This window comes from uncultured Faecalibaculum sp., assembly GCF_910588395.1.
Lineage (GTDB): Bacteria > Bacillota_I > Bacilli_A > Erysipelotrichales > Erysipelotrichaceae > Faecalibaculum.
In genome coordinates this window covers 1-57,227 of the sequence record NZ_CAJUPA010000004.1, presented here as the reverse complement: position 1 = coordinate 57,227, position 57,227 = coordinate 1, and the positions used below count along the sequence as shown (strand labels likewise).

General features: G+C 55.6%; 54 protein-coding genes and 3 tRNA genes (1 of these 57 running past the window's edge). 45 read left to right on the top strand and 12 right to left on the bottom strand.

Annotated elements, in window-relative coordinates; genetic code table 11:
- Positions 1–259, bottom strand: the beginning of a protein-coding gene (gene deoC, locus QZ305_RS01990; protein ID WP_294729819.1) for a deoxyribose-phosphate aldolase. The gene continues 440 nt to the left of window position 1, outside the view; 259 of the gene's 699 nt are visible here — the first part of the coding sequence; the start codon lies at positions 257–259; the stop codon falls past the left edge of the window.
- Positions 260–481: 222 nt separating this feature from the next.
- Here deoC and QZ305_RS01985 point away from each other — a divergent pair, with 222 nt between their 5' ends.
- The 14 genes from QZ305_RS01985 (at position 482) to QZ305_RS01920 (ending at position 14,507) form a co-directional block, all read left to right on the top strand.
- The gene (locus QZ305_RS01985) at positions 482–1,081 is read left to right on the top strand and encodes a GNAT family N-acetyltransferase (protein ID WP_294729818.1); all 600 of its coding nucleotides are present in this window, start codon (positions 482–484) and stop codon (positions 1,079–1,081) included.
- Positions 1,082–1,378: 297 nt separating this feature from the next.
- Positions 1,379–3,262: a molecular chaperone HtpG gene (gene htpG / locus QZ305_RS01980; protein ID WP_294729817.1), complete on the top strand. Its 1,884-nt coding sequence runs from the start codon at positions 1,379–1,381 to the stop codon at positions 3,260–3,262.
- Positions 3,263–3,552: 290 nt separating this feature from the next.
- Complete coding sequence (locus QZ305_RS01975) at positions 3,553–4,146, top strand: PTS sugar transporter subunit IIB (RefSeq protein ID WP_294729816.1); 594 nt, start codon at positions 3,553–3,555, stop codon at positions 4,144–4,146.
- A 164-nt stretch (positions 4,147–4,310) separates the two neighbouring features.
- Complete coding sequence (locus QZ305_RS01970; protein ID WP_294729815.1) at positions 4,311–4,919, top strand: GNAT family N-acetyltransferase; 609 nt, start codon at positions 4,311–4,313, stop codon at positions 4,917–4,919.
- A gap of 5 nt (positions 4,920–4,924) precedes the next feature.
- Positions 4,925–6,208, top strand: coding sequence for a 23S rRNA (uracil(1939)-C(5))-methyltransferase RlmD (gene rlmD, locus QZ305_RS01965; protein WP_294729814.1), 1,284 nt, complete (start codon positions 4,925–4,927; stop codon positions 6,206–6,208).
- Positions 6,209–6,523: 315 nt separating this feature from the next.
- Positions 6,524–7,675, top strand: coding sequence for a hypothetical protein (locus QZ305_RS01960; protein WP_294729813.1), 1,152 nt, complete (start codon positions 6,524–6,526; stop codon positions 7,673–7,675).
- Positions 7,676–7,793: 118 nt separating this feature from the next.
- Entirely contained in the window at positions 7,794–8,162 is a 369-nt protein-coding gene (locus QZ305_RS01955; RefSeq protein WP_294729812.1) for a YccF domain-containing protein, read from the top strand.
- An 86-nt stretch (positions 8,163–8,248) separates the two neighbouring features.
- Positions 8,249–8,746: a flavodoxin gene (locus QZ305_RS01950; RefSeq protein WP_294729811.1), complete on the top strand. Its 498-nt coding sequence runs from the start codon at positions 8,249–8,251 to the stop codon at positions 8,744–8,746.
- Between the two features lie 9 nt (positions 8,747–8,755).
- A complete protein-coding gene (locus QZ305_RS01945; RefSeq protein WP_294729810.1) occupies positions 8,756–9,493 on the top strand; it encodes an HAD family hydrolase in 738 nt (245 codons plus the stop codon).
- Between the two features lie 191 nt (positions 9,494–9,684).
- A complete protein-coding gene (locus QZ305_RS01940) occupies positions 9,685–11,562 on the top strand; it encodes a BglG family transcription antiterminator (protein ID WP_294729809.1) in 1,878 nt (625 codons plus the stop codon).
- The gene (locus tag QZ305_RS01935; protein WP_294729808.1) at positions 11,559–11,846 is read left to right on the top strand and encodes a PTS sugar transporter subunit IIB; all 288 of its coding nucleotides are present in this window, start codon (positions 11,559–11,561) and stop codon (positions 11,844–11,846) included. The genes QZ305_RS01940 and QZ305_RS01935 overlap by 4 nt, the downstream gene beginning before the upstream one ends.
- Before the next feature lie 2 nt (positions 11,847–11,848).
- Entirely contained in the window at positions 11,849–12,298 is a 450-nt protein-coding gene (locus QZ305_RS01930; RefSeq protein ID WP_294729807.1) for a PTS sugar transporter subunit IIA, read from the top strand.
- 21 nt (positions 12,299–12,319) lie between these two features.
- Positions 12,320–13,816, top strand: coding sequence for a PTS galactitol transporter subunit IIC (locus tag QZ305_RS01925; protein WP_294729806.1), 1,497 nt, complete (start codon positions 12,320–12,322; stop codon positions 13,814–13,816).
- Positions 13,809–14,507 (top strand): L-ribulose-5-phosphate 4-epimerase, encoded by a 699-nt coding sequence (locus QZ305_RS01920; RefSeq protein WP_294729805.1) that lies wholly within the window; start codon positions 13,809–13,811, stop codon positions 14,505–14,507. Before QZ305_RS01925 ends, QZ305_RS01920 begins: the two co-directional genes overlap by 8 nt.
- 179 nt (positions 14,508–14,686) lie before the next feature.
- On the opposite strand, the gene ppk1 is transcribed toward QZ305_RS01920, so the two are convergent.
- Entirely contained in the window at positions 14,687–16,810 is a 2,124-nt protein-coding gene (ppk1, locus tag QZ305_RS01915; protein WP_294729804.1) for a polyphosphate kinase 1, read from the bottom strand.
- A 75-nt stretch (positions 16,811–16,885) separates the two neighbouring features.
- On the opposite strand from ppk1, the gene QZ305_RS01910 reads away from it, so the two are divergent.
- Positions 16,886–17,218 carry a hypothetical protein gene (locus tag QZ305_RS01910; RefSeq protein ID WP_294729803.1) on the top strand — a complete coding sequence of 111 codons (333 nt, stop codon included), beginning with the start codon at positions 16,886–16,888 and terminating at the stop codon, positions 17,216–17,218.
- An 8-nt stretch (positions 17,219–17,226) separates the two neighbouring features.
- Positions 17,227–18,636, top strand: a complete 1,410-nt coding sequence (locus tag QZ305_RS01905; protein WP_294729802.1) for a hypothetical protein — start codon at positions 17,227–17,229, stop codon at positions 18,634–18,636.
- 225 nt (positions 18,637–18,861) lie between these two features.
- Here the strand turns inward: QZ305_RS01905 and QZ305_RS01900 are convergent, their stop codons facing one another.
- From QZ305_RS01900 to QZ305_RS01880, 5 genes are all read right to left on the bottom strand, one after another.
- The gene (locus QZ305_RS01900) at positions 18,862–19,809 is read right to left on the bottom strand and encodes an ABC transporter ATP-binding protein (RefSeq protein ID WP_294729801.1); all 948 of its coding nucleotides are present in this window, start codon (positions 19,807–19,809) and stop codon (positions 18,862–18,864) included.
- Complete coding sequence (locus tag QZ305_RS01895; protein ID WP_294729800.1) at positions 19,802–20,950, bottom strand: ABC transporter ATP-binding protein; 1,149 nt, start codon at positions 20,948–20,950, stop codon at positions 19,802–19,804. Before QZ305_RS01895 ends, QZ305_RS01900 begins: the two co-directional genes overlap by 8 nt.
- Positions 20,951–20,959: 9 nt before the next feature.
- Positions 20,960–22,003: an ABC transporter permease gene (locus tag QZ305_RS01890; RefSeq protein WP_294729799.1), complete on the bottom strand. Its 1,044-nt coding sequence runs from the start codon at positions 22,001–22,003 to the stop codon at positions 20,960–20,962.
- Entirely contained in the window at positions 22,003–22,950 is a 948-nt protein-coding gene (locus tag QZ305_RS01885; protein ID WP_294729798.1) for an ABC transporter permease, read from the bottom strand. The genes QZ305_RS01890 and QZ305_RS01885 overlap by 1 nt, the downstream gene beginning before the upstream one ends.
- Positions 22,951–23,018: 68 nt before the next feature.
- On the bottom strand, positions 23,019–24,665 hold the full coding sequence (locus QZ305_RS01880; RefSeq protein ID WP_294729797.1) for a peptide ABC transporter substrate-binding protein: 1,647 nt from the start codon (positions 24,663–24,665) through the stop codon (positions 23,019–23,021).
- A 278-nt stretch (positions 24,666–24,943) separates the two neighbouring features.
- On the opposite strand from QZ305_RS01880, the gene QZ305_RS01875 reads away from it, so the two are divergent.
- From QZ305_RS01875 to QZ305_RS01850, 6 genes are all read left to right on the top strand, one after another.
- Complete coding sequence (locus tag QZ305_RS01875) at positions 24,944–25,948, top strand: ABC transporter substrate-binding protein (protein WP_294729796.1); 1,005 nt, start codon at positions 24,944–24,946, stop codon at positions 25,946–25,948.
- 1 nt (position 25,949) lies between these two features.
- A complete protein-coding gene (locus tag QZ305_RS01870) occupies positions 25,950–26,915 on the top strand; it encodes an ABC transporter permease (RefSeq protein WP_294729795.1) in 966 nt (321 codons plus the stop codon).
- Positions 26,908–27,702, top strand: coding sequence for an ABC transporter ATP-binding protein (locus QZ305_RS01865; protein ID WP_294729794.1), 795 nt, complete (start codon positions 26,908–26,910; stop codon positions 27,700–27,702). Before QZ305_RS01870 ends, QZ305_RS01865 begins: the two co-directional genes overlap by 8 nt.
- Before the next feature lie 100 nt (positions 27,703–27,802).
- Positions 27,803–28,309: a pyridoxamine 5'-phosphate oxidase family protein gene (locus tag QZ305_RS01860; RefSeq protein ID WP_294729793.1), complete on the top strand. Its 507-nt coding sequence runs from the start codon at positions 27,803–27,805 to the stop codon at positions 28,307–28,309.
- A gap of 269 nt (positions 28,310–28,578) precedes the next feature.
- Complete coding sequence (locus tag QZ305_RS01855) at positions 28,579–28,956, top strand: helix-turn-helix domain-containing protein (RefSeq protein ID WP_294729792.1); 378 nt, start codon at positions 28,579–28,581, stop codon at positions 28,954–28,956.
- 135 nt (positions 28,957–29,091) lie between these two features.
- The gene (locus tag QZ305_RS01850; protein ID WP_294729791.1) at positions 29,092–30,063 is read left to right on the top strand and encodes a hypothetical protein; all 972 of its coding nucleotides are present in this window, start codon (positions 29,092–29,094) and stop codon (positions 30,061–30,063) included.
- A 159-nt stretch (positions 30,064–30,222) separates the two neighbouring features.
- Here the strand turns inward: QZ305_RS01850 and QZ305_RS01845 are convergent.
- Together QZ305_RS01845 and QZ305_RS01840 are read right to left on the bottom strand one after the other, a co-directional pair.
- Positions 30,223–30,298 (bottom strand) — tRNA-Thr (locus QZ305_RS01845).
- 44 nt (positions 30,299–30,342) lie between these two features.
- Positions 30,343–31,689 (bottom strand): hypothetical protein, encoded by a 1,347-nt coding sequence (locus tag QZ305_RS01840; RefSeq protein WP_294729790.1) that lies wholly within the window; start codon positions 31,687–31,689, stop codon positions 30,343–30,345.
- Positions 31,690–31,793: 104 nt separating this feature from the next.
- Between QZ305_RS01840 and QZ305_RS01835 the strand changes: the two genes are divergently transcribed.
- The 11 genes from QZ305_RS01835 to QZ305_RS01785 all read left to right on the top strand — a co-directional run bounded on the left by QZ305_RS01835 (position 31,794) and on the right by QZ305_RS01785 (position 44,121).
- Complete coding sequence (locus tag QZ305_RS01835) at positions 31,794–32,036, top strand: hypothetical protein (protein WP_294729789.1); 243 nt, start codon at positions 31,794–31,796, stop codon at positions 32,034–32,036.
- Between the two features lie 10 nt (positions 32,037–32,046).
- Positions 32,047–32,129: transfer RNA gene (locus QZ305_RS01830), tRNA-Leu, on the top strand.
- A gap of 204 nt (positions 32,130–32,333) precedes the next feature.
- Positions 32,334–33,509: an O-antigen ligase gene (locus QZ305_RS01825; RefSeq protein WP_294729788.1), complete on the top strand. Its 1,176-nt coding sequence runs from the start codon at positions 32,334–32,336 to the stop codon at positions 33,507–33,509.
- Positions 33,510–33,722: 213 nt separating this feature from the next.
- Positions 33,723–34,751, top strand: a complete 1,029-nt coding sequence (locus tag QZ305_RS01820) for a M23 family metallopeptidase (RefSeq protein ID WP_294729787.1) — start codon at positions 33,723–33,725, stop codon at positions 34,749–34,751.
- Between the two features lie 97 nt (positions 34,752–34,848).
- Positions 34,849–36,165, top strand: coding sequence for a hypothetical protein (locus tag QZ305_RS01815; RefSeq protein ID WP_294729786.1), 1,317 nt, complete (start codon positions 34,849–34,851; stop codon positions 36,163–36,165).
- A gap of 26 nt (positions 36,166–36,191) precedes the next feature.
- Complete coding sequence (locus QZ305_RS01810; RefSeq protein WP_294729785.1) at positions 36,192–37,034, top strand: YitT family protein; 843 nt, start codon at positions 36,192–36,194, stop codon at positions 37,032–37,034.
- Positions 37,035–37,225: 191 nt separating this feature from the next.
- Positions 37,226–38,362, top strand: a complete 1,137-nt coding sequence (nagA, locus tag QZ305_RS01805; protein ID WP_294729784.1) for an N-acetylglucosamine-6-phosphate deacetylase — start codon at positions 37,226–37,228, stop codon at positions 38,360–38,362.
- A gap of 215 nt (positions 38,363–38,577) precedes the next feature.
- On the top strand, positions 38,578–39,441 hold the full coding sequence (locus QZ305_RS01800) for a DNA/RNA non-specific endonuclease (RefSeq protein WP_294729783.1): 864 nt from the start codon (positions 38,578–38,580) through the stop codon (positions 39,439–39,441).
- Positions 39,442–39,711: 270 nt separating this feature from the next.
- Positions 39,712–42,288, top strand: a complete 2,577-nt coding sequence (locus QZ305_RS01795; RefSeq protein ID WP_294729782.1) for an ATP-dependent Clp protease ATP-binding subunit — start codon at positions 39,712–39,714, stop codon at positions 42,286–42,288.
- A 64-nt stretch (positions 42,289–42,352) separates the two neighbouring features.
- Complete coding sequence (locus QZ305_RS01790; protein WP_294729781.1) at positions 42,353–43,093, top strand: NAD-dependent protein deacylase; 741 nt, start codon at positions 42,353–42,355, stop codon at positions 43,091–43,093.
- A 71-nt stretch (positions 43,094–43,164) separates the two neighbouring features.
- Positions 43,165–44,121, top strand: a complete 957-nt coding sequence (locus QZ305_RS01785) for a DnaJ C-terminal domain-containing protein (protein ID WP_294729780.1) — start codon at positions 43,165–43,167, stop codon at positions 44,119–44,121.
- 179 nt (positions 44,122–44,300) lie between these two features.
- On the opposite strand, the gene QZ305_RS01780 is transcribed toward QZ305_RS01785, so the two are convergent.
- Both QZ305_RS01780 and QZ305_RS01775 read right to left on the bottom strand, forming a co-directional pair.
- Positions 44,301–45,350 carry an iron-containing alcohol dehydrogenase gene (locus QZ305_RS01780; RefSeq protein WP_294729779.1) on the bottom strand — a complete coding sequence of 350 codons (1,050 nt, stop codon included), beginning with the start codon at positions 45,348–45,350 and terminating at the stop codon, positions 44,301–44,303.
- A 245-nt stretch (positions 45,351–45,595) separates the two neighbouring features.
- Positions 45,596–45,685 (bottom strand) — tRNA-Ser (locus QZ305_RS01775).
- Between the two features lie 395 nt (positions 45,686–46,080).
- Between QZ305_RS01775 and epsC the strand changes: the two genes are divergently transcribed.
- Both epsC and QZ305_RS01765 read left to right on the top strand, forming a co-directional pair.
- Entirely contained in the window at positions 46,081–46,620 is a 540-nt protein-coding gene (gene epsC / locus QZ305_RS01770; protein WP_294729778.1) for a serine O-acetyltransferase EpsC, read from the top strand.
- 7 nt (positions 46,621–46,627) lie between these two features.
- Positions 46,628–47,929, top strand: coding sequence for a hypothetical protein (locus QZ305_RS01765; RefSeq protein WP_294729777.1), 1,302 nt, complete (start codon positions 46,628–46,630; stop codon positions 47,927–47,929).
- A 94-nt stretch (positions 47,930–48,023) separates the two neighbouring features.
- Here the strand turns inward: QZ305_RS01765 and QZ305_RS01760 are convergent, their stop codons facing one another.
- On the bottom strand, positions 48,024–48,512 hold the full coding sequence (locus tag QZ305_RS01760; RefSeq protein ID WP_294729776.1) for a hypothetical protein: 489 nt from the start codon (positions 48,510–48,512) through the stop codon (positions 48,024–48,026).
- A 91-nt stretch (positions 48,513–48,603) separates the two neighbouring features.
- Between QZ305_RS01760 and QZ305_RS01755 the strand changes: the two genes are divergently transcribed.
- The 10 genes from QZ305_RS01755 to QZ305_RS01710 are packed head-to-tail and all read left to right on the top strand — an operon-like array spanning position 48,604 to position 57,070.
- The gene (locus QZ305_RS01755) at positions 48,604–49,587 is read left to right on the top strand and encodes an FHA domain-containing protein (protein ID WP_294729775.1); all 984 of its coding nucleotides are present in this window, start codon (positions 48,604–48,606) and stop codon (positions 49,585–49,587) included.
- Positions 49,584–50,588, top strand: a complete 1,005-nt coding sequence (locus tag QZ305_RS01750) for a hypothetical protein (RefSeq protein ID WP_294729774.1) — start codon at positions 49,584–49,586, stop codon at positions 50,586–50,588. Before QZ305_RS01755 ends, QZ305_RS01750 begins: the two co-directional genes overlap by 4 nt.
- Positions 50,551–51,978: a hypothetical protein gene (locus QZ305_RS01745; protein WP_294729773.1), complete on the top strand. Its 1,428-nt coding sequence runs from the start codon at positions 50,551–50,553 to the stop codon at positions 51,976–51,978. The genes QZ305_RS01750 and QZ305_RS01745 overlap by 38 nt, the downstream gene beginning before the upstream one ends.
- Positions 51,971–54,982: an FtsK/SpoIIIE domain-containing protein gene (locus QZ305_RS01740; protein WP_294729772.1), complete on the top strand. Its 3,012-nt coding sequence runs from the start codon at positions 51,971–51,973 to the stop codon at positions 54,980–54,982. The genes QZ305_RS01745 and QZ305_RS01740 overlap by 8 nt, the downstream gene beginning before the upstream one ends.
- On the top strand, positions 54,972–55,175 hold the full coding sequence (locus QZ305_RS01735) for a hypothetical protein (RefSeq protein ID WP_294729771.1): 204 nt from the start codon (positions 54,972–54,974) through the stop codon (positions 55,173–55,175). Before QZ305_RS01740 ends, QZ305_RS01735 begins: the two co-directional genes overlap by 11 nt.
- A gap of 23 nt (positions 55,176–55,198) precedes the next feature.
- Positions 55,199–55,492: a WXG100 family type VII secretion target gene (locus QZ305_RS01730; RefSeq protein WP_294729770.1), complete on the top strand. Its 294-nt coding sequence runs from the start codon at positions 55,199–55,201 to the stop codon at positions 55,490–55,492.
- Positions 55,489–55,773: a WXG100 family type VII secretion target gene (locus QZ305_RS01725; protein ID WP_294729769.1), complete on the top strand. Its 285-nt coding sequence runs from the start codon at positions 55,489–55,491 to the stop codon at positions 55,771–55,773. The genes QZ305_RS01730 and QZ305_RS01725 overlap by 4 nt, the downstream gene beginning before the upstream one ends.
- Positions 55,770–55,946: a hypothetical protein gene (locus QZ305_RS01720; protein WP_294729768.1), complete on the top strand. Its 177-nt coding sequence runs from the start codon at positions 55,770–55,772 to the stop codon at positions 55,944–55,946. The genes QZ305_RS01725 and QZ305_RS01720 overlap by 4 nt, the downstream gene beginning before the upstream one ends.
- On the top strand, positions 55,930–56,736 hold the full coding sequence (locus QZ305_RS01715; RefSeq protein ID WP_294729767.1) for a hypothetical protein: 807 nt from the start codon (positions 55,930–55,932) through the stop codon (positions 56,734–56,736). The genes QZ305_RS01720 and QZ305_RS01715 overlap by 17 nt, the downstream gene beginning before the upstream one ends.
- A 55-nt stretch (positions 56,737–56,791) precedes the next feature.
- Positions 56,792–57,070 carry a DUF4176 domain-containing protein gene (locus QZ305_RS01710; protein ID WP_294729766.1) on the top strand — a complete coding sequence of 93 codons (279 nt, stop codon included), beginning with the start codon at positions 56,792–56,794 and terminating at the stop codon, positions 57,068–57,070.
- Positions 57,071–57,227: the final 157 nt, after the last annotated feature.

Genomic DNA, 57,227 nt, shown 5'->3' with positions numbered 1-57,227 from the left:
TCCGCGTTTCAAAAAGCTTGGTCGCCAGGGTGTTCTGACCCAGGGGAAAGCCAATGGCCGAACCCACATGGACCCCGGTCCCTTTCAGCTGTTCCTTGCAGAAAGGCACCCAGTACGGGTTGATTGCCACCATGGCAGCACCGATTTCCCGTGCCTCATCACACAGCTTCTTCATGACCTCTTCTGTTGCATCAGTTGCCAGCTGTGTATGGTCGAACATCGCCGCCAGCGTTTTTTCTGTCAGGTTATCTGATTTCATGATTTGAATCCTCCGAAAGAATGATAGCACAATTCTAAATGATATAACATTTGAAATTTCCGATTTTTTCCTGCTTTCCTCACTGTGAAGACGTGAAAATATCCACTTTCCGATTTCGGTCCCTGCAAAACCCGGCTATGACATACAAGGACAGTCAGTTCTGTCCCTGATTTTTCCGGATTTTCTGTAGCCTGCTTCCAGTCCGGCTGATACAATCAGGCCATGACAATATGTGATGCAACCATACCATTTACCAAAGTTCTCATGGTTCTCCCCCGGAAGACGATTCAGGAAGAACAGCCTCTTGCCCCGGGATATACCTGGGCACCTTACAATCCGGACCTCCGGCAACCCTGGGCCCGCCTCATGGTGGAAACCGGTCTGGTCAAAGACGAAGAAGCCGGACTGGCGCAGTGGGACAAAATGGAACAGGAAGACCCGGAGAAGCTCCGGGAACATTTCCGGTTCATCCTCGGACCGGACAACGATCTTGCGGCCACAGCCGGTCTGTTTCCGGGACATGATTTTCCCGGCAGACTCCGCCTGCACTGGGTTGCCACCAGCCTGAATCATCAGCACAAAGGACTGGCCAGAACCCTCATCACCGCCCTCGCCAGGGAATACGATGCCATGCCCGGATCCTATCCTCTGTATCTATCCACCCAGTCCCAGAGCTACGGAGCCATCAAACTCTACAGCCGCCTGGGATTTCAGCCCTACATGGGAGCCTATGAAGGCCATACCAGGGAACAGTCCGAAGAAGACTGGAAAACCGTGACGGACATACTCCGTCAGACAGAAGAAAACAGCAGGACCCGGTAATCCGCCGAAAGCAGCCGGGTTCGGATTGGCTCTGTCCTGATTCATACCAGACCGTGACAGCATTTCTGATTGCCTGTCGCGGTTTTTGCGTCATCCGGTTTCGTCCTCCGGCTGCAATCCGCCTGAACCACCCGGACCCTGCCAGAGTCCTGCCACCGCAAAGGATTGCCGGTCATCCCGCTCCCGGCAGAGTACACACAATGGTATACAATATTCGAAGGAACACCGGATTGGCACTCAATACTTGAATTTGCCAAAAACAGGTGTATACTGACTCACATCACGGAGGTGACAATCATGGCTGAGAAAAAAGAATTTCAGGCTGAGAGCCGGCGACTGCTGGATCTGATGATCAATTCCATCTACACACACAAAGAGATCTTCCTTCGGGAACTGATCTCCAACGCATCTGACGCCCTGGACAAGTATTACCACTGGGCGCTGGAAAACCATGAGGAACCCGGGGATCTGCAGATCCGGATCGAACTCAACGAAACCGACCGCACCCTGACCCTCACCGACAACGGCATCGGCATGACCAAAGAAGAGCTGGAGGAGAACCTGGGCACCATCGCCAAGAGCGGCACCCTGGCCTTCAAGGAAGAACTGAAGAAACAGGACAAGGACCAGTCCGACATCATCGGACAGTTCGGTGTGGGCTTCTATTCCGCCTTCATGGTCGCTGACCAGGTCACGGTCTATACAAAAGCCGCCGGCAGCCAGGACGCCTGGGAATGGAAATCCGAAGGTGCCGAAGGATATGAAATCGAACCCTGCGACAAGGAAGAACGGGGAACGGTTCTCGTCCTGCATCTGAAAGCCGATGATGACACAGAAGACTACTCCCAGTATCTCCAGAGCTACCGGGTACAGGATCTCGTCAAAAAGTATTCCGACTACATCCGTTATCCCATCAAAATGACCGTGGAAACCACCACCGAAGTGGACGGTGAAACGAAAACGGAATCCGAGGACAAAACCCTGAACTCCATGGTGCCTCTCTGGAAGCGCCCCAAATCCGAAGTCACCGAAGAGGAACTGGCTTCCTTCTACAAACAGCACTTCTTTGACTACCTGGAACCCATGAAGACGATTTTCTTCAACGTCGAAGGAAACGTGGATTTCACCGCGCTGCTGTACATCCCCAGCCGTGTCCCCGAAGGATTCTACTCCCAGGACTACAAACCCGGTCTGCAGCTGTATTCCCGCGGTGTGTTCATCATGGATCACTGCGAAGAACTGCTCCCGCCGTATCTGCGCTTCGTGAAAGGCCTTGTGGACTCCCAGGATCTCTCACTGAACATCTCCCGGGAAATGCTCCAGCATGACCACCAGCTGCGGCTGATCAAAAACCGCATCGAGCGCAAGGTCCTCAATGAACTCGGCGCCATGCTCGCCAAAGACCGGGAACAGTATGAGAAGTTTTGGAAGAACTTCGGCCTGGACATCAAGTTCGGCATTTACTCCTCCTTCGGCGCAGACCGGGACAAACTGGAAAACCTGCTGATGTTCTACACCACAGACGGCGGCAAACTCGTGACACTCCAGGAATTTGTCTCTGCCATGCCCGAAGACCAGAAAGACATCTACTATGTCTCCGCCCGGGACACCGAAGCAGCGGCGAAACTCCCTGTTGTGAAATCCCTGCAGAAAAAAGGCTACCAGGCTCTGATTCTCACCGCGGAAGTGGATGAGTTTGTCATGCAGACCCTCGGTCAGTACAAAGATCATGCCTTCACCAACGCCTCCAGCGCCAACCTGGATCTCCAGAGCGAAGAAGAAAAAGAACAGCTGGAGAAGACCTCCGAAGAAAACAAAGACCTGCTGATCTTCATGAAAGACGCTCTGCCTGAAGTCAGCGAAGTCCGTCTCTCCGCCCGCCTCGTGGACGACCCCGTAACGCTCGTCGCCGGCGATGGTCTGTCCTTTGAAATGGAGAAAGTCTATGCCGCCATGGCCGCCCAGCAGGACTCCGGCATGCCCCCTCTGAAAGCTGACCGGATCCTGGAAATCAACCCCGATTCCCGGATCTTCGGCCTCCTCAAAGACACCTGGCAGTCCGATCCTGAGAAAGCGAAAGCCATCACGGAAGTCCTGTACGACCAGGCACTGCTCATCGAAGGCTTCCCGGTCAAGGATCCCATTGACTACGCCCGGAAGGTCACAGAGCTGATTGCCTGAATCTGACCTGTACGGAATGATCTGCTGATGAAAAGCCGGCCTGTGGCCGGCTTTTTGACAGGGCAGAACCTGGTTCGAACCGCTTTGCTCCCAATATATAAGGAAGACAGAAGGAAGCTGTTTTTCGCATGGAGAGAAATGGCTTCAGTCTTCCTGCCGGGATGCGTTTTCCAGACATATCCGGATGCAGGCCTGCATGTAAGCGGATGAATGGAGGCGCCCTGTATCACAGGTTTTGAATCAGAGCTTTTGTCTAGACAATGTTGAGTTGTCAGCATAAGATACATGACATGAACATGACATTTGGCGAGGGCTCCCTGGCGCAGGCGATATTCGATCAGGCCCGGGAACTGAATGGGGCGCTGACAAGCAGGGAAATGCAGGCAGTATGGTTTCACAATGAAGAAGCCGTGGGTATGATCCGGCTGTGGGAAAACACCATCGTGGAGATGGACATTCCGGAACGCTGTTTCTGGGCGCATTTTGATGGAAATGATGCCATTGTGTTCTATGACCACATCCATGCATTCTTTGAAGCCCTGTACCGGAATTCCCCCCAGGATGTCCAGCAGGTCCTGGATCATGCCCCCATGAAACTGCTTATCATCTGCACCACCGGCATTACCTCTTCTCTGGCGGCTGCCCACATCAATGAGCTTGCCAGGCAGCATGGCTGGAACGTGGAAGCAGACTGGTCCACCATTGAACAGGCCCGGTGGAAAGCCGCTCTGGCGGATGTGGTTCTCTATGCTCCCCAGGCAGCCGCGGCGTTTCAGGGACTGAGCCAGGATGAAAAGCGGCACTGTGCTCTGATCCGGCCTCTGGATTTTGCGACAATGAACATGCCGGCAATTGTGCGGCAGGCACAGCTGCTGATGGCGTGATGAAACCGTTTTTTCTTCTGTGGACAAACGGTTTTTTTTCGTCATGGCAGCCAGATGCTTTCAGTGACAGATGTTCTGTCTGATACAATGATTCCGTCTCTGTCACACGGCAGGCAGACAAGTCGGACACTGCCCTTATCAGACAGAGCCGGGAGGAAAGATACATGGTGACGATTGAGAATGCGCAGCTCCAGCAGGCAGAAGAACTGCTGGAGATCTATGCCTGGTATGTGCAGAACACAGCCATCACCTTTGAATGGGATGTTCCGTCGCTGACTGAGTTCAGACAGCGGATCGCGGATACCCAGACCAGGTTTCCCTGGCTGGTACTCCGGGATGGGGGAAGGATCCTGGGATATGGCTATCTCAGCGCTTTTCATCCCCGGAAAGCCTATGAATGGTGTGCGGAAACATCCATCTACCTGGACCACGATCTGCGGGGAAAGGGATATGGCCGGAAGCTGTATGAAGCCCTGGAAGAAGCAGCCGGAGCCATGGGAATCCTGAACCTCAATGCCTGCATTGCATGTCCGAAAGGGGAAGCGGATGAATATCTGAGTGATGCCAGCATCCGGTTCCATGAGCATCTCGGGTATTCCCTGGTGGGAGAATTCCATGACTGCGGATTCAAATTCAGCCGCTGGTATGACATGGTGTGGATGGAAAAAATGCTGGGGATCCACGAAGAAAATCCGGCACCGGTCATTGTGTACCCGGACATTGCTGCCAGATGCGATAATGACATAGACAGAATTGAAAGAAACCAGAGGTGACATCCATGCGATGTAATGTACAGAAACTCTGCGGCGGCTGTTCGCTGCTGGCTGTGCCCAGTCTGAAACAGGCCCAGCAGAAACGGGAGCAGGTCACGGACCTGATGAAAAGCGCCGGTCTTGATGTGAAAGTGGAGCCGGTGATGATGGCTGCCAGTGCCATCGGCTACCGGAACAAGGTCATTGTGGGCTTTGCCAAGGACAAACAGAAAAAAATCTACAGCGGCCTGTATGCACCCAAAAGCCATAAAGTCATAGACACAAAAGGCTGCGCCATGCACCCGGCGCTGCTGAACGAGATCATTGATTTCATCACCGAAACGGTTGCCAGCATGAAATACGAGCTGTACAACGAGCGGACCGGGACCGGCATTCTGCGCCATGTACTGCTGCGCTGGGCCAAGGAAACCGATGAAGTCATGGTGGTTCTGGTCACCAGCTCGAAACAGCTGCCGGGACGCCGGAACCTGGTGAATGCACTGGTGAGCCGGTTCCCCCAGGTCAAGACCGTAATCCAGAACATCAATCCCCGGGACACCAGTGTGGTGCTGCAGGATGAATCCATTGTTCTCTATGGCAACGGCATGATCACGGACAATCTGTGCGGATTGAAGATTTCCTTCACCGCCAGTGCCTTCTACCAGATTCACCACGACCAGTGCGAGAAACTCTATGGACTGGCCAGGGATCTCCTGCAGCTGACGCCGGAGGACAAAGTGCTGGATACGTATTGCGGTGTGGGAACCATCGGACTGACACTGGCTTCTTCCTGCAAAGAAGTCACCGGTGTGGAAATCAATAAGGATGCGGTCAAGAACGCGATCTACAACGCCCGGCAGAACGGCATCCGGAATGCGAGATTCGTGGCAATGGATTCCACGCAGTTCATGATGGAAGCCAGAAAATTCCACACATCCTTTGACGCGATTGTTCTGGATCCTCCCAGAGCCGGAACCACAGAGGCGTTCATTGAAGCTGCCTGCGGTCTGAAACCGAAGAAGATCCTGTATATTTCCTGCGATCCCAGGACACAGGCGCGGGATCTGATCAAGTTCAAGCGGTTCGGCTACTATACCGATACGATTTACCCGGTGGATATGTTCCCCAACACGGAACACATTGAAACGGTTTGTCTGCTGACTTACCGGGGAATCAAGAAAGGGAAGTATTCTTCGAAGAAACCCGCAGCAGGTGGCAGACCGGCCCGGCCAGTGAAAGGTCATGGGGTACCGGGCAGCGCCCGGGGTGTGAAACCCGGACGGCGTCCTGCAAAGGGCAGACACAGATAACAGATAAGAGATGACGGGTAAAGATCCGGAATGCATGCGGTATTGTGCGTTCCGGGTCTTTTTGGCGATGGAGGGGGAGAGGGCTCATCAGGTTGTCGGGTTTTCGCAGTGGAGCCTGGATTATAAGTGAGCTCACAGGAGGAAACACAGATAACGGATTTCCTCAATAACGTGCAGTCTATCGGCAAACCAAGTGTGAGCAGATATTCTTGTGTGGTGTTACGAAAGTCACGCAATGGAACCGGTTTCTCAATCTGGCATCCATGCTGCCTCTTTCCGTGTCACAATACAGAAAAGCGGAAGGAGGCATAGTTCATGAAGAAGAAAGGGAGTATCAGGCAGCTGGTTCAGCGTCTGAAAACTGTCTGGCTGCTCAAGTGCAGCAGATTCCATCGAAGACAGACAAAGGAATCTCAGAGAGTTCTGAATCGCTGTGCCTGCGGGGATGTGGTGTACTGTGAAATGCCGCTGAAGGACTGGGAACTTTCCGGTGTTAGAGAAGGCCACCGCTGCCGTCCCTATCTCGTTCTGAAGGTAAACCGCAGGGGAATCATCGGAATTCCGGCTTCCCATAAAGAACCGGACAATCCGAACCGGCTGCGATGGTGGGCATTGCGTCCCCGGTTCTATGATTCCTTTGAGCATTTTGGTGAGCAGCGGGAGTCCACGGTCTGTTCCTGGTTTGACCTTTCCAGACCTGTTGCTCTGCCGGCAATCAAACTTCTCAGCTGGTCCAGGTCGCTGGATTCGGATGATTTTGCCTATGTGACGCGGCTTCTGGCCATCCGGCAGGCAGACCCTTCCGTGATTCCCAGACCCGGTGATATTCTCCGTACAGCCGATGGCTGGGCGCTGGTCACCAGAGAGGCGGAGGACAGACTGTATCTGACGGTTCTGGAAAAAGGACCTTTCGATCTGTTCAATATCACAGCGGACAACTGTCAGCTGTGGCTGAAAGGAGCGGAAGAATACAGCATCGCTTCAGCAGAAGCCGGCATTGTCAGCGGTTTTCTCTATCCTTCCGAGCTTCAGAAAGTCAAACAGCGGATGAAGGAAATCAAGGCACGGCAGAAAAAGAAGGAACAGAGCCGGCAGAAAAAGAAGAAATCCTCCTTTGCATTGCCGAATCACAGCATGGACTTTCAGATGATTCCCGGCACTCTGCTGGAAGATCCCTTTCAGGACAGACGGGTCTTCTATCTCTGCTCCGGAAAGCGCTGTGCCATGGTGGTGGAGGAAGAATCCTGGATGGAACAGAAAAGCCGGCTGGTGAACATGCCCAAATGCCTGGGATACAAACCGGTGGAAATCACAGATCCGCAGACCATGGACGAAATCTTCACGGATCTCACCAGCTGGAAATCCACGCCGGAGATGCACAGGTTTGTGCAGCAGGTGAAGGAACAGTATGACCGGGAGTGGAAAAATCTGGAAGCCCGGGAAGCTCCGGCTTCACTGATTGCCTGAATCCTTATCATTCCCTTAAGCCTGCCTGCAGCAGTGGCTTCCGTCGCGGAAAACGAATATGTCTGTGATACCTTGATTCTGGCAGGTCCATGCAACCTGTCATAAAGGAGTCATGACTATGTCATCAATTGCAAATATATTCTGGTTCATTTTTGCCGGTCTCTGGATGGCCCTGGGCTGGATTTTCGTGGGTATTGTCTGGTGCATCACCATTGTGGGTATTCCCGTTGGCACTGAATGTTTCAAATTCGCTTCCTTTGTGGCCTTTCCCTTCGGAAAGACCATTGAATACGGCGGAGGCGGTGTCTCGTTTCTCATGAACGTACTATGGCTGGTATTCGGCGGTCTGGAAATGGCATTGGGCAACCTGGCAAACGGTGCTGTGCTCTGTCTGACCATCATTGGCATTCCTCTGGGGCTGCAGTGTTTCAAGTTCGCCAGACTGGCTCTGATGCCCTTTGGCGCCCGCATTGTCCCGTCCCGGTAACAGCTCTCTTCCGGATGCTTCCGGACCGGTGAATTACCATGCCAAACAGTTTATAATGAGTCTGTTGAAAGTGAGGAATCATTCCAATGAACGATACGCTCGTTGTTTATTTTTCCGGCAAGGATGCAAAGACATCCGCCACAGCAGACGCAGCCCGCAACCTGGCCAGTGTGACCGGTGCAGACCTGCATGAAATCAAACTTCAGAATCCCTATTCCGCAGACTTTGCCACGCTGGTGAAGGAAGCCCAGATGGACAAGGATGCAGATGCAAGACCTGCCCTGGCCGGTCCTGCCATTGATCTGACACCCTACCGTACAGTGATTCTGGGATTCCCGAACTGGTGCGGCACAGCTCCCATGCCCGTTTTCTCCTTCATGGATGAACACATGAAAGACGGTTCTCTGATCGGCAAACGGATCATTCCCTTCATCATCAATGACGGAGCCGGCATGCAGAACTCTGTGGATGATCTCCGGACCCACTATCCGGAACTGGATATCGAAGACGGAGAAGCTTTTGAGCACAACAAGCTGGACAACGCCAGTCTGAAAGCCATCGACTGGATTCAGGAGCTGATGTAAGCTTCCTGCATGACAGAAACAAACCAGCTGCAGAAGGTTCGTGTCATTCTGCTGGATGTGGATGACACTCTGCTGGATTTTGGTGCCTGTTCCAGAGAAGCGGTTCAGAGCGCCTGCCATCAGACAGGCATTCCCTGGACAGAGGAGCTTTTTGCCACCTTTCAGGAGATGAACGCCGGCTTCTGGGCCCGGATCGAAGCGGGGACGCTGACGCTCCAGGAGTTATGGGAAATCCGCTGGCAGAGCATTTTCGACAGACTTGGCATCCAGGGAAATGGACCGGCTTTCGAAACAGCCTTTCACCAGGCACTGGATGTTACCCATGTGCCGGTCGAAGGTGCGCTTCAGACCGTGCAGGCTCTGAAGTCCGCCAGATACGGTGTGTATGCCGCCAGCAACGGCCGTCAGAAACAGCAGGAAACCAGACTCGAACTGGCTGGTCTGTCCCGGTGGCTGGATGGTGTCTTCACCTCGGAAGCCGCGGGTGTCAACAAACCGGATATCCGGTTTTATCAGTATGTCATGGACCAGCTTCATCAGTCCCATCCAGATCTTGTACCGGAGCAAGTGCTCATGGTGGGGGATTCGTATACAGCAGATATCACCGGTGCAAAGAATGCCGGTATGCAGACGCTCTGGTTTCGCAGGGATGATCTGCCGCAGGCGGCTTTCTCCCGGCTGGACGAACTGCCGTCGATTGTCCGCTGTCTTCATAAACAGCCGGATTTCATGCGTTGCTCAATATGACACAGCACAGGAGACCTTCGGGGTCTCTTTTTTCGTCTGGAGCCGCCTGAGGGCTTTCCATGTAACGCCCTGCCGGCTTTGCCGTTATCAGGCCTGGGGAAGGACAGAGATTGTCCCGGGAGACAGACAAAACATGACTGTTTTTGAAAGCGATTTCCTGTGATAATTCAGGTGTCGAAGGAGGTTACAGGATGAAAAGTCAACCGGAGAACCGGATCACCGGGTTGTGGAAACTGCTGATTGAGACACAGAAACCGCTGCGGCTGGACGCAGCGGCAGCGGCTTTGGATGTGTCTGAAAAAACTGTCCGCAGAGATCTGACCCGGCTCAATCAAATCCTGCAGGATACGGACTGCAAGGTTGAACTTCACAAAGGAATGTGCATCCTGCAAGGTCTCTCCCGAGATGCGGAAGACGTAATGTCTGCGTTGCAGACAGGGATTCCCGAGACACAGTCGGAAAGGGTAGACTGGCTGGCAAGCTGGTTTCTCATGAACGGAAAAGCCACGCTGCAGTCTCTGGCTGACCGGCTGTATATCAGCGAATCCACAATCAAACACGATTTGAGTGTTCTGAAAAACAAACTGAAACCATTTCAACTGTCACTGGAACGATGCAGCAGCGGTCTGCGTCTGGAAGGACCGGAGGAACAGATTCGCAACTGCCTGATGTACTGGATGCGCGCGGGCCGGATCCGCCCCGATTTTGGGATGGATGCCAGCCAGGTATCCTGTGCCAGGCAGGCGATTCAGAATATGGTGGATCAGGCGGACCTGACCATGGATGAAGCAGCGATGCAGAATCTTCTGCTGCATCTGGAAATTGCCGGTTACCGGATTCGCAACGGGCAGGTACTGGAAAACACCGGAACCACACCAGCCTATCTCTGGCAGCTGGCGGCTGATCTGACTGAGGCAGTAGCCAGTGCATGGTCTCTGGATTTCCCGCCTGGTGAAACCGAAAATCTTGCCTGGCATATTGCAGCGCAGAAACAGTCCGGTGTCCTGCATGAAGACGAGGAACAGAAACGGATGCTCATTTCTGCGGTGCAGGAAACCATGGTGGCTGTCGACCGGATCTACGGAACAAGCCTGGCCCGGGATTCTGTTCTGGCAGCGGGTCTTGCAGCGCATCTGTCCGTGGTCCTGGTTCGGCTGCGGCATGACATGGTGATCGACAATCCGATCCTGAAGGAGATTCGGAGTCAGTATCCCTATGCCATGGAAATTGCCCAGCTGGCTGCGGTTCAGCTCCAGGATATGCTGGGCTGCCCGATACCCCTGTCGGAGATTGGCTATCTGGCTGTCCATATTGGGGGATCACTGGTTCGTTCCAGCAAACATCATACCCGCCGGAAAAAAGCAGCTGTAGTCTGCACAACAGGAATGGGGACCAGCCTTTTGCTGCTGGCGAGGATCAGCGAGCAGTTCGGGGATGACCTGGATGTGACCGGTACTTTTACCCTGCGGCAGGCACTGGAGCTGTCTGCAGAGGATGCGGATGTGATTCTGTCCACCGTGCGGCTTCCGGAGACAGTCAGGCTGCCATGGCTGCAGATTACGCCACTGCTGACGGACAGCGATGTCTTTCGGATTCAGAATCACCTGCAGAGAGTCAGGTTTCCGATATCGATCCAGTCGCTGTTTCACGACGGTCTCTTTTTCCGGGATCTGAATTTCACAGACCGCAGCGACATTCTGGACTTTCTCTCGGATCAGCTGCTCTCTCAGGGATATATAGACAGCACAGCCTGTGCATCTTTCGCAACGCGGGAGACACTGGGAACGACGGAAATCGGAAATATGGTGGCCGTGCCTCATTGTATGGAGGGAACGGTCCACACACCGGCTATTGCTGTGGCAATCCTGAGCGAACCTGTTCTCTGGGAATTCAGCCTGGTTCAGGTGGTCCTCATGATTGCAGTCAGCGGTGAATTCCTGCGAAAGGAAAATGAATTATTTCTCCGGCTCTACAAACAGCTGGCTTCGCCGGCCATGATCCGGAATCTGATACAAACCAGGCATCTGGACCTGTTGAAGGATGCCTTTACCAAGGAGGAAATAGGATGAAAAAGAAAATTCTTGTAGCCTGCGGAGCAGGCGTCTGCACCAGTACTGTGGCTCTTCAGAAACTGCAGGCCAAACTGGCAGAAGAAGGTCTGGAAAACCAGGTCACCTATGGTCAGTGTTCTGTGGCGGATCTGCCCATGAATGCCGCCAGCTACGATGTGGTGGTCACCACTTCCCGGGTGGAAGCGGATTACGGCACTCCTGTGGTCTTCGGCCTGCCCTTTATTACGCAGATTGGGATGGATGACTGCGTGGATGAAATTCTGGATGTCCTGGGGCTGTGATCATGGATGCCAGTCTCGTATTTCTGGATGCGGATTTCCAGAATCAGGATGATCTGTTTCATAAAATGGCTGCCTGGCTGGAGAAACACGGCTATGTGAATGAACAGTACCAGAGTGCCCTGCGCCAGCGTGAGGAGCAGTTTCCCACTGGGCTGCGGATTCCCGGCCATCAGCTGGCTATTCCGCATACAGACAGTGAATTCATCAAAAAACCCGGTCTGGTATTTGTCCGCCCCAGCCGTCCGCTGCAGTTTCTGGAAATGTGTACCGGTTCACCGGTGGAAGCTGAAATGATTTTCATGCTGCTGGTGAAAAACAAGCAGGATCAGATGCCCCTGCTGTCCGGTCTTATGTCCCGGTTCTCGGATGCCGGTCTGATGGATCGGCTCAGCCAGGAGAAGGATCCCGAAGTGATCGCCAGGCTGCTGGATACCTGCACAGGCAGTCATTGACAATAGATAAGGAGAGTAGATATGTCAGTCATTACAAACGCAATTCAGTTCATCATTGATCTGGGGCCCACAGTCATGATGCCAATCATCATGCTGATCATTGGCCTGTGCATCCGGGTTCCGTTCCTGCGGGCCCTCAAAGGTGGCCTGCTGGTAGGCATCGGCTTCATTGGTCTGAATGCCACAGTCACCATCCTGACAGATGTGGTTCAGCCTGCTGTCAACAACATGGTGGAACTCTTCGGCCTGAATCTGACTGTGATCGATGTCGGATGGCCCAGCGCCTCTGCTATTGCCTTCGGTACAGCCGTTGGAGTGACAATGATTCCTCTGGGGATTCTGATCAATGTGGTCATGCTGCTGACCAAGACCACAAAAACCGTGGATGTGGATATCTGGGATTTCTGGCACTTTGCCTTCTCCGGTTCCATCGTCTATGCCCTGACCCACAACATGGTGCTGTCTCTGGTGCTTGCTTCTGTGAACATGGTTGTCATCATGGTGATTGCCGACCGCATGGCCAAAGCCACCGAAGAAGTGCTGGGTCTGCCTGGTGTCACGTTCCCGCATGGTCTGGCAGCTTCCTTTGTGCCCATTGCCTGGGTCATGGACAAGGCCATTGACAAAGTGCCTGGTCTGAACAAAATCCATCTGGATGAGAAGACCATCAACAAAAAGATGGGGCTCTTCGGGGATCCGGCGATTCTGGGGCTGATCGTGGGCCTGGTTCTGGGTGTGGCCGGTTTCGCCTTCATGCCGGAGCTGTCCACATCGGATAAGGTGGCCCAGATCCTGGTCATGGGTGTCACGGTCTCTGCTGTGCTGGTGATCACACCGAAAATGGCTGCGATCCTGATGGAGGGCATCATTCCGGTGTCCGAGGGTATTCAGACGATCATCCAGAAAAAATTCGCCGGACGAAAAGTCTATATTGGTCTGGATTGCGCCGCAGGGATCGGTCATCCGGTGGTTCTGGCAATGTCGGTAATCATGGTTCCCATTACGCTGCTGCTGGCAATCATTCTGCCGGGGAATGAGTTCCTGCCTCTGGTGGGACTGTGCGGGATCTGCTTCCAGTTCCCGCTGATTGTGGCAGTGACAAAAGGCGATTTCTTCCGAACGTTCCTTATTGGCATCGTGGTCATGGGGGTGGGGCTGATGATTGGCACCAGTCTGGCACCGCTGTTTACCAGCGCGGCTGCAGCCAGCCATTTCCCGATCCCCGATGGCGCGACACTGATCTCCAGCATCGACTATGGATCCAATCCCATTCCCTGGCTGCTGGTGCAGGCAGTCAACAACGGCTGGCTCTGGGTGGGCCTGATCGTGGCTGGTACCATTGCGCTGGCGATCTGGAACCGGAAGAAAATTCTGGAAGAGGAAAAGCTGGAACAGGCACAGGAAGCCGAGAAGCAGCAGCAGCGGGCAGCCCGCAGAGCGGCTCGCCGCGCGAAAACAGCGGCTGTGCAGAATGCCATGGAAGAAACAGATATCCAGTCGGGGCTGCAGGATGCTTGAGGAACTCAGACAGAAGGTCTGGGAACAGAATCTGCGTCTGAATGATCTGGGACTTGTTCTGTTCACCTGGGGGAATGTATCAGCCATTGACCGCCAGTCCGGTCTGGTGGTGATCAAACCCAGTGGCGTTCTCTATGAAACGATGCGCCCGGAGGACATGGTGATTACGGATCTGGAGGGAAATGTGGTGGAAGGAAATCTGCGTCCCAGCTCGGATCTTCCCACTCATCTGGCACTGTATGCTGCGGATCCGGAAATTGGCGGAGTGGTTCACACCCATTCTCCCTGGGCGGTGGCTTTTGCCCAGGCGGGGAAGGACCTGGAACCTCTGGGAACCACCCATGCGGATTACTTTCATGGTCCGGTTCCCTGTACCCCGGATATGCAGGTGGCAGAAGTTCAGTCTGAGTACGAACGGCATACCGGAGATGTGATTGTCCGGACCTTTCGGGACAGACACATTTCCTTCCCGCATACACCGGCAGTGCTGGTGAAAAATCACGGTCCTTTCACCTGGGGCAGAGATGCAGCGGAAGCGGTGTATCATGCAGCAGTGCTGGAGGAAGCAGCGAAAATGGCAGCCCTGACTTATCTGGTGAATGGCGATGCCGCACAGGCGCCGGCTGTTCTGCTGGATAAGCACTTCCGGCGCAAACATGGTCCGGAGGCCTATTACGGCCAGCGTGGCTGAATGAAATTCTGGACAATCGAATCATGAAACAAGCATCCCGTTCTTCTGCTGATGGCAGAAGTCAGGATGCTTTTTGACTGAAGATTCCGGCTGTAACGCCCTGCCGGCTTTGCCGTCATCGGCAGGAACAGAAACAGGGAGAGCGTCCGCTCTCCCGTAATACAGTCAGAATGGGACTATCAGCTTTGATGACGAAGACGGTTCCGCAGTCTCTGCATGAATCCCCGGGGAACTTCCGGTACGAACCGGTCTTTTTCCGCTTCCCGGATGCAGACGGCCTGGGAGTCATAGGGACTGTTGTCTTCCAGGTCAATGGGAAGATACCGTCCGTCTGATTTCAGTTCCCGGCGTTTCTGGTTGTCCTTGAGCAGGGAATCGAAGTAGGTCATGACACGGCGGCGAAGGGCGGGATCGGTCACCGGAGCGGCGATTTCCACCCGGCGTTCTGTGTTCCGGGTCATGAAGTCTGCGCTGGAAATATACATCTCCATGTCCTCATCCGGTCCAAAGACATAGATCCGGGAATGTTCCAGGAAGCGGCCGACGATGGAGTAAATTCGGATGTTTTCTGTCTGGCCTTCAATTCCCGGCAGCAGGCAGCAGATGCCCCGGACTACCATGGTGACGGGAACGCCTGCCTGACTGGCCTGCTGCAGCTTTTCAATGAGCTCCAGATCTGTGACGGAATTCATTTTCAGCATGATCCGTGCTGGTTGTCCTTCTTTTGCCCGCTGGATCTGCCGGTCGATTTTTTCCATCACCGCGGTTTTCAGCTGCTGCGGGCTGGTGAGCAGTTTCCGGTAGGCACCGTTGAGGTTGGAAATCTGCATGTTCTGGAAAAAGGCGATGGCGTCCTGCCCGATGACGGGATCGCCGGTCATGAGAGACAGGTCTGTGTACTGCCGGCTGGTTTTCTCGTTGTAGTTTCCTGTCCCGATCTGGGTGATGGTTCTGATCTGTCCGTGGCTGCGGTAGGTGATCAGGCAGATCTTGGAGTGCACTTTGTAGTTTTCAAATCCGTAAATCACGGTGCAGCCGGCGTTTTCCAGCCGTTCTGCCATGCGGATGTTGTTGGATTCGTCGAACCGGGCTCGCAGTTCCATGAGCACCAGAACCTCCTTGCCGTTTTCCGCTGCCTGAACCAGGTAGTCCACGACTTTGGAATTGTCCGCCAGGCGGTAAATGGTGATCTTGATGGACACTACGTTTTTGTCCCAGGCAGCTTCCTTCAGCAGCTTCAGATACAGACCGATGTCCTGATACGGATAAAACAGCATCACATCCCGGGCGGCGATCTGTGGAATGAGCGGCCGGTCTGGGTCCAGCTGCGTAGTGGACTGCGGCACAAAGGGCTGATAGAGCAGAGGTGCGGTGCGGCTGGCGGGGGCGCCGGAGACGACCTGGAACAGATGCTTGAGTTCCAGGGGAACCCGGGAGACAAACACCTGCTCCGGCGAGATCCGCAGATGGGAACAGAGATAGGACAGCACTTCCGGACTGGCGCCTTTGTAGAGCTCCAGACGGATGGCCGAGAGCCGGCTGCGTTTCTTGAGGATCTTCTTCATGTACTGCCGGTAGTCTTCGTCTTCCTCGATGTCCTTCTCATTCAGGTTGATGTCTGCGTTCCGGGTGACCCGGATGATGGTCTTGAACAGGACCCGGGATTTGGGGAACACTTTGTCCACATGCTGCAGAATCAGCTGTTCCACGAGGATGTAGTTGTCGCTGGTATCCGGTACAGGGATCACCCGGTCCAGAAAGGAGGGAACGGGAATGATCCCGAACCGCTTCTTTCCATTGGTCATCTGGAGTTCGCAGAAGATGTACTGTTCTTTGTTGATCAGATGGGGGAAGGGGTGATGGGCGTCAATGATCTGCGGCGAGAGCAGCGGCAGGATCTTGTGCTCGAATTCCTGCTGCAGGGATTTCTGCTGTTTCCGGCTGAGGTTTTTCCGGGAGACATTGGCCAGAAACAGAGCCTGCAGGGTTTTGTTGATGTCTTTGTAGACTGTGTCCCGCATGGCATACAGCCGTCTGGCATCCTTGTAGATGGCCTGCAGCTGTTCTTTGGGAGTCATGCCGCTTTTGGCGTCTGTGCGATCCGGATCAAACAGCATCTGATCATACAGAGATCCGCAGCGGACCATGAAAAATTCATCCAGATTGCTGGTGAAAATTGACAGGAACTTCAGCCGTTCCAGCAGGGGGACTCTGGGGTCCGAGGCTTCTTCCAGAACTCTTTGATTGAAACGCAGCCAGGAGATTTCCCGGTTCTGCGTGAATGGGTATCGTTTCTCTTCCATACCTGTATTTTACCATGGGAAGCCGCAGCCTCTGTCCGGATAAATCCCGGAAGGTGGTTCAGGGGAAAACCGGCGGTGCAGGATGAGAAGAATTGCCTTCAGACCGGATCCGCCGGGAATGCAGCCCGGGTACCTGTCCAGACGGAACAGGCGAAGCTGTATACCGTCAATGGCTCTGTCTCGGGGACCATGACAGCCAGCGCCACCACCGGCCAGGGCATTCCGGTGACACTGGATCTGGGATTCAGCGGCACCGGTACAGCTGATACAGGCAGTCTGACAGCCGGGGTCATGGTGAACCACCCGGTGCGGCTTTCTCTGGACAATCCTTCCTGGATCAGCGCCGGAACCGCCGAACCGGGAACGGTCTATGAAACGGCAAAACAAAAGGAGAACAGTTTGCTCTGACAGGCACGATGGATGCGTCCGCCATCCGGACACAGCTTTCGGAACTCATTGCTCAGTACCACACAGCCAGCAGCGATCCTGCCAGCATTCCGGTGAATGTGGAGGACCTGACCTTCACAGCGGTCTTCCAGCTGCCGGAAGGCGCTGTGTGGACGGAAACCGGAAAACCGGTCTTCACCGGATCCGATGCTTTCCGGGTGGAATCGGTCACCCTGAAAGATGACAATGTGACAGCGAAGCTGACCCTTGCTTTCCGGGTGGAATCGGTCACCCTGAAAGATGACAATGTGACAGCGAAGCTGACCCTGAACAGGCAGGTGAAAACGCTCAGAGATCTGAGGGATATTACGAATCAGACAGATGGCCTGCTGAGTCTGAAACTGGACGGCTTTTCCATTGCCGATGATGCCCCGGAGCAGACATATACATTCAGCGGATCGCTGCGTGGTTCTCTGAAGGCTGCCGCTGTATCCAGCACCGGCGCCCCCTTCGCCTTTGACCTGACATTCCAGGGTGTACCGGAAACAGCAAAACGCAGCCTGAAAGCCACGGTGAAAACAATCGAGCCGGAGGTCATCAGCAGGACAGTGCCGGAGAATACCACTGGTTCGGTGGAAAACACAAAGCCCGGCAACAGGTATCAGACAGAAGCCGGTTGGGAATTCACTGTCCGGGCAGCTGTGGATGTGCAGGGGCTGCAGAAAGAAGTGAACGCGCTGGCTGAGAAGTATGGACTCCGGGAATCCGGTGCCTTCCCCTTTAGTCTGCAGAACATGTTTCTGGAAACATATATTGCGATTCCCCAGGGTGTGAATGTGAATAATGCCCGGGCTTTCGGCAGCATTGAAGGAACCGGAGGGGGATACTTCCGGTATCAGGGAACTGTCCGGACTCCGGATGGCATTACCGTGAGAATGTCGCTGGATCCGGACCGGATCAGTACCCTGGCAGATCTCCGTACAGCCCTGGCTCAGGCAGCCAGAGGACTCACGGTGACGCTGAATGGACTGGATACCTCTGCGCCTGCAGGCACCAGGCTGACGATTCCCGTGGTCACCTCCGGTGAGCTGCGGTTTGAATCAGCCGGCAGAAACGGCAAGCCGGTCATTGTCCAGTATCAGCTGGAAGTCGTGAAGGATGAGACAGCCAGTGTTCTGGTGCTGAAACCAGAGAGTGCGCAGTCTTCTGATGACAGCCAGTCGCAGAACACGGCCGACAAGGTGGTTGCGCTCAAAGATATGCCGCTGGATCCGGCATCTGTCAGAGCTCTGGATGCTGTACCTTACCGGGAGGGCAGGAACAGGCAGCCGGTGGATACAGCAGACTATACACAAGCCGGTGTATTTGGCGGATTCCTGATCCTTTCTGCCATTGCCCTGGCAGCAGGCGCTCTGCTGCGCAGAAAAAAACGCAAATAGCGGAAAACAGCACGAACCATCGCTTCAGACCGCCAATACAGGTCTGAAGCTGTGCAGTCAGACGCTGATCTGTATATATGAAAAGGGCTGTACCCGGAGGATTGACTGGGTACAGCCCTTTTAAGGTGCAGGGACCGTTCTTTCACAGCCTGTCAGACAGCAGTATGCAGAAAAAAGCCGGGAGACGTCTATCTCCCGGTGATAAAGTTGCGTCAGATGGCTGTTTCAGGACAGAACCGGTGATTCAGCCGCTTCCTTTGTCCATTTGTCGAATTCTTCGTCTGTAGCCAGAACGTAATGGTCGCCCTCCACCAGATGACGGGTACCCTTGGTGTAGTCCACACCGGCTTCCTTCTGGTCATAGGAGAGGGAAATCCGTTCTTTTTCCACCACCGGGTTCGGCTCCGGAATGGCGGAGAGCAGGGAACGGGTGTAGGGATGAATGGGATTGCGGAAAATCTCGTCAGTGGTTCCGGTCTCCACCAGATGCCCCATGTGCATGACTCCGATCCGGTCAGAGATGTACTTGACCATGGACAGGTCATGGGCGATGAACAGAAACGCCGTGTTGTATTTCTTCTGAATCTGTTTCATCAGGTTGACCACCTGCGCCTGAATGGATACATCCAGGGCAGAGATCGCTTCATCCGCAATGATCAGCTGCGGATCCATGACCAGCGCCCGGGCAATGCCGATCCGCTGCCGCTGTCCGCCGGAAAACTGGTGAGGATACCGGTTGGCATGTTCTTTGGAAAGACCAACCAGCTCCAGCATGTCGTAGACTTTCTGCTTCCGTTCCTCTTCGGTTTTGTACAGTTTGTGGATGTCCAGTCCCTCCGCAATGATGTCCATGACTTTTTCCCTGGGGTTCAGACACGCCATGGGGTCCTGGAAAATCATCTGCATGTTCGTGTGAAGGAACCGTTCGTCATCCTTGCTCATTTTGCCGGAGATATCCCGGCCGCAGAAGGTGATCTGTCCATCTGTGGGGTCATACAGCCGGATGATGGAGCGGCCGGTGGTGGACTTGCCGGAACCGGATTCACCTACCAGACCATAGGTCTCTCCTTCATCAATATGAAAGTCGATGCCATCCACGGCCTTTACTGTGAATTTCCGGCTGATTCGGAAATACTGCCGGAGGCCTTTGACATCCAGAATGCGTTCAGACATTGATATCCGCCTCCTTCTTCATGCGGTCGATCCGTTTCTTCAGATCCTCGGGCATATCCACCTTCGGTGCCTCCGGTGCCGCCAGCCAGGAAGCCACTTTGTGGGTGGGCGTCAGCTGGAACATGGGCGGAGCCAGTTTCTCATCAATCTTCAGCGCGAACCGGTTCCGGGGGGCGAAGGCGTCACCTTTGGGCTCATGCAGCATGTTGGGCGGAGTGCCGGGAATGGTATACAGCTCATCATCGCTGGAATCCACATCCGGCATGGAAGCCAGCAGACCCCAGGTATAGGGATGACGGGGATCGTAGAAAATCTCGTTGACTGTGCCAGTCTCGATGATCCGGCCGGCATACATGACATTGACGTAATCCGCCACCTTGGCCACAACCCCCAGATCGTGGGTGATGTAGATAACCGACAGGTCCTTTTTCTTCTGGATTTCCTTGATCAGCTCCAGAATCTTGGCCTGGATCGTCACGTCCAGCGCGGTGGTGGGTTCATCACAGATCAGAACTTCCGGATCGCAGGACAGGGCAATGGCGATGACCACACGCTGCCGCATGCCGCCGGAGAGCTGATGGGGATAGTTCTTCATGCGCTTTTCCGCATCGGTGATGCCAACCAGTTCCAGCAGCCGGACCGCCCGTTTCCAGGCTTCCTTTTTCGGCGTGTTGTAGTGAAAGCGCATGGCTTCCATGACCTGCTTGCCGATGGTCATGGTGGGATCCAGGGACGTCATCGGATCCTGGAACACCATGGCAATGCGGCGTCCGCGGATCTCGGACTGGATGAATTTCGGCGTGCTCTTGACGATGTCCACTGTCTTCAGCTCTTCCGGCTTCAGGTAGCCTTCCGGAATGACACCGTCGTATTTCTCCTGCACTTCGGTGATCCGCTCGGGACTCAGGTCCGCATACGTGTACTCAATCGTACCGTTGTTGATGGTGCCATTGCCTGCCAGGATACCCATGACGGCTTTGGTGGTTACGGATTTTCCGGAACCGGATTCGCCCACGATGGCAATGGTCTCGCCCCGGTGCAGATCCAGATCCACACCACGGACCGCCTTGACATTTCCGCCGTCGGTCTTGAAGGAGATGTCCAGATCCCGGATTTTCAGTATAGGCTGTTTTTCGCTCATAAATCCTCCTTACATCTCTTTCATCTTCGGGTCGAAGGCATCCCGCAGGCCATCTGCCATCATGTTGAATGACAGCATCAGAATACCCAGAATGACCACAGGGATCACAACCTGATAGGGCGTGACGAGAATCGACTTGAAGCCGTCATTGATCAGCGAACCCAGGGAAGCCTGCGGCGCGGGAATGCCCAGACCGACCATGGCCAGGAAGGCTTCATAGAAAATCGCGTTGGGGATCGAGAACATGGCCATGATGATGATCTGGCCGAAGATGTTGGGCAGCACTTTCTTGAAGATGATGAAGAATCCCGAAGCGCCCAGGGTGCGGGAAGCAAGAATGAATTCCTGCTCCTTGATCTTCAGCACCTGCGCCCGGGTGATCCGGGCCATGCCGATCCATTCCGTCAGGATCAGTGCCACGATGATGGTGTACAGCCCCGGCTTCATGACCAGCAGCAGCAGGGTCAGAATGACCAGTGTCGGGATCGAGTTCACGATTTCCTGGAACCGCTGCATGATGGAATCCACCCAGCCGCCGAAGTAGCCGGAAATCATGCCGTACAGAATGCCGATGAATACATTGACCAGCACGGCGGTGCCGGCAACGAACAGGGAAATCCGGCAGCCTTCCCAGCAGCGGACCCACAGGTCGCGTCCCAGAACATCCGTGCCGAAGAAATGATAGGTGCCGGCCAGGTCGCCGGTGTACTGGACAATGCCGGACTGACCGGAGAACCAGGGAATCCATTCCAGTCCCGGAATCCGGGGAGACATGGACTGCTGCGCCGTGTCCACGCCGTCAAATGTGTAGTGGGAGACTGCGGGGCAGAGGAAGGAAAGAATCAGGAAAATGACAATGACAGTGGCGCCGATCAGCGCGCCTTTGTTGGACTTGAACCGGACCCAGACATCGTGCATGAACGTGGAGGAGGGAGCCACTTCATCATGATCGAACCGTTCCGGGATATCAATCAGTTCATAGTCCTGGGGCATCATGTGATAGCCTTCGAGAAATTCATCGAAGTCTTTCTGGTTTCTGACAATTTTCGCCATTATGCTTCATCCTTTCCAAGCCGGATCCGCGGATCGATGATGCCGTAGGCAACATCCACGATCAGCATCACGACGATGTAGAGAACTGAATAAAGGAAGGAAACAGCCAGGATAACGTTGTAGTCACGCACTTCAATGGCTTTGACCAGCAGCGACCCCAGGCCCGGAATCGCGCAGATTTTCTCGATGACCATCGATCCGGTCATGAGCCCGACAATGATGGGACCCAGAACGGTGATGACGGGAATCAGACAGTTGCGGATCGCATGGTGGAAAATCAGATGGCGGCGGGAAATGCCCTTGGCTTCCGCCAGCTGAATGTATTCGCTGCCCATGACTTCAATCATCTCCGACCGGGTGAACCGGGCCACGTTGGCTATGACACCCATGCTCAGCGCCACCATGGGAATGATCGAGGACTGAAGCGGGTTGCTGGAATTGTACAGAACCGGCAGCACAGGCCACTGCACACCCAGCAGGATCAGCAGCAGCAGGCAGAATACGAAAGAGGGGATGGAGACACCGATGACGGAAAGCACCGTGGCGAAGGTATCCCAGAAAGTGTTGCGGTTCAGGGCCGCCACGATACCAAGCAGAATGCCGAAAATGGTACCGATGATGACCGCGCCGATGCCCAGACCGAAGGAGACACCAATGCGTGGTCCCACAAGGGCGGAGACGCTCATGTTCCGCTGAATGGCATAGGAGATGCCGAAGTCACCCTTCAGCATGTTGCAGATGTAAATCCAGAACTGTTCCAGCACCGGCTTGTCCAGTCCGTACGCTGCGTAAATGGCTGCTTTCTGCGTCTCAGTCAGTTTTTCGTCATTGAACGGTGTGCCTGGCATCATTTTCATGAGCAGGAACAGCACCAGGACGATCACCAGCAGAGTCACCACAGAAATCGCCAGACGCTTCAATATGTATTTGATCGTTGACTTGTCCATGTTTTTCCTTTCTGATCACTGGCAAACAAGAAAGAGCTGCCAGTTGGCAGCTCGATCCACCCTGATCGTTACTCTTCGATTTTCACGTTCTTGTAGATGTAGGGGACACCGAAGGAGTGGTCTTCGATGCCTGTGACTTTGGGGTTCTTCAGGGAAGCACCGCCTACCTGGAAGATACCCACAACCGGAGAATCCTCCATCAGGATCTTCTCGGCTTCCTGCAGCAGCGTCCAGCGTTCTTCCGGTGTTTCCGCTTCTGCCGCTTCCTTCATCTTGGCATCATATTCCTCGCTGGAATATTTGCCGTAGTTGTAGGCGTTGCCCGTGATCATCAGGTTCAGATATGTGGTGGGGTCGGCGTAGTCAGGTCCCCAGCGGGTGAGCACGATGTCAAAGTCGCCCTGTTTCTGCTTCTCGATCCGGTTTTCCTTTTCCTGGCTGACCATTTCAATGGTGATGCCGTCCAGTTTCTGAATCTCGCTCTGGATGAATTCCGCGGCGGGTTTGGAAGGATCGGAAGGTTCGTAGAGCATCTTCAGCGTGATCTTGTCCACGCCCAGCTCTTTCTTCGCCTTGTCCCAGTATTCCTGTGCGGCCTTCAGACCGTCTTCGCCGACTTCCGTGTAGAACTTGTCGGCTGTCTCGCGGTAATCCTTGCCGTCAGGACCGGTGGTGAAGTCCTGGGGCACGAATCCGCCGATGTTGATGGAACCGTCTTTCAGGACGTTGTTGACCAGGTTGTCCCGGTCCACCACAGTGCCGATGGCTTTGCGCAGGTTGTCGTTTTTCAGGTACTCGTTGTTCATGTTGAACTGCAGGTACCACAGGTAGCCTTCCAGGAAGGTGTCGTAGGCTTCGTTGTCCTTGTACTTGTCCACCAGCGTGGAGTTCAGCTTGGTCCAGTCGGTGTTGCCGTTTTCGAAGTCCAGGGCAGACGTGGAGACTTCCGGAACGATGTTGACATCCATGCCGTCAATGGCCACGTTGTCCGCATCCCAGTAGTCCTGGTTCTTGTCCAGCTTCAGGCTCTGACCCTTTGTCCATTCTGTCAGGACGTAGGGGCCACAGGCCAGCAGACCATCCGGGGTCAGGGCGTACTGATCGCCCTGTTCTTCAAAGAATTCCTGGTTGATCGGGTAGAACACCGGGAATGTCAGCAGGGACAGGAAGTAGGGGCACTTTTTGGAGAGCTGCACTTCCAGTGTCTTGTCGTCCACTGCCTTGATGCCCAGATCCGTGTCTTTCTGGTCATATACGATCTCATCCGCATTTTTGATGCAGGCGCCGTCCTGTGTGAACAGATAGGCATATTCCGCTTCCGGACTCTTGGCGGTTTCGTTCCAGGCGAAGACGAAGTCTCCGGCAGTCACGGGGTCGCCGTTGGACCAGTTCGCATCCCGCAGATGGAATGTATAAGTCAGTTCGTCATCCGAGATGTCATAGCTTTCAGCCAGAGCCGGCACGACATTGCCGTCCTTGTCCATGGCTTCCAGACCATCCACGGTGGCGGCGATCATTTCAAATGAAAAGCCGTCTGTGGCATAGGCTGTGTTCATGGAAATGACATCGTTCTCCTTGGCCAGCGTGATCCGTTTCTTGCTGTCCCCGGAGCCTCCATCAGATCCGGCAGCGCCGGAGCCGGAAGCTCCCGATCCGCAGGCTGCCATGGACAGGCAGACCAGGCCGGTGCACGCTGCAGATACAAATTTCTTCATATCCCGTATTTCCTCCTCTTTCGTGTCCACCGCGTGAACACGTATGTCAACATTATAGACACATTGAAAATCATTTCAAATGTTTTCCTGAAATTTTCATTCTGAAAATCAGCACCGGAAACTGAAAAGGTCAAATCAGCGTTTTCAGCCTTTGCATTTTTCCGGAAGCGGTGACAACTGTGCCCTCTGTCACCGGAAAGTACCGGAGATTTCTATACAAACTGTCGTCCTGAGAGTAGAATGTAAACATTGAAAATTATGAAAGGGAGAGAAATTTCATGAAAAAACCATTCACATGCACCGCAATTGTGACTGCTGCCATGGTGCTGGCAGGCTGTTCCGGAAGCACGGACACAGCCGGGGGCGACGCAGGTCAGGAAGGCAAGACCGCCAAAATCGGCATCGTTCAGTTCGCGGAACACCCCGCTCTGGATGCTTCCTATAAAGGATTTGTGGAAACCATGGAAGACGCCGGGTATTCGAAGGACAGCTTCGACTACAAAAATGCCCAGGGCGATCAGTCCAACTGCACCACCATTGCCCAGACCTTCGTCAACGGCGGGGATGATCTGATTTACGCCATCGCCACACCCGCGGCCCAGGCTGCAGCCAACGAAACCTCCGACATTCCCATCGTGGTCAGCGCCGTGACCGATCCTGCCGCTTCCGGGCTGGCAGACAGCAACGACAAGCCCGGCGGAAATGTGACTGGCGCCAGCGACCTGACACCGGTGGAAAGCCAGATCAGCCTGCTGAAGGAACTGCTGCCGGATGCGAAGAAGATCGCCATCATGTACTGCAACGCGGAAGACAACAGCCGCATTCAGGCGGAACTGGCGCAGAAAGCCTGTGAGAAGGAAGGCCTGGAATACCAGGTTGCCACAGTGACGGACTCCAACCAGATCCAGCAGGTGACAGAATCCCTGATCGGCAAAGTGGACGCGATCTATGTGCCTACGGACAACCTGCTGGCGGAAGGCATGAGCACCCTGAGCAAAGTGGCCACGGAAAACCACATCCCCACCATTGTCGGCGAAGAAGGCATGGTGGAATCCGGCGGTCTGATGACCAACGGCATCGACTACTACGAACTGGGCGTTCTCGCCGCCAACCAGGCCATTGACATTCTGGAAAACGGTGCTGATCCGGCCGACATGGCCATTGCCTACTACCCGGATGACAAGTGCGAACTCATTGTCAACCAGTCCACGCTGAACAGCCTGGGCATCGAACTGCCGGCTTCCCTGAAGGACAAAGCCGAATTCATTACAGAAGAGGAGTAAAATGGGCGTTCTTCTTTCCATCGAAGGTGCCATCGGACAGGGCATTCTCTGGGGCATCATGGCCCTGGGCGTATACATCACCTTCCGGATCCTGGATTTTGCGGATCTGACCGTGGACGGCAGCTTTGCCACCGGCGGCGCTGTATCTGCGATTCTCATTGTGAACGGGGTGGATCCCTGGCTCACGCTGCCGGTGGCCATCCTGGCCGGGTGCCTGTGCGGCGCCTGCACCGGGCTGCTGCATACCATGTGCAAAATCCCGCCGATCCTGGCAGGGATCCTGACGCAGATCGGACTGTACTCCATCAATCTGATGATCATGGACAAGTCCAATCTGCCGCTTCTGAAAGTGGACACCATTTTCAGCCGTCTCGGTGATGCCATTCATCTGCCCCGGGCCATTTCCCGCTGGCTGACCACCAACAATCTGGTCTGCCTGCTGATCGGCCTGCTGTTTGCCGTGATTGTCATTGCCTTTGCCTACTGGTTCTTCGGCACGGAAACCGGTGCCACGATCCGGGCCACCGGCAACAACGCCAGCATGGTCCGGGCCAATGGTGTCTCCACAAACAAAACCAACATCATGGCACTGATTCTGTCCAATGCCTTCATCTGCCTCTCCGGCGCACTGGTTGCCCAGCAGCAGGGGTATGCAGATGTGAAGATGGGCATTGGTGCCATTGTCATCGCCCTGGCTTCCATTGTCATCGGCGAGGTGATCTTTGGCCGCAAGGGCGGATTCCTGCGTCGTCTGATTTCCATCATTGTGGGATCCATCATCTACCGTATCATTGTGGCAGTGGTCCTGCAGCTGGGTCTGAATGCCGACAACCTGAAACTGTTCACCGCCATTCTGGTGGGTGTGGCGCTGACCATTCCGGTGATCATGGACAAACGCCGGCAGAGCGCCACCTACAGACGCCTGACCGCAGCGGCAGATGCAGTGGAGGAACCGTTCGATGCTTGAAGTGAAACACGTATCCAAAACGTTCAACCCCGGAACCGTCAACGAAAAGAAGGCGCTGGAGGACATCAGCCTCCGGCTGGAGGACGGGGACTTTGTCACAGTCGTGGGCGGCAACGGTGCAGGCAAAAGCACATTGCTGAATATGATCGCCGGGGTGTATCCCATTGACTGCGGTCACATCGTGCTCAATGGCAAGGACATGTCCACGGATCCGGAATTCAGGCGGGCCCGCTTCATCGGCCGGGTTTTCCAGGATCCGCTCATGGGCACAGCCGGGGACATGGCGATTTATGAGAACATGGCCATGGCCAACCGACGGGGCAAGCCCAGGGGGCTGCGCTGGAATGTGACAGCCCAGGAGAAGGAAGACTTCAAAAAGCAGCTGTCCAGACTGGGACTGGGGCTGGAAGACAGGCTGACAGCCAAAGTCGGTCTGCTGTCCGGTGGTCAGAGACAGGCGCTGACGCTGCTGATGGCCAGCCTGCAGCGTCCGGAACTGCTGCTGCTGGATGAGCACACAGCTGCGCTGGATCCGCTGACAGCCAGAAAGGTACTGGAACTGACAGAGGAAATCGTGCAGGAAGAACAGCTGACGACGCTGATGATCACGCACAACATGAATGATGCCATCCGCATCGGCAACCGGCTGATCATGATGTATGACGGGAAAATCATTCTGGATGTCCGGGGTGAGGAAAAGAAAAAGCTGACTGTGGATGCTCTTCATCAGAAGTTCCGGGAAGCAGCCAACGAAGAATTCTCCGACGACAGAGCGGTGCTGATTTAGCATCGCTTTTTTTCGGCACTTTTCCCGGACAGCCGGACAGAATCCGCTCTTGCCGGTACGATAGAAAAAAAGCCGGCTGACCGGCAGGAACGGAAATACGATGATTCGATCTGACAGAGAAGTAAAGGATCCCGTTCTGATTGATGCCATGCTGGCGCAGTTTTCCACCATGGTTCTGTCCCTGGATGGAGAGGATGGCCATCCGTATTCAGTTCCGATGAATTTCGGCTATGAAATGGACGATAAGAACCTGAGAGTCTATGTGCATTTTACAAAACGCGGAAAGAAAGTGGATCTGATGCACCGGGATCCCCGCTGCACGCTGCAGTTCCACAGTTTCCTGGATTTTCCGGACAGTCCATATAAACGACACAGGCATGACTACCGCAGAATGACGGCAAAAGGCAGCATGGAAATACTGGATCCGGCCAACCGGCTGGAGGAATTCCGCCACGCCCATGAAGTTCTCATGCACTGCAATGCCAGAGAGATGGAACCGCGTCACACCAGTTCTGTCCCGAATATGTATATGGGCAGGATCATATGTATATGGGCAGGATCGTGTGTCCGCTCCATCAGGTGCGTGCCAAATCCGAGTTTCCGCTGAATAAGCCGGAAGATGTGCCTTACCGGAATCTCTGCCAACCGGAAGCAGCCATCGTTTCCAGCAGGGAAAACGAATAAGCTGTATCCATCGGACAGGCAGGGGATTGCCGGCAGCTGACAGGCGCCTGTTTTCATACAGCTGGAATGTATTGCACAAAGCGTAACATTTGAGAGAATGCTGAATATTTCCTACACTGTATGCAGATAGACAGGAGATCACGATGCAGATAGACAGGAGATCACGATGCAGATAGACAGGAGATCACGCATATGACAGCAGACGCTCTGCAGCGGTTGTTTCTGACCATGGAAAACCTGGTGAAGGAATACCGGGAATCCGCCAACGCACAGCTCAGCGATCTTGACCTGCGGGGTGCCGAAATCGTCTGTCTGCAGACTCTGATGTACCATCCCGATGGCCTTTCTGTCAGCGATCTGGCTGGTGCATCGGAGCGGGACAAGGCGCAGATATCCCGCACCATGAAATCTCTCAGCAAAAAAGGCTATGTCCGGGAAAATCCGGAGGATGCAGGCCGCCAGCGGAAAATCCGGTGGCAGCTGTCCGGTCTGGGAGAACAGACCGCCCGGGGCATGCTGGAAAAGAATGCAGCCACCTGGGAGGACTTCAGCCAGCGGCTCAGATCGTAAACCGGTTCGCCGGTTTTTTTTATTCCAGCCGGTCTGTCTGGCAGCCTGCGGCAATAACCGTCTTTCATTGTCGCAAAATTCCGGAAAGCGGTTACAGCCAGATCCCGGGACAGGTATAATGAACAGGGTGATGACATGAGAAACAGCACACAGCTTGACAATACAGACTGGCAGCAGACCGAAGAAGGGTGGCAGACAGAGTTTGCCTGTCCTGTCGTGTATCTGGGGGACAAACCCTGGATCTCCCTTGACTGCCGCTGTCAGACGGATTTCTATCTCAACGGAGAGTATCTCTGCACCAGAGACAAAGGGGCAGGTCACCTTTCCCTGGAAGGACGCATCCGCCCGGGACGCAACTGTCTGGAAACCAGAGGGACCGGCGGGCATCCCGAAATCAGCCTGCTGGTCACACCCCGGACACATTTCATCGTTCATGAAGGAGATGAACCTTCCCTGAGCTGCACCTGTTCCTGGGTCCAGGGATCCGGGATCCTGCGGGTCCAGGCACAGCTGGCCAGCACCCTGCCGGGGGATACGCTGCGTCTGATTCTCCGGGATCCCGCCGGACGGATCCTGGACGAGGTGGAAGTCAATGCAGACCGGGAGGATCCCGTGGAACTGGTGACGGACAAAGCCGTACTCTGGCATGGAGTTCAGGATCCGGCTCTGCTGGAACTCATCGGTCAGCTCCGGCGCATGGGGACTGTGAAGGATGAAATCCGGCTGTTTACCGGTCTGCGGACGTATTCTCTGGATCTCCATGGGAATTTTCTGCTCAATGGCAGGCCCTATCCTGTCAAAGGACGCATCCTTTCCGGAGAAGAGTCTTTGCAGCAACTGGCAGAGCAAGGGTATACCGCTGTCTGGGACCGGAGCGGTCATACTCACACCTGGCTGCTGAATGCCTGTGACCGCCTGGGACTGGTGATGTTCAGCTCCATCGGCAGCTGTCACGAGGCACAGATGCAGACGGCGCAGGGTCATGTGTGTCTCTGTTTCTGGATCCAGGATCAGGATGAAGTCCCGGGCCGGGATGCCACCAGACTGAGTCTGGACCGGTCTTTGCTGGAAATACAGGGACAGGAGTTCTCGCTGAAAAACTGGTAGCTGCCGGCAGATGCCTGTCAGCAGATCCTGCCGGATCCGGTTCAGACCGGCATGCACCGGTGTACCGGTCTTCGTGACAGTAAACTGATGGCACAGCAGAGACAGGGTAAGTGATACATAAAAAGGGTCAGGCAGCCGCCTGACCCTTTGATATGCATATGGTGCCGACTATAGGACTTGAACCTACGACCTACGCGTTACGAGTGCGTTGCACTACCAGCTGTGCTAAGTCGGCATCTGCCACAGATAATATAGTATCTGCGGCGTAAAATCAAGGTGTTACTGCAGGGAATCCCGCTGGTACTCCAGTGCGGATACCTGACTTTGCAGCTCCTGGACATAGGCGCTGTTGGCGGTGATCTGTGCCTGGATCTCCGAGGTATCCTCTCCGTCAATCTGAGCCTGTGTCAGTTCTTCCGCCAGAGAAGTACCATAGTCGGAATAGGACTGGATTTCCTGATTCAGGGCATCGATCTGTGCCTGCAGCTCTGCTTTCTGCGAGTCCACTTCCTGCTGGTGAGCCACCTGTTCGCTGCGGACGATTTCTTCCTGTTCGCTGACCAGCTGACTGAAGGTCTGGCCGGTGACTGCCTTGATCTGTTCATCCACCTGGTTCTTCAGAGACTGCGTCAGACCCTTGTAGAAATCCCGGTAGTTCAGAATATCCCGTTTTTCCAGATCCGATTTCTCATTCCAGTTGGCCAGATAGGCTGTCAGTTCCTGATACTGGGGCTGGGCAGCGTCTTCTGTTGCCTGTTTCCGTTCGGACTGCTCCTGCCAGATCTCCTGGAAAGTCCGCCCCTGGGGATAGTCGCCGGAACGGGTCTGCTCCTGGAAGTAGGCATCGATTTCCGTTTTCTGACGGGGAGCCAGGGAATCGTAATCGGTTTTCAGGTCCAGGATCTCGGCTTTCTCCGCATCCGACATCAGCCCCGAGCCGTATTCATCCGCGTAATCCACCAGCTTTTTGTAGCTGGCTTCCTGCGTTTCGGTGGTGAGGTTTTCCGGATTCCAGACCAGAACCTTCCAGCAGTACACGCCCAGGCCGGCCACAGCCAGCAGACACAGTGCCAGAATCGCCAGCACGATCCTGCGGCGCACCGGATTGCTCCGGGCTGCCGGGGATCCGGCAGGTTTGGCCTCATGGTCTGCAGCAGCCTGTTTTTTCGCCGCCTTTTCCTTCCGCGTTCCGACTGACCTCTCCGAGGCAGGTCTGGCGGATTTCTCTGTGCTATCGGCAGAACCGGAGGACCTGCTGTTCTCTTTCCTGACCGGTTTGTTCCGGTGACGGGACTTGCGCACCGGACGGGGCTGTTTCTTTTTCGGTGTCCTGGTTTCCGGTTCAGGCGCCGTCTCCTGCGCCGGTTCGTCATCGAACCAGAACGCCGTTTCCTCTTCTTCTATGGTTTTCTGTCCGCGGCTTCTGCGCAGGGTATCCAGTGCCTGGGACATGGATTTCTCCGCTGCCTGCCGTTCATCATCGGAAAATCCGATTTCCATTTCATCGCTGTTTTCATCCCGGAAGATGCGCATTTCGGTTTTCCGGTTCAGCAGTGCTCTGGCAAAGGCATCCAGCTCATCCTGACTGTCCTGGTCCAGCTCGCCAGGCTTTTTTTCATCGTTCATCTGCTTCCTCCGTATGGAGTTATTCTATCATGAACCGGCGCGAATGAAGCGGGTGTGTCAAAATGCCTCTGTCTGTTTCCCTGCAGGCGTGATAGAATCCATTTATGGATGAAAATATGATTGTGGAAATGATCGCCCAGCCCATTCTGGAAGCCATCGAAGCGCTGGAGCAGAACCATCACGGTGAACCGTTTCTGACGGTTCCGCAGCTGAAAATCGTCTGGCAGGACCCCGGAGAACCCGTGGAAATCGACGGTCATCTCCTGGACGAAGCCATCATCCGCCAGGTGGAAGCCTACCTGCAGGACAGAATCTGCAGTCTGGAACATCCCACAGTGCTTCACTGACGGTCTCTTCGCGGACATGGTGAAATTGGCAGACACGCCAGATTTAGGATCTGGTGCTCAGGCGTGCAGGTTCGAGTCCTGTTGTCCGCACCACAGAATGCACAGGCCGGCTCAATGATGCCGGCTTTTTTCCTGTCTGCTGCACGATTCCGTTTTCACGGCCTCTGTCCGGTTTCCTGCTGTCTGGCCCGAAAAGGAAGGGGTTGCATTTCGTGGGCATTCCCCTGGATCCGGACCCGGGCGCTTCCGGAGGATTCCTTCGCAATTCGCCGCAGTCAAACATGGTAGGATAAACCCATGAAAGAACTGAAACAGACATTCCAGTCACTGAACCGATATGAATGGGCACTGCTGGCAGGCACCATCGCCCTGTTCCTTCCTTTCCAGTTCGCTGCAGCCGGACTGGTGCTTATCCTGTTCTTTTTCCTTTTCTCCGGCAAACTCGCCGGCTCCCTCCGGAATCAGACAGGCGCTTGCTGGCTCTATGGCTTTGTTGTTCTGGAACTGGCGGTCTCCGCCTTCTACGGCAACTGGATGGGATTTCTCAACGCAGGCGGCTATCTCCTTGCCGGGCTGTACATCGCCGTCTACCGGCAGTACCTCACCAGACCGCTGTTTACCATCATCCTGGAAGTCATGATTGCCATGTCCTGGCTCGCCGCTTTCTGGGGACTCGTGGAATTCCAGGCTGTCTCCGCCAGAAAAGGCTATGACTTCTTTGACTTCGTCATCCAGAACAGCCCCAGAGACCGCATCAATTCCACCTTCATGAACGCGAATTTCTACGCCACCATGTGCGTGTTCTTCATTCTGTTCTGCCTGTACGAATACGTCCGGCACCGCAGGATCAGCCTGCGTCTGTATTATGTCGTGACCGCCCTGCTGAACTTTTTCATGCTGCTGCTCACAGGCTGCCGAACCGCCCTGCTGCCCTTCCTGTTCATCTTTCCGGTGTTCTTCGGGTTCGCCGGCAAACGGAAGCTCTTCGCGTTTTCCATCGGCATGGAAATTCTGGCGCTGATCCTGGTCCTCACCTTCCCGGAACTCATTCCCCGGGGATCCAATCTCTCCACCCTGTTCTCCCGGATCAAGATCTGGGACGGCGCCGTGGTTCTCATTCAGATGCACCCGCTTCTGGGGATGGGACCGGTCACCTATGGATTCATGTACAAAACCATGGGCTTCCACAAAGCCCCTCACGCCCACAACCTGCTTCTGGAATCCCTGACTTCCTACGGACTCTCCGGAACGGTGCTCATCACCGGCTATTTCATCCGCCTGCTGCGGGAAACCATGGCCATCATGCAGGAACATCCCACCACTTTTTCCCTCATCATCTGTTTCTATCTCACCGCCCTTGTCCTGGGCCTGCTGGATTTCACCCTGAATTTTCCCGTCACCGGTATCACCTTCCTCATGGTCGCCAACGCCGCCTGCATGTGGAAACAGCCAGCTGCACATCAGGATACTTAGCATACAGCCTGGCATCTGAACATTCTGACTGCCGATGCCGGCTGTCGCCGGTGGCAGGGCTTCAGGAAATAAATGGAATTCTGACAGCATCCGGTTGTATGTTGACACACATCCGGTACAATGGACTCAGCGAAGACAGACACTGAGAAAGGAGATATTATGGATCTTTTTTTGATGTGCTGTCTTTTTTTGCTTTCCTGGACACCGGGGAGGATGGATGATCGGTCCCTGGCAGCTGCCAATGCCCTGGAGCGGACCGTGAACCGGGGGATGCAGGTGATACTGGAGACCCGCGATGGTACTGCTGATCCGGATGAAGCGCTGCGCAGCCTGCAGATCGTTCTGACATCAGAACAGGCCAAACTGAATCCGGCCTTTGTCCAGCGCCATCCGGAGGCGGAGACTGAACAGCTGAATGGGCTGTGGAAAGAATACAGTCGGCTCGCGGGACAAGCCGCGTTTGACAGGCGGGTGCAGCAGGCAATGGAGGAATCCCGCGGGCGCATGCTGGAACGGCAGCAGCGCATGGAAGCCTCCGGGGGATATCAGGCACCGGTCTACGACGCTGATCCCCGGAAAGAAGCCCTGCTGCCCGGAACAGCGGATCTCCCGCAGGCGGCAGGCGGGGCCAGCGGACAGGATGACTGGCTGAGCACAGCCTGTCCGGCTTACAGCCCGGGGGAAATTGTGCCTGCGGGATCTTTGATCAATCCGGTGCTGGGTCCTTTTGTATCCGCGGGCACCTGGGCGTATCCCCAGGGTGGTCTGCATCTGGGCCTGGATCTGGCAGCCCCGCTGTACTCGGATCTGATTGCCCCGGCTTCCGGACTGGTGCTGTATCAGTCTGCTGCACAGCCTTCGGATTCCGGGTATCCCGGCAACACCTCCGGCTATCCCGGGGGAGCAGGCAATTCCATTCTGCTGCTGTGCCCGGTGCAGGACCGCCTGTTTTCGGTGGCATTCTACCACCTGTCCAGTATTCACTACGTCAGACCGGGTCAAATCGTGACACAGGGCGATGTCATTGCCCTGACAGGGAATGCCGGGAATTCCACAGGTCCCCATACCCATGTGGAAATCTGCGAACTGAAGATGTCTCTGGAGGAAGCGGCAGCGTATTTTGCGCAGACAGCGGATTTTTCCTTTGGTACCGGCTGGGATACACCCGCTGCCTGCAGTCAGGCAGCCTGCCGCCGGCGACCGGAGGAACTGCTGGAACTGAGCGGTGAAGGAGATGCCTGATACAGGCGGGAAGGTGGTTACATCCGGTGTCTGCGTTGTATACTGCAGACAGACTGTGACACATCCGATGAATGATCCGGCGGAAAGGGGGAGCGGCATGGAGTTTTTTGAACGCATGAAACAGTATCTGGGAGATGAGTTCCCGGCTTTTCTGGAAGCCATGGACAAGCCCCTTGCCAGATCCCTCCGGCTGAACACCGGCCGGCTGAGCCGGCAGCGGTTTCTGGAGGCATCCGGGATCCCGGTGGAAAAGGAAAGTCCCTTTGCCCGGGATGCCTGGATCGTGCAGGAAGCCCTGGGGCTTCATCCTCTGCATCTGGCCGGTGCCATCTACCTGCAGGAACCCAGCGCGTCTGCCCCGGTGGATATTCTGGATGTGCAGCCTGGAGACTGTGTACTGGATCTGTGCGCGGCACCGGGATCCAAGAGCACGCAGATCCTCCGGGAGAACCCCGGCTTTCTCGTCTGCAACGAACTGGATCCCCAGCGGGCAGGGGTTCTTCTGTCCAACCTGGAACGCAGCGGGGCAGTGAACTTCGCCCTGAGCCGGGACGATGCCCGCAAAACCGCCCGGCGGTTTCCGGAAGCCTTTGACAAAGTCCTGGTGGATGCCCCCTGTTCCGGTGAAGGGATGATCAAAAAGCATTCGGCCGCGCTGCAGGAATGGAGCGCAGCCGGTGTCAGAAGCTGTGCCGCAAGGCAGGCCCAGATCCTGGATGCAGCCTGTGAAGCCCTGGCTCCGGGGGGAACCATGGTGTACTCCACCTGCACCTATGCCCGGGAAGAAAACGAAGACCAGGTCAGAGCATTTCTCGACCGTCATCCGGAGATGGAACAGATCCCTATTGACAAACCCTACGGCCGTCCGGACTTCGACGGGGCTGGCGGGCTGCGCATATTTCCCATGGACGGCGGGGAAGGACAGTTTGCCGCAAAACTCCGCAAGAAGGGTAAGCCGCAGAAAACCCGCCGGCTGCCTCAGGAACAGCCAGTCCGGCTTACAGCTCTGGAGCAGGCGTTTCTGGAGGAGCATGGCATCCGCTTTGACTGGTATTGCCGCAAAAACGGGCAGCTGTTCGGGATGAACCATCCCTTTGTCAAAGGAAACTGGAAACGCCAGGGGGTCCTGATCGGAGAAACGGTCAAAAACCGGTTTGAGCCGGCCCATGCCTGTTTCATGGCGCTGAAAAGCAGCAGGCAGGTAGAGCTGTCGGATGACCAGCTGGAAGCATTCATGCACGGTCTGCAGCTTCCGGTGAAGACGGACAAGGGGTTTGCCCAGGTCACCTGGCACGGTCTGCCGGTGGGCTTCGGGAAAAGCACCGGCTCGGTGCTGAAAAACCGGCTGCCCAAAGGGCTTCGGCTTCTGGAAGGAAGCCATGTGAAATTAACTGATCAACAGAAAGCCGGGTAACCGGCTGAAAAAAGGAAGAGAGATTCATGAGCAAGTTTTACAAGTATCTGGAACTCATTCTCGGCAGTCTGCTGTACCCGATTGCCGTCAGAGTGTTTCTGGAGCCTGCCGGTCTGAACTCCGGCGGCCTGATCGGTCTGGCACAGATCCTGTCCTGGCTGACCACACACAGCACATCCAGCATTACCGGTATCATCAACTTCTGTTTCAACATACCGCTGTTCTGGCTGGCGTACCGCAGTCTGTCCATGGGATTTATCCGGAAAACCGTTCTGTCCCTGGTGATTCAGACCCTGGCACTGCAGCTGATCCCGGTATCCCAGACTATGATCCTGCCGGATCTGATTTCAAATGCGCTGCTGGGCGGCATTCTCGGCGGTCTTGGCATCGGACTGTGCCTGCGGTCCGGCGGCAGCGGCGGCGGACTGGACATCCTGGGTGTCTATCTGTCCAAGGTGCGCCGGGATTTCTCGGTGGGAAAACTGTCCTACGCCCTGAATGCAGTAATCCTGACCTGGAATGGTCTGCTCTTTGGCATGGAATCTGCTCTGTATTCACTGATGTTTGTCGTAGTCTGCTACTTTGTCAGTGACAAGGTGCACATTCAGAATATTGATGTCTGGGCGCTGATCATCACCGTGGATCCGCAGCTCAAGCACGCCATCAACGAGGAACTCTCCCGGGGTGTCACCTGGTGGAACGGCAATGGTGCCTATACCGGACGGAAGCAGGAGATCCTGGTCACCAGCATCAACAAGTATGAAGTCCGGCAGCTGACCAAGCTGATCAAGGACAAGGACCCGGAGGCCTTTGTGATCCTGAACGACGGATCGCCGATCCGGGGCAATTACGAAAAACGGCTCGTATAACCAGCCTGAACCGGTCTGGCAAAGGGAAGCTGTCCATGGCAGTCTCCGGCTTTGCGCAGCCGGTTTTCTTTTTTGCCCGTAAACCGGGATTCCGGACATGAAAGCGCTTGCCTGCACTGGCTGCGCCATATCCGTGGATTCATCCCGGGCAAACGCCTATAATGGAATCAGTAGTCAATGGAGGAAATGACATGATCATTCAAAGTACAAAAGTCTGGGTTCTGGACACCTGGATGAATGCGGCACTGGAGGTGGAAGACGGCAGAATCAAGGCGGTGCTTCCCCGGCAGGAGAAGCCGGATCTTGATTTCGGAGACCAGCGGATCGTGCCGGGCTTCATGGATATCCACTGTCACGGCGCCTATGGCTGGGATACCAATGATGCCACGCCGGAAGGCCTGCGGGCCTGGACCAGCCGGATCGTGACGGAAGGTGTCACAGCCCTGTACCCCACCACCATCACCCAGAGTGAAGAGGTGCTCACAGCTGCCGTGAAAAACGTGGCGGATGTTGTCCGGGAAGGCTATGAAGGTGCGGAAATCATGGGCATTCACTTTGAAGGCCCCTATCTGGATCAGACATTCAAGGGTGCCCAGCCGGAACAGTACTGTGTGCTGCCGGATGTGGCGCAGTTCAAGCGCTATCTGGCAGCCAGCGACAATCTGATCAGGCTGGTGACCATGGCGACAGAACATGACAGGAACTATGAGCTGACCCATTTCCTGACGGATCATGGCATTGTGGTAAGCCAGGGACACTCCGGAGCCACATATGAACAGGCGGCAATGGGCATTGCCAACGGCGCCATGAGCATGACGCATGTATACAACGGCATGTCCAAACTGCATCACAGGGAGCCGGGTCTGGTGGGCACGGCATTCCGTTTCCGGGAAGTCTACGGCGAGATCATCTGCGACGGCAACCATGTACATCCGGCAGCCATCAACGATTTCTTCCGGGCGAAGGGACCGGATCACGGCATCATGATCACGGATTCTCTGATGGTCAAATCGCTGCCCACCGGCACCATTGTGAAATTCGGAGGCAACGAAATCGAGCTGTTCCCGGATGGCTCCGCGCATCTGGTGGGTGCAGGCAATCTGGCCGGCAGCACGCTGAATGTGAACCGCGGCCTGCAGATCATGGTGGAACGCGCCGAAGTCCCCTGGCAAACAGCCATCAATGCCGTTACGCTGAACCCCGCCAGGATGATGGGAGTGGATGACCGCAAGGGCAGCCTGCAGGCAGGCAAAGATGCGGACATCGTGGTGCTCAACAGCGATTATGACGTGGTCGCCTGCTGGTGCCGCGGCAGAAAAACCGTATAGCCGCATCCATCCTGCGAATGATGAAAAGCCGCTGTTTCCGCGGCTTTTCGTGTTTATGGCCGCCACCGGATAACGGCCCTGTATCCTGCCCGGAACGGCAGCGTTTTCACACTGGAAGACACTGGAAAAACCGCTGAAAATTCTTTGAAAAAACCGGAAATCAGCACTTGTGCAGGGATTGGCGAACGTGTACATTTTCCTTGGGAGATAGAAACATGCGAAACATTCTGAAGGGGTTTTTTCTTTTTCTGGCGGTCCTTCTTGCAGGCTGTCAGAATGCTGTCGTACAGCCCGGAACCGATCCGCAGGACAAGGGGATTCCGGCGTATTTCGGCTCGCCGTATGTGGAAGTCAATGGCGGTATTCCTGCCTTTTCCGATGCGGATCTGAGCACCACAGCGTACAAGGAATTCGAGGGGCTGGACCGGCTGGACCGGCCGGTGCAGGCGTTTGCCGTCCTGGGACCTGAACTGCTGCCGGATGACGACCGGCAGGATATATCCGGCGTCTATCCGCCGGGATGGGAACAGGGCAGCTATGATTTTGTGGACGGCGGCAAGCTGTACAACCGGTGTCATCTGCTGGCGTGGAGCCTCACCGGGGAAAATGCCAATCCGCAGAATCTCATCACCGGCACCCGCTACATGAACACCGAGGGTATGCTGCCCTTCGAAATGGAGGTTCTGGACTACATCCGGAAGACCGGGAACCATGTTCTTTACCGGGTCACTCCGGATTATGACGGGAACAACCTGGTGGCAGACGGTGTGCAGATGGAAGCCTGGAGCGTGGAGGATGACGGCCGGGGCATCCGGTTCAATGTATACTGCTACAACGTCCAGCCGGGGGTGGACATTGATTACGCCACCGGGGAAAATCATGCCTCGGGACAAACCGAGGAAGAGGAAGCCTATTACAGCGAAGTGCTGGATTTCATGCTCAATACCAGGTCGAAGAAATTCCATGCGCTGGACTGCCCGCGGGCAGCCGATATCTCGGCACAGAACCGGGAGTATTTCCGGGGAACCCGGCAGGAACTGCTGGATATGGGATATACACCGGCACAGGAATGCAACTGAGATCTGAATCATTCATACAGCGGACGCAGCCACCTGCGTCCTTTTTGCATCTGCAGCTGTATCGATGGACAGCTGCCGGGAGATGGACAATCCGGACAGGCAGCAGCTGGAAAGAGAACAGCTGTCTGCCGGCTGTCACCATATGAGCATCAGGCGCGGGATTCTGCACTTTTTGCTTTTTCGCTTTTAAGGCATATGTGTTGGTGACAATCCCGCCGGAAACCTATAATTGAGACGGATAACCTGAAAACGTATCTAAAGGAGGACACCATGGAATTCGATAAAATGTCCGAAAACCTCCAGAAGATTCTGATGAATGCCGTCAATGACGCAAAAGCGGCACAGCATGCGTCTGTCGACACCATCGATGTTCTGGAAGCGATGTTCAAAAGCGAAATTCTGGACGGCCTCTTCGACCGCCTGAACGTGGACAAGAAGCTTGCGCTGACTGTCATTGCCCAGGAAGAGAAGAAAATCGCCAAGTCCAGCTCTGCCAACATCAACCTGTCCAGCGAAGTGCAGAAATCCATAGACGCAGCCGCAAAGTGGGCCGGTCAGCATGACGAGATCTACCTCAGCACTGCCACGCTCTGGATTTTCCTGATGTTCAACAAATCCTATATTTCCCGCCAGCTGGTCAGCATGTTCCACCTTACGCAGCAGCAGTGCGAGCAGGCGGAACTGGAACGCCGGGGCGGCAAAAAAATGGATACTCCCAATGCGGAGGAAAACCTGGAAGCTCTGAAAAAGTACGGCCGTGATCTCGTTGCAGAAGTCCGGAACGGAAAAATCGATCCCATCATCGGACGGGATGAGGAAATCCGCCGCTGCATGCAGATCCTGGCCCGGAAAACGAAGAACAACCCGGTTCTCATCGGTGAACCCGGCGTGGGCAAAACCGCAGTTGTGGAAGGACTTGCCTGGCGGATCATGAAGGGCGATGTGCCCGATTCCCTGAAGGACAAGATCCTGATCGAACTGGATATGGGTTCCCTGATTGCCGGCGCGAAATACCGCGGCGAGTTCGAGGAACGCCTGAAATCCATTCTGGATGAAGTGAAGCAGTCCGATGGCCGGATCATTCTGTTCATCGACGAGATTCACAACCTGGTGGGTGCCGGCAAGACAGAAGGCAGCATGGATGCAGCCAACCTGCTCAAGCCGATGCTCGCCCGCGGTGAACTGCACATGATCGGTGCGACCACATTCAATGAATACAGAAAGTACATTGAAAAGGACGCCGCACTGGAACGCCGGTTCCAGAAAGTGCAGGTTTCCGAACCCAATGTACACGACACGATTTCCATCCTGCGTGGTCTGAAGGACCGCTTCGAGGGCTATCACGGCGTGAAGATCCTGGATGATGCGCTGGTACAGGCAGCTGCCCTGTCTGACCGCTACATCACCGACAGGTTCCTGCCGGACAAAGCCATCGACCTGGTGGATGAAGCCTGTGCGACGCTGAAAGTCGAAATGGAATCCATGCCCCAGGAACTGGATGAAATGGAACGCAAAATCACCCAGCTGCAGATCGAGAAAACATCCCTGGCTGGTGAAGATGACAAAAAGACCGTGGAACGGCGGCAGGAAATCGAAGAGGAACTGGGCCGGCTGACGGAAAAACGCAATGAGCTGCATGCGAAATGGGAAGACGAGAAGCGGACGCTTGCCATGGCGCAGGAAGACAAAGTGGCACTGGAGAAGGCAAAGCTGGAACTGGAAAAAGCCCAGAGCGAACTGCGCTACGAAGATGCTGCCCGTCTGCAGTATCAGATCATTCCGGAACTGGAAGCCAAGATCAACAAAGAGGGACTGCCTTCCGATGAAGCCAGCATGATCCAGGAAACCGTCAACGAGGAACTGATTGCCAAGATCATCTCCCGCTGGACCGGTGTGGAAGTATCCCGTCTGGAGCAGTCGGAGCGCTACAAGCTGCTTCACCTCCAGGATGAACTGGAAAAACGCGTTGTCGGACAGGATCACGCCATTGATCTGGTAGTGGATGCGATTCTGCGGTCCAAAGCGCAGATTCAGGACGAAAACCGTCCCATCGGTTCATTCCTGTTCCTGGGTCCCACCGGTGTGGGAAAGACCGAAGTCGCCAAGGCACTGGCGGAACAGCTCTTTGATGACGAGCGTCACATTGTGCGGATCGACATGTCGGAGTACATGGAGAAACACGCTGTGTCCCGCCTGATCGGAGCGCCTCCAGGATATGTGGGCTATGATGAAGGCGGACAGCTGACGGAAGCCGTCCGGCGCAATCCTTATTCCATTGTTCTGTTCGATGAAGTGGAAAAGGCGCACCCGGATGTATTCAACGTTCTGCTGCAGATTCTGGACGACGGCCGCATCACGGATTCCAAGGGTGTGACGGTGGATTTCAAGAACACCATCATCATCCTGACCTCCAACCTGGGTGCCGCAAACGCCTTCGAATACGCCAAAGAGCCGGAAATCCTGCATGAGAAATACATGGAAGAAGTGAAGAAACACTTCCGTCCGGAATTCATCAACCGGATCGACGAGATCGTGATCTTCAACGCCCTGGGTGAAGCGGCATTTGCCCGCATCGCCCGGAAGTTCATGGGCGAGCTGGAACACCGTCTCAATGAAAAGGATATCCGGCTGGAATGCACGGATGCGGTTTATGACAAGATCGCCGAGAACGGTGTGGATCCTGTATTCGGTGCACGGCCCATGAAGCGCTATATCCAGAGAAACATCGAAACGGCGATCGCCAAGAAGATGATTGCGGAAGGCGCCCTCAAAGATGCCGTGATCAAGATCGATGTCCGGGACGATCACTACGATATCCGTGTGGAGAAAACCGGAGAAGAGAAATAGACAACAGAGGCGGGCGACCGCCTCTTCTCTCTGTTGCAGACAGAAGAGGAAAGAAGGAGACCATATGAACGAAATCGAAAGACTTCGTCAAATCATCCGGGACTCGGACCGAATCGTGTTTTTCGGCGGAGCCGGTGTGAGCACGGAAAGCAACATCCCGGATTTCAGGAGCCAGGATGGACTGTACAATCAGAAGAATCAGTATCCCTGGCCGCCGGAGGTGATGCTGTCCAGAAGCTTTTTCGACAGCCATCCCAGAGAGTTCTATCAGTTCTACTTTGACAGGATGATTGCCCTGGATGCCGTGCCCAATCCGGCACACAAAGCCCTGGCCCAACTGGAACAGGAAGGCAAGCTGTCGGCTGTGATCACTCAGAACATCGACGGGCTGCATCAGAAAGCAGGCAGCGTGAATGTGCTGGAGCTTCATGGCAGTGTCCTGAGAAACTACTGCATGGAATGCGGGAAGTTTTATGGCCTGGAAGATGTGCTGAAGCTCCGTGACAAAGACGGGATCCCCCGCTGCGAGCTGGATCAGAGCGTCATCAAGCCGGATGTGGTTCTGTACGAGGAAGGGCTGGATCAGACCGTTCTTGCCAAAGCCATTCATGAAATCAGTCACTGCGACACCCTGATCGTGGGCGGAACCAGTCTGGTGGTTTATCCGGCGGCAGGACTGCTTCAGTATTTCCGGGGCAGACACCTGGTGCTGATCAACCGGGATGCAACGCCTTACGATGACCGGGCAGATCTGGTGATCCGTGATTCCATTGGAAAGGCCCTGTCCGAGGCAGTAGCCAGCTGACAGCCGGCTGCGCAGTCCAGACCGGCAGACACAGTCTGAAGGAACAGATTCACAAAGAAAGCGAGGCATTCATGGCCAAAAAGTTATATGACATTCTCGGTGTGCCGGAAACGGCGGACAAGAAGGAAATCAAATCAGCGTACAAAAAGCTGGCAAAGAAGTATCACCCGGATCTGAACCCGGGCAAGGATACCACAGCGCAGATGAAGGAAATCAACAAGGCGCATGATATCCTGACAGATGACAAGAAACGGAAGCTGTACGACGAGTATGGAGAGAAAGCCATTGAGGCGGACTTCAACGAAGATGTTCTGAACAGCTACAAGTATTCCTGGGGCAGCCAGGGAGGCGGCGCCTTCGGCCCCGGACAGGAATGGCCCTTCGGATTTGATGATATTTTCGGCAACATGTTCTCCGGCGGGGGCAGGGGCGGTGCCAGAACCCAGGGCTTCGGAGATTACGGTTCTTTCTATGACCAGTACCAGCCACAGCCGGAGAAGGGTCAGGATCTGAACGCGGATATCAGCATTGACTTCATGAAAGCGGTCAAGGGCGGCAGCGAAACCGTATCCTTTATGATGACAGGCGCCAATGGACAGAGCGAACGCGTCACCTATGACATCAACATTCCTGCCGGCATCAAGGAAGGTCAGAAAATCCGGCTTGCCGGCAAAGGCGGTCCCGGTTACAACGGCGGACCTGCCGGGGACCTGCTGCTGAAAGTGAACATTCTCTCCAACCCGACATTCACACGGGAGGATATGAACATCCTGACAACGGTATCCGTCGGCTTTACCGAGGCAATCCTGGGAACGGAAGTGGATGTACCGACTCTGGATGGATCGGTATCCCTGAAGATTCCGGCCGGCACGCAGCCCGGTCAGAAATTCCGTCTGAAGGGCAAGGGAATTGTCACTTCCAAAGCCACCGGCGATGAGTATGTGACAATCAAAGTCACCCTGCCAAAGACACTGACCGACGAGCAGAAGGAACTGATCGAGAAATTTCAGGAAACACAGAAAGCCTGATCCTTTCACTGACACGAAGACCATCTTTCCATCCGGAAGGGTGGTTTTTTTTGGGGTGTGTACCGGCAGTCAGGGATACCCCGGTGCCGATGGAGGACAAACTGCCAGGGCATTCACGGGTACAGGAAAAAGCCGGACATCCGTCTGTGATGGCGGGTGTCCGGCTTGCCTGGGTCGGGTCATTTGTTTGCGGCCAGAAGGATTTTCTGCAGGTACCTGCTGTCCGTGAAGGATTTCAGCTCCTTGCGGGAAAGAGACAGGCCGGCTTCCGGCAGGGAACCGGCAAGTTTCATGTCGCCCAGCAGCTGACTGGTCTGTGTCAGCAGATCTGTTCCATTGCCATAGACGAGTCTGGCAATGGTTTCAAGGCGTTCATTGTCTGTTCTGGCCAGACTGTGCAGCCAGGCAGGGAACAGGGAAGACAGAGCGGTTCCTTCCGGCAGGGAGCAGGCAAAGGCCAGATCCTGTGCAAGCTGGATGAAACCTGTGGGATCGGTGGATTTGAGCTTGTGGCTGAGGACACCGGCTTCAAAGAGAGCGGAACGGGCTTCCAGATCCGAAAGGTCTGTGGACAGGGACCGGATGCATTCCAGGACCCGTTTCATGACATCCACACAGGCTGTCAGGTCCGGTTCCCGGGAACTCAGCGCGGCAGCAAAAGCGCGGACATACAGGGCAAATCCCTGATTCATGGTGGGATACCAGGGAAGGATGGACAGTCTGGGATCCAGAATGGCGAACCGGCATGCGGCCTGCGGGGCGTGTATGGTCCGCTGCTTTCCTTTCAGCACCAGCGTGCAGGCGTCTGTCAGTTCATCGCCGGTGGCAGGGTTGGTGAGAACACAGGCAACCGGCAGCGCTTTTCCGGGTCTGGATTTGCCGGTCCAGAATGACCGGATGTCGCCTTTGAACCGGATTCCCAGGGCAATGCCCCGGGCACACTGCAGGGTGCTGCCTCCACCCAGAGACAGGATAAAATCGCAGTCAGTCCTGCGGCAGTGGCGAATGCCGCGTTTCACCGATCTGTATTTGGGATTGGGAAGAATCTGACCCAGGTTTTCATGCTGAATATGATGGCTGGTGAGCAGTACTCTGACCTGCTCCAGCAGGCCATCTTCCACAGGGCGGTGGGCATGGACGAGAAGGACCTTGTGGCCTTCCAGCAGAGCAGGGAGCTGCTGCAGAGAATCAGGACCCAGAAGAATCTGGGGTGTTGACTGATGTTTCATGTTTCCTCCTGTTCAGACAGAATGCAGAACATTCGATCTGCCGGTATGCCGGCTTTCCTACAGTATCCCGCTGTCTGTCGGGTTTTTCGCTGAAGATGCATGAATCAGAATGCGGGATCTGACTGTCCAAAGGAGGAGAAAGGCGGGATTGCCGCTGGATGAGGGCAGGCAGGGTGGGAATTGTACTGAAACAGGATCAGAAACAGCAAAAAAACTCCCTTTGGAAAAAGGGAGTGAATTTTCACTGGCGGAGAGTAAGAGATTCGAACTCTTGGTAGCCTTTCGACTACACAGCCTTTCCAAGACTGCACCTTAAACCGCTCGGACAACTCTCCAGTGATTTTCTGCATCCGTTTCGGTCGTTCCGAAGCACCGAATGCCTGTTTATAATACCTGATTATTCAGTTGCATGCAACCCCTTATTTTCAGTTTTATCTACAGGTTTATCGGACCCAGGTTTATCGGATTTTCCTGCTTCATCTGGATCACCATCGGGTGCACAAAGGCAGATCAGAAATCTGCAGCGGGAAGGATCCGGGCAGAAAGCCGAAACAGGAAAGCGTGGAAGCTCCTTCTGCGAACCGCATAAGCAGTTTATCCTTTTTGTGATGCAAAGAGTTTTCGGAGATCATGCAATACACATGCCGCCGGTTTGTGGGATGGCTGTGTGAAGGGAGTAAGCCGGGATTTACTTCTTGAGTTTGGTGTATAAAAAACGTAAGATTTATTCATGTCAATCCGAGAATTCATTGACGCTGAAACATACAATGTGAAACGCACGATGGACCTGGATCCGGCTGCCAAGTCGCCCTGGGAAGTCCTGCTGCTGTATCCGCATATCAAAGCCCTGCGCTCATACCGCATTGCCAACAAGCTCTGGAAAAAAGACCACCGGTTCCTGGCAAGATGGGTGAGCAACCGTGCACGCCGCAAAACCGGCATTGAGATTCATCCCGGCGCCACCATTGGAAAAGGACTGGTGATCGACCATGGAATGGGTGTGGTGATCGGAGAAACCGCCATCGTGGAAGATGACTGTCAGCTCTATCACGGTGTGACGCTGGGCGGTGTGGGTACAACCGATGTGAAGCGACATCCGACTCTGAAAAAAGGAGCCTATGTAGGCTCCGGTGCCAAGGTCCTTGGCAACATTACGCTGGGTGAATCCAGCAAGGTGGGAGCCAATGCAGTTGTCCTGCAGGATGTGCCTGCCCGGGCAACTGCCGTGGGAATGCCTGCCCGAATCATTGCGAAGCAGAAGGAGGAATAAGCCGAGTATGTGGAAATACCGCTGCAAAACGCAGCTGATCACACTGGCACTGGCCTTTGTCTGCGGTGCCCTGCTGGTTGGCATCGTGCTTTATGCCGATCCATCCTACGCCACTCTGGAATTTCTGCCGCCGGAAGTCGCAGCGTATGCACAGGGGAACAAAATTGCCATGTGCGCTTCCGGAGGACTGGTGGTGGCCGGCATTGCGAATATCATCCTGATCGGGCAGCTGCTGATGACGCAGTTCCAGATTTCACCGCTCTTCATCTATCTTTTCCTGTTTCTGATGCCTTCCTATCTGGTGCTGATCGGTTCCGCACTGGTGATTCCCATGGCAGTTCTGAGCATCGTGGGCATCGTTCAGCTGAAAACCGGGCGGGATGCGGCTTTCCGCAAAGCCCGTATCACCGGGGATGCGGAACTGGTGCGGATTTATGAACTGCATCACAAACTGGATCCGCAGTACAGACCCATGGCCGAAGAATGCCGCCACAATGCCTCCAGAGCGGCCTGGATTTACGCCCTGGGAATCGTGGCTGTGATGTGTGTGCTCTTTTTTGTGAACAACATTCTGCTCATGATGCTGGCAATCATGGCATACATGCTGATTTTCAACTACATTGCCAGATACCGGGCAAGCTGCATGATTCCCATCACCAAACTGCTGTACGAGCAGTGTGATCCGGAAGCGTGCATTTCAGCCATCGTGTATTATTCCACGAGAAACGGAAAAATCCGTCTGACGAATCAGGCGCTCATGGCACAGTGTCTCATTTATCTCAATGATCCGCAGCTTGCGCAGGATGTGCTCATTACCTATCCCCGCAAGGATGCAGCCAGTGTGCTGACCTACTGGTCTCTCATGTCCTATGTGTATTATCTGCTCAAGGATGAGTCGGGACTGGAGCGCAGTTACGAAGAAGCGCAGAAAGTGCGCCTCAACTTCGGACACACCGGCGTCATGATCCGCAGCGAGGAACTGAATTCCATCAAGAACCGTCTGGATCTTATGAACGGGGATTTCAGCGAATGCAAACGCTACTTCCTGCAGAGTCTGAAAACAGCGGTTTTCCCGTTCCAGAAGGCGGATGCGGATTACTACATCGGGCTGATTTCCTTCGTTCAGCAGGACTACAGCCTGGCAGCGATGTACTTCAATCAGGTTGTACAGACCGGAGGAAAGCTGTATTTCGTGCAGAACGCCAGGGATTATCTGGAAAAAATCGAACAGTTGAATGTGGTCCAGGAACAGGAGGAGCTGCAGGCTTCGCTTCCCTGTCCCGCAGATGATAACGCACAGGTGCAGTGACTGATACCGTGCAGAGATGGTGTGCTGTCTCTGCACGGTATTTTCTGTTTCTGCACCATCAAGCTTCGAAAAATACAGGCAGAAAAACCCGCAGTCAGAATTTTCTGCTGCGGGTTTCTGCATGTTGCTTTTTTCCGGTCTGCACCTGTCTGACAGGGATCAGAAGGAGAATGCCGGAAGCCCAGATCATTTCGGCCAGGCCACTGACATGGGAGCAGACACCCATCACGGCAAAGGAAATCCCCAGAACCAGGAAATACATCCTGGCTTTTTTTTCGCCTGTATAAACCAGCAGACGCATCTGGCTGACAGACAGCAGCGTGATGCCGGCAATCTGCAGCCAGACGTGAAGATCGTTCATCCAGCCCGGGCCCTGCAAACGCCAGGGAATGAGAAACCCCGCTCCCAGCAGCCAGAGCCACGGCCCAGGCGCCAAGCGCCGCATCAGCAGGACCAGGACTGTACAGCCCCAGAGCAGGTACAGCCAGAGGCAGCGGCTTTGCAGACCGGTGATATTCTGATGGACCGGATCCAGAAAAAACGCCGGTGTCCAGAGCACAAAAAGCGTCAAAATCTTACACACATCTTAAAAATAGACTTTTTTTTGGCGAATTTCAGCAAATTTCCGGAAAAACAGCGAATATAACAATTACGCCCCATGGAAAGGAGGTCCAATGAAAGATCATGTAACGGTTCTGAGCCGGGATGCAGGAAAGCTGAGGATCCGTATCAATGACCCGCAGATGTTTGATGAATCCATCCTGCCGCAGGCTGCCTGCGATCCGGGCTGTCTGGTTTGCCGGGTTGTCTCGGCTATGCCTGTGGAGCTGGAATACGACGTGGCTGGATTCAGCGATATTGGCTCGTTTATGAAACAGTACTGTTTCGGCAGGCAGGAGGGATATGGGTTTCTGGAGGGGCTCCTGGAGAAAGCCGTGAGCACAGCCCGGGCCAAGCCGGTGTATCTGGATATCTCGGCGGTGTTCTGCACGCCAAGAGGAGACGGATTCCGTTTTGCGGTGCTGCCGCTGAAAACCGATGCCTGGCTGCTGCAGCGGGAAGAAATGCGGTCTTTTGTGGATTCATTGCGGCAGGCGTTCCGGACGGGCACAGATTATGAGATCCCGGGGTGGCTGCAGATGGCGCTGGGAGATGAACAGTTTTCACTGCCGACGGTGATACAGGGGCTGCGGGAGCTGGAGAACGTGTTTCATCCCCGCCGCTTTCCGTTTCTTCCTGTCAGGCCCAGAGAACCTTTCCGGACAAGGGAAGAAGTGATCGTGCCGGTGATTGAATACAGCAGCATGCCGCCGCTGCCTGTCCGTGGCTCTGAAGAGCCCCAAACCAGTGAGCGCACCCAGGTGCTGCTGGCGCTGCCGCAGAAACAGGCGGTGCTGGTGGATCAGGGCACGGTGTATGAACTCCGGTTCGAGACGATGACCATCGGGCGGGGGATTCAGGCGGATATCCGGATCCCGGATGAAAGTGTATCCGCACTGCATGCCCGGATCACCTGTGACCAGGAGCGGTTCTATGTGCAGGATCTGAAGTCTTCCAACGGAACATGGCTGCAGGACAAACAGGTCCGGCGGCGGATGCGCCTGAAAAATGGCATGGAGCTGCGGCTGGGTTCCCGGGTGCTGCGGTTTGAGCAATGAGCCGCTACCGGGTTATCCGGGTTCTTGGCTGCAATCTGACGTGCACGCAGCTGGCCAGGGATGTGATGACGGACCGGCTGGTGATTCTCCGCCGGGTTTCGCGGAGTGATCCGCTGGCGTGCCGGCAGTTTGCCAGGGAAGCGGATCTGCTTCTGAAGCTGCAGGGACGCAATGCCCCGTGTGTCTATGAGTGTCTGGAGACGAAGGATGAGCGGATTCTGGTGGAGGAATACATACAGGGGGCGCCGGCTGCTGCCGCTTCCAGGAGACAGCGGATTGAGATACTGGACGAACTGCGGCGGATCCTGTGCCGGATCCATTCGCTGGGATATCTGTATCTGGATCTGAAGGAAGACCATCTGATTCTGGATGGAAACCGGCTGGTGCTGATTGACTACGACGGGATCCTGGAGACCGGGAGCCGTCAGTGCTTTTTCGCAACGCAGGAGATGATGGCGCCGGAGCTGGCAACGGATGCAGAAAAGACACCGGCAGCAGACGCCTGGTGCTGGGCCAGGCTGGCAGCCCGCTGGCATCTCTATCCGCTCCGGCGGCTGGGGTGCCTGCGAAAAGATCCTGCCAGGCGCAGAGATCTGTCTGATTTTCCGGGATTCTCCTGGCTGCCTCTGTTCTGGTTTGTCACAGTGTCTGTCTTCGCGGCCGGACTCTGTCTGCCGGCAGCGGGGGAGGCGGGAACGGGAAATCTGGCGCAGGCAGCTCTCCTGGATAAATCTCTGCCGCTGGCGCAGCGGACAGGGCTGCTGGAGGAGCTGGATCAGGGGGTGGATGACCAGTCATTTGAAGAATTCTGTGAAGAGATCACCACCGGGCAGGAGGCCCGGCAGGTGGCGGCTTATGCTCTGCGCATGAAGATGCAGGGAATCGATCTGGAGCTCCCGCCGGACTGGGCACAGCGGTTCGGAGAGGATGTGGCTTTGCTGATGGAATGGAAGGAGAAAACAGATGCAGGAATGCATGATTCAGCCGGTACAGAGCGCTGAAATCAGAGAAGAGCAGGCAGCTGGTCAGGAGACGGTTCTGAACGGTCCTGGCTGGGTGCTGGTGAAGACTTCGGAGGGCGGGTTCAGAATCTTGCTTCCGGAGAATGGAAAAAACGGGAAAGAAAACAGGGATCACAGTCTGTGTGAAGAGAGGCATGAAACCGGCGGAGATGATGGCAGCCGGATCGGATCGTCAGATGAGAAAGAGACAGCAGCGAAGGATGCGGCAGGCACAGATGCCGGAGAGGGTGAGCCGGACGAACCGGGGGCGAATCAGACTGTCCCGGATACCGGTGCATCCGGAAATGAGCCGGCCGAACCGGATGAGAAGCAGGAACTCATGACGGATTCTGCAGGAGACAGGGAGCCGGACAACCCGGTTTCGGACGCCGGTGGGCAGACAGATAAGGAATCTGCTGGAGATGAAAACCGGGAGGAGCCGGAAGCGGGACCGGAAGTGGAGGATGCCGGGACAGATCCGGAGAACGGAGACTCCACAGTGGACGTACCGGAGGATGCAGGGCCGGACAATGCCGGAGAAGAAGAGGGAACAGAGCCAGACAAGCAGCCTGCTGCAGAACCGGAAAAGCCCGTGACGCCGGATGCAGAACAGCCTGCACTGCCTTTGGAGAAACCGGAGGGATCTGCTACAGGCTGCATCCGGCTGCCGGATACATTGTTTCCTTCCGGAGAACCGGTCAATGCCGATCAGCAGCAGCCGGAAATCACAGTACCCTCTGTTCCGGAAGCAGTTCCGGTACAGACGGGCACATTGCTGCTGGCGCCGGAAGCGGGATCCTGGCTTGTTGGGCTGGTGAAACAGCCAGTGGTCCAGGCTGGTCCTTCTGTGGAGGCTGCTTCCATCCTGGACAAGGAACGGCAGACAGAACCGGCCAGCACACTCCAGACATCCCGCCTGACAGAGTCTCCCACTATGGCGGAAACTGCAGGCCCCGCAGCGGATCTGTCAGGAGCGCTGGCAGCCGCAGCAGGCAGAACCGGCAGTGAGCCGGTACAGGTCCGGGCGGGCAGCCGTCTGTTCAGCTGGAATCCGCAGGAGGGGCTGAAAGTGATGCAGGATCAGCAACCCGCTGTTCCCTCCCGGTTCACAGTGGTGGAGGACGGCCAGCGGGTGCAGCTGATTCTCCCTGGACCGGAGCCAGTCCTGTCAGCCCAGGTGAACGGTCAGACAGTCCCTGTGCAGCAGCGGCAGGAAGGCAGCGTGATTGAAGTCACCAGGGCGTATGCCGGGCAGCAGGTCCGGGCGCTTACAGCCTCCGGCAAGGTGATCGAGCAGCAGATTGCAGGCCGGAACACAGGCGGCTGGCTGGCGCTGTGGCCGGCGTTGCTGGCACCGGTGATCTGGCTGCGGCGCAGGCGTCATGGCTGAACTGCTCTGCTTCACACCGGATCATCTGAGCCGCCAGCGGTATCCGGAAACGGAAGGCAGGCTTCAGGCCCGGCTGCCGGAGGGAATGCAGACCATGTCTTTGGGACAGAGCCGCACCTGGAAAAACATGGTCTTCTGCGCCTGGAAGGAACCGGAGGCTGCATCCATGAGTCTGCTGGTGGCCAGAGACAATCTGGTCTTTGGCAGAGATCTGCTGGATGTCCCGGATCCGGCTCTTTCCGCCCGGCATTTCCGTCTGATACAGGATGGTGAAAGATATGAGCTGGAAGATCTCGGCTCTGCCAACGGCACGTACATCAATGGGTGCCGGGTTCGGGGCCGTCAGAAGCTGAATCCTCTGGACCGGATACAGTGCGCCGGCTGCAGTCTTCTCTGGATGGACTCCTTCTTCATCTGCGGCTTCCGCCAGCATGGGCCGCCGCCTGCGCCCCTTGCAGACTGTCGGAAGCCGCAGTCCGCTGACGCCGGCAGCCGGCATCAGCTGCCTGCCGGATTTCAGAAAGCGGAACCTGAGAAACTCGTTCTGGAGTCCTGGGTTCTGCAGGAGATGCCGGTCCGTCAGAACCTGTTTCTTTCCTGCGGCTCCAGCCTGCTCATGAGTGCTGGCTCCCTCCTCTCCGCTGCGGCTCTGCAGGCAGCCGGCAGAAGCTCACCGGAATCAGTGAACACCAGCCTGATCATGTCACTGGCGATGGCGGCCAGTTTCCTGATTTACGGACTGATTTCCAGGCATGTCACCTGGAAGCAGGCCATGAAGGAAATCCGGGGGAAAGAAGAGGCCTACCGCCAGTATCTGACAGGTCTGCGGGATCAGATCCGGCAGCTGCGCAGCAGTATGGAACAGCAGCAGGAACAGCTGGCTGTTCTGTGGCAGAGACTGGACCCCGTTCTGTATCAAAGCGGACTGCCGGTGCCTGCTGGCTGGGAGGAGACCTCCGGGTTTCTGACACTGGAGGTACCGCAGTTTTCCTGGCGTCACCGGCAGCAGCCTCTGTTCCGGGAGGTGCAGATGGTGGTGAAAGAGGCACTGGTTCCTGTCCGCCGGCTGCGGTTTGAGGACATGGAAGGAACAGTCACCGGCAACCGGGCTTCCCTGTTTGCCATGACGGTGTGGAGCCAGGACCCGGAACAGGTGAAATGGGGTGCTGATCCGGCTGTGGAGGGAGAATGGCCCCATCTCTGGCACAACCGGCAGCGGGTGCGGCACGCCCTGCCTGGTCTGAAGGTGTATGGCACATTGATTCAGGATGATCCCGGCCTGCCCTGCAGCCTGGAAAAGCTGCAGCATCTGGCGTTTTTGCCAGGCCCTGTCAGACAGAAAACTCTGCAAACCGGACAGGGGCCACAGTACCGGGTTCTCATCGGTCACAGTGAAACAGGCAATGACGTGTCCCTGGACCTGGTGACGGATGGCCCCCATGGACTGGTGGCCGGGACCACCGGCAGCGGCAAATCGGAAGCCATGGCCACACTGCTCTGTCAGCTGATGCTGGTGAATGATCCGGAGCACTTTCAGTTTCTGATTCTGGATTCCAAAGGCGGTGCCTTTGCCGCACCCTTTGCTTCCATGCCCCATTGTGCCGGTGTTCTCACGGATCTGGATGAAGAGGGAATGGCGCTGCTGCAGAGGGCGCTGGAAGCAGAGCTGAAACACCGGGAGAGACGGATGCAGGCTTTTCAGGAGAGACATCCCCTGGAAACACCGGATTTTCTCACTCTGAGCCGGCTGGAGTCCGAACCCATGCCGCTGCTGCTGGTGGTCGCAGATGAATTTGCCCAGATCCGGGAACAGTATCCTGCCCGGCTGGCCTTTCTGCAGTCGCTGGCCAGGGTGGGACGGTCCCTGGGCATCTGTCTGCTTCTGTCCACCCAGCGCCCTCAGGGAATCGTGGATGCACAGATTCTGGCCAATACCGGGTATGTCCTGTGTTTTCGGGTCCGGGACCGGTATGAAAGCCAGGAAGTGCTTCAGGATGACCGGGCAGCCAGGCTCAGAGGGGCTGGAGACGGGTGGTTCGGACAGACCCGGTTTCAGGCACTGTATGCCAGACGGCCGCTGCATGCAGGCGGCTGCCTGAGAAATTCCCATGGAACCATCCTGCGGGAAATCCAGGCAGAGACCTGGATGGAACAGGCACTTCAAAAGGCAGCAGCCGGACGCAGTCCCTGCAGCAGGCTGCTGCCGGGCCGACCCGGTCCGTTTCAGGATCCCGGCCTGGCTCAGGTGCTGAATCCGGAAGAAGCCAGACTGTGGATCCTGGATCCGCTCCCTGGCACGCTGACGCGTATTCTGGCGCCGGAGCACAGCCGGCAGGTTCTGGAGGCTCTGCAGGGCATTTATCCGGGTCTGATCCTGCCCACAGCCGGCAGTGCCTGGTTTGCATTGCACATGGATGGAATCAGAACGGTGGCGCTTCTGGACCAGGATCCGGGTCCCTGGCTGCTGCCGGATATCCGGGTGTTTCTGATTCAGACAAAACCCGCTGCCTCCATCGTGGCATCCCGGGCAACGCTGGTCTTCGGATCTGCTGCCAGTCTCTGTGCCTTCGGGTCATTCCGCCATGACTGTCCCTTTCCGACCGGTCTGCTGCAGGAGGGAAATCAGCCGCTGTGGATGCAGACTGCACTGCCTGCGCAGCCCGTGGCACAGCTGCCGGATTTCGCCATGGCCCTGGACTGGACGGCTGTGTTCGAAACACCGGTTCTCGGCATCAGCGAAAACAGACCCGTGTTCTGGGATGGAAGTCCGCTGTGCATACTGGGAGAACAGGCGGAAGAGATGGCGGAGCGTCTGCATCAGTGGCGCCCGGACTGGCCTGTGTCCTGTGCGACGCAGCTGCAGAAGCAGACGGGCACTGTTCTCTATACCGGCGGATGGAAATCCCAGGCCTGGAAACTGGGACTTCCCTCTGTACCGGAGACCTGGCTGCTTTGCTGCCGGGGAATCATGACAGGACTGGAGCCGCTGATCCATGCAGGATGACTGGCTGCTCCTTTTGACAGATGCTCTGGACGGCAGTCAGCTGCAGCTCTGGATCAGTCCCGGACTGCCCTTGTCAGCCATGGGCATCACCTGGCTGCTGGATCTGGAGACCAGACGGATTCTGGATCCGGCCTGCAGTGTCCGTGAGCTGAACCTGCCTTTTGCAGCCAGGCTCGCGGCCCTTATTGAATGAAAGAAAAGAAAGGAAACTGGAACATGCTTATCAAAGCGGATTATGATCACATTCTTCAGGAAGGACAGAACCTTCAGCAGCAGTCTCAGAACTGCCAGTCCCGCATCCGGCAGCTGACCGGAACCATGGAACAGACTGCGGATATCTGGCAGGGAGAAGATGCACAGACGTTCATCTCTCAGGCCAGAAGCCTGCAGCCGCATCTGATCCGGCTGACGGAAATCATGAATCAGTATGGTGAAATGCTCACACAGACAGCCAGAACATATCAGCAGCTGCAGCAGGACCGGGCAGCGCAGGCAGCGAGGCTTTTATGATTCAGATTTCCAGTCAGGAACTGGCAGCCCGCTCTGCCGCAATGAAAAACCAGCTCAGTGACATGCGTTCTCTGTTTTCGGCTGTGACGGCCAGGATCCGGTCCATGGATTCTGCCTGGAGTTCTCCCGCCAGCCGGGCATTTGTCAGCGAATATGAAACGCTGATTCCGCTGTATGAAAACTACTGCCAGACCGCAGAAGCCTTCACTTTGTATCTTGATCAGACTGCGGCTTCCTATCAGGATACAGAACAGATGCTGGCTGCAGCCATGAGCGCATGAACAGCCGCAGCTATTACACAGATCTGATTTCCCGGCTGCAGGGACTGAAAAACACGCTTCCCGAAGGACTCAGCGAACAGGAGCGGCAGAAGGTGGCAAGCCGCATCTCCCTGATGCAGTCCCAGGCCAGAGTGATCCTGGCGGCACTGGAACAGAATGAGGACCGACACTGATGCCCTGAGAGGCTTCGCTGCCCGGATCCGGGCGCTGCGGCAGGGATCCTTCAGCGGAAACACCGCCCTGGATACACATCTGGCAGTACAGGCCAGTCTGGACCGGCTGGCTCTGTGGTTTGAAGATACAGCTTCCCGGGCGGACTGGACAGAATCGACACTTGCCGCGATCTCTTCGCCCTGGAAACCGGGCAGACTGCATACCAGTCACAGCGAAGTCTGGAACCTGGGACAGCAGCTCAAACAGAGACCGGTCAAAACCACACTGACAGGCAGCGTATCCACTGCCGTGGCCCAGGGACACTGGCTGCAGACCGGCCAGCATCACCAGCTGGATACCCAGGTGGATCTGGTGAAATTCAAAGCCTCGGGAAAAGCGGCCATTCAGCTCTGGGACAAACAGAAAAAGAAGGTCCCGTCTGCAGAACTGCAGGCCGAAGCCTCCCTGAGCGCCGCGTCCTTCGCGGGCAATTACAAGGTATTTGCCGGCCGTTCCGCTTCGGCGGCACTGAATCTCAAGGGGGAAGCCGGGGCGCTGTACGCCAAAGCGGAGGCTGTGCTCTCCGCGCAGGAGCAGAGCCTGGACCTGGCGGTGGGGGCTGCGGCTTTCCGGGGGGAATGCTCCCTGGCATTCTCGCTGTTCGGCGCCACCATCACCCTGACCGGAGAAGGTTCCATCGGCAGCTGCGAGGCGTCCATGTCCTACCGGCACAAAAACCGGGAATGGGAATTTGGCAGCAAGCTGGGCTTCATTGCCGGTACCGGATTCAGACTGAAAGTCAGCTACTGAGCCGGAACACACAACCATTGAAGAAACTGCAGAACAGCAGAAAAGAAAGGACTCTATGAGCAAAGCACCGGAATGGCTGCCTCTTGGCAGCGTGGTCACCATGAAAGAGGGAACAAAGCGGCTGATGATCGTCGGCCGGATTCAGCGTGGCGGGGATGACCTTCTCTACGACTACGCCGGCGTTCTCTGGCCGGAGGGGATGATCCGCAGCGACCGGCTGTATCTCTTCAATCATGAAGACATCGATCTTCTCTGGAGCATCGGCTACCAGGAGAAGGAAGAATTCAACTTCCGCCACGTACTGGAAGAGCAGTATGACAATCTGCACGAATAAACTCTGACTTCACAGCGCTTCTTCGTCTTTGCGACCCGGTCTCTGGCAGACCGGGTTTTGCTGCGTGGCGGGAAAATCCGGCATCCGGGCTGCAGCGCCAGGATACGAAATTTCATGGCTGAGCCAGCCACCCGCCATAGATGAAAACAGTGGTAAA

Bases quoted from the DNA above. Each gene is read 5' to 3' on its own strand.
- QZ305_RS01985 (WP_294729818.1), top strand. From the start codon at position 482: ATGACAATATGTGATGCAACCATACCATTTACCAAAGTTCTCATGGTT.
- htpG (WP_294729817.1), top strand. From the start codon at position 1,379: ATGGCTGAGAAAAAAGAATTTCAGGCTGAGAGCCGGCGACTGCTGGAT.
- QZ305_RS01975 (WP_294729816.1), top strand. From the start codon at position 3,553: ATGAACATGACATTTGGCGAGGGCTCCCTGGCGCAGGCGATATTCGAT.
- QZ305_RS01970 (WP_294729815.1), top strand. From the start codon at position 4,311: ATGGTGACGATTGAGAATGCGCAGCTCCAGCAGGCAGAAGAACTGCTG.
- rlmD (WP_294729814.1), top strand. From the start codon at position 4,925: ATGCGATGTAATGTACAGAAACTCTGCGGCGGCTGTTCGCTGCTGGCT.
- QZ305_RS01960 (WP_294729813.1), top strand. From the start codon at position 6,524: ATGAAGAAGAAAGGGAGTATCAGGCAGCTGGTTCAGCGTCTGAAAACT.
- QZ305_RS01955 (WP_294729812.1), top strand. From the start codon at position 7,794: ATGTCATCAATTGCAAATATATTCTGGTTCATTTTTGCCGGTCTCTGG.
- QZ305_RS01950 (WP_294729811.1), top strand. From the start codon at position 8,249: ATGAACGATACGCTCGTTGTTTATTTTTCCGGCAAGGATGCAAAGACA.
- QZ305_RS01945 (WP_294729810.1), top strand. From the start codon at position 8,756: ATGACAGAAACAAACCAGCTGCAGAAGGTTCGTGTCATTCTGCTGGAT.
- QZ305_RS01940 (WP_294729809.1), top strand. From the start codon at position 9,685: ATGAAAAGTCAACCGGAGAACCGGATCACCGGGTTGTGGAAACTGCTG.
- QZ305_RS01935 (WP_294729808.1), top strand. From the start codon at position 11,559: ATGAAAAAGAAAATTCTTGTAGCCTGCGGAGCAGGCGTCTGCACCAGT.
- QZ305_RS01930 (WP_294729807.1), top strand. From the start codon at position 11,849: ATGGATGCCAGTCTCGTATTTCTGGATGCGGATTTCCAGAATCAGGAT.
- QZ305_RS01925 (WP_294729806.1), top strand. From the start codon at position 12,320: ATGTCAGTCATTACAAACGCAATTCAGTTCATCATTGATCTGGGGCCC.
- QZ305_RS01920 (WP_294729805.1), top strand. From the start codon at position 13,809: ATGCTTGAGGAACTCAGACAGAAGGTCTGGGAACAGAATCTGCGTCTG.
- ppk1 (WP_294729804.1), bottom strand. From the start codon at position 16,810: ATGGAAGAGAAACGATACCCATTCACGCAGAACCGGGAAATCTCCTGG.
- QZ305_RS01905 (WP_294729802.1), top strand. From the start codon at position 17,227: ATGGATGCGTCCGCCATCCGGACACAGCTTTCGGAACTCATTGCTCAG.
- QZ305_RS01900 (WP_294729801.1), bottom strand. From the start codon at position 19,809: ATGTCTGAACGCATTCTGGATGTCAAAGGCCTCCGGCAGTATTTCCGA.
- QZ305_RS01895 (WP_294729800.1), bottom strand. From the start codon at position 20,950: ATGAGCGAAAAACAGCCTATACTGAAAATCCGGGATCTGGACATCTCC.
- QZ305_RS01890 (WP_294729799.1), bottom strand. From the start codon at position 22,003: ATGGCGAAAATTGTCAGAAACCAGAAAGACTTCGATGAATTTCTCGAA.
- QZ305_RS01885 (WP_294729798.1), bottom strand. From the start codon at position 22,950: ATGGACAAGTCAACGATCAAATACATATTGAAGCGTCTGGCGATTTCT.
- QZ305_RS01880 (WP_294729797.1), bottom strand. From the start codon at position 24,665: ATGAAGAAATTTGTATCTGCAGCGTGCACCGGCCTGGTCTGCCTGTCC.
- QZ305_RS01875 (WP_294729796.1), top strand. From the start codon at position 24,944: ATGAAAAAACCATTCACATGCACCGCAATTGTGACTGCTGCCATGGTG.
- QZ305_RS01870 (WP_294729795.1), top strand. From the start codon at position 25,950: ATGGGCGTTCTTCTTTCCATCGAAGGTGCCATCGGACAGGGCATTCTC.
- QZ305_RS01865 (WP_294729794.1), top strand. From the start codon at position 26,908: ATGCTTGAAGTGAAACACGTATCCAAAACGTTCAACCCCGGAACCGTC.
- QZ305_RS01860 (WP_294729793.1), top strand. From the start codon at position 27,803: ATGATTCGATCTGACAGAGAAGTAAAGGATCCCGTTCTGATTGATGCC.
- QZ305_RS01855 (WP_294729792.1), top strand. From the start codon at position 28,579: ATGACAGCAGACGCTCTGCAGCGGTTGTTTCTGACCATGGAAAACCTG.
- QZ305_RS01850 (WP_294729791.1), top strand. From the start codon at position 29,092: ATGAGAAACAGCACACAGCTTGACAATACAGACTGGCAGCAGACCGAA.
- QZ305_RS01840 (WP_294729790.1), bottom strand. From the start codon at position 31,689: ATGAACGATGAAAAAAAGCCTGGCGAGCTGGACCAGGACAGTCAGGAT.
- QZ305_RS01835 (WP_294729789.1), top strand. From the start codon at position 31,794: ATGGATGAAAATATGATTGTGGAAATGATCGCCCAGCCCATTCTGGAA.
- QZ305_RS01825 (WP_294729788.1), top strand. From the start codon at position 32,334: ATGAAAGAACTGAAACAGACATTCCAGTCACTGAACCGATATGAATGG.
- QZ305_RS01820 (WP_294729787.1), top strand. From the start codon at position 33,723: ATGGATGATCGGTCCCTGGCAGCTGCCAATGCCCTGGAGCGGACCGTG.
- QZ305_RS01815 (WP_294729786.1), top strand. From the start codon at position 34,849: ATGGAGTTTTTTGAACGCATGAAACAGTATCTGGGAGATGAGTTCCCG.
- QZ305_RS01810 (WP_294729785.1), top strand. From the start codon at position 36,192: ATGAGCAAGTTTTACAAGTATCTGGAACTCATTCTCGGCAGTCTGCTG.
- nagA (WP_294729784.1), top strand. From the start codon at position 37,226: ATGATCATTCAAAGTACAAAAGTCTGGGTTCTGGACACCTGGATGAAT.
- QZ305_RS01800 (WP_294729783.1), top strand. From the start codon at position 38,578: ATGCGAAACATTCTGAAGGGGTTTTTTCTTTTTCTGGCGGTCCTTCTT.
- QZ305_RS01795 (WP_294729782.1), top strand. From the start codon at position 39,712: ATGGAATTCGATAAAATGTCCGAAAACCTCCAGAAGATTCTGATGAAT.
- QZ305_RS01790 (WP_294729781.1), top strand. From the start codon at position 42,353: ATGAACGAAATCGAAAGACTTCGTCAAATCATCCGGGACTCGGACCGA.
- QZ305_RS01785 (WP_294729780.1), top strand. From the start codon at position 43,165: ATGGCCAAAAAGTTATATGACATTCTCGGTGTGCCGGAAACGGCGGAC.
- QZ305_RS01780 (WP_294729779.1), bottom strand. From the start codon at position 45,350: ATGAAACATCAGTCAACACCCCAGATTCTTCTGGGTCCTGATTCTCTG.
- epsC (WP_294729778.1), top strand. From the start codon at position 46,081: ATGTCAATCCGAGAATTCATTGACGCTGAAACATACAATGTGAAACGC.
- QZ305_RS01765 (WP_294729777.1), top strand. From the start codon at position 46,628: ATGTGGAAATACCGCTGCAAAACGCAGCTGATCACACTGGCACTGGCC.
- QZ305_RS01755 (WP_294729775.1), top strand. From the start codon at position 48,604: ATGAAAGATCATGTAACGGTTCTGAGCCGGGATGCAGGAAAGCTGAGG.
- QZ305_RS01750 (WP_294729774.1), top strand. From the start codon at position 49,584: ATGAGCCGCTACCGGGTTATCCGGGTTCTTGGCTGCAATCTGACGTGC.
- QZ305_RS01745 (WP_294729773.1), top strand. From the start codon at position 50,551: ATGCAGGAATGCATGATTCAGCCGGTACAGAGCGCTGAAATCAGAGAA.
- QZ305_RS01740 (WP_294729772.1), top strand. From the start codon at position 51,971: ATGGCTGAACTGCTCTGCTTCACACCGGATCATCTGAGCCGCCAGCGG.
- QZ305_RS01735 (WP_294729771.1), top strand. From the start codon at position 54,972: ATGCAGGATGACTGGCTGCTCCTTTTGACAGATGCTCTGGACGGCAGT.
- QZ305_RS01730 (WP_294729770.1), top strand. From the start codon at position 55,199: ATGCTTATCAAAGCGGATTATGATCACATTCTTCAGGAAGGACAGAAC.
- QZ305_RS01725 (WP_294729769.1), top strand. From the start codon at position 55,489: ATGATTCAGATTTCCAGTCAGGAACTGGCAGCCCGCTCTGCCGCAATG.
- QZ305_RS01720 (WP_294729768.1), top strand. From the start codon at position 55,770: ATGAACAGCCGCAGCTATTACACAGATCTGATTTCCCGGCTGCAGGGA.
- QZ305_RS01715 (WP_294729767.1), top strand. From the start codon at position 55,930: ATGAGGACCGACACTGATGCCCTGAGAGGCTTCGCTGCCCGGATCCGG.
- QZ305_RS01710 (WP_294729766.1), top strand. From the start codon at position 56,792: ATGAGCAAAGCACCGGAATGGCTGCCTCTTGGCAGCGTGGTCACCATG.